We start from the raw sequence: 47,812 nt of genomic DNA, 5'->3' as shown, positions 1-47,812 counted from the left end.
CGCCGGACACCCATTCCAACAAGGGCCACCCCACCGGGGTGGCCCTTGTTGCGTTGAGCCCGGTAGTGTGACGGCGGATTCTGAACAGTGAGGAGCACGATGGGCGAGGGTCGTAGCGGCGACGGATGGCGTGCACGAGACGATCGGCGAGGACCCGGTCACCGGCAGGACCGTAGCTCGGGGCAACACCGCGCCGGTGACCGTGACCGAGCGCGGGGCTCTTCAGCGGCAGGTGAGGTCCGTCGTCGGCGTCCACCGGTCGGGAGGGAGGAGGGGCGTCCCCGGCAGGAGGATCGCCCACAGGACCCGCCGTTGGCCGAATCGGTGACCCCAGATCAGCTCGATCGTTCTGCGCGTTCGCGACTGCGTACGCTGTCGAAGGACAATGCCGATCGCGTCGCACGTCATCTGGTCACGGCCGGGCTGTTGCTCGATGAGGATCCGGAGGGGGCGTATCAGCATGCGCATGCGGCGTTGCGGCGTGCGGGTCGGGTGGACGTTGTCCGCGAGGCCGTGGCGTTGGCCGCGTACGCGACCGGTCGCTACGCCGAAGCCTTGCGCGAGGTGCGGACTGTCCGGCGACTGAGCGGGGTTGACGGTTTGCGTGCCATCGAGGCCGACTGTGAACGGGGTCTCGGCCGTCCTGAGCGGGCTTTGAGCCTGGCATCGGCGCCCCCGAGCCCCGCGATGAGCGCAGAAGACCGGGTGGAGCTGGCGATCGTGGCCAGTGGTGCGAGGCTCGATCTCGACCAACCTGAGGCTGCGCTCCTTCTGCTCGAACAACCGGAGGTGGCTTCAGCCGCCGGACCACTGAGAGAACGGGTCTCCGAAGCGCGCGCAATGGTGCTGCGTGCGCTGGGTCGAGGTGTCGAGGCAGATGAACTCGAGGGTTCACTTCCGGCTCGGGAGGAGCCCGACGGGGACGTGGCTTTCGGTGAGGTCGAACTGTCTGCCGCGGAGATCGAGGCACTGGTGTCGGGTCAGTCGTCGTCCCACGGGCAAGATGAATCCACGTCGGGCGGAAAGGACTCCAACGCATGAGCGCAGCGACTCTGATCGGCTGTGACCGTCCCCTCCAGGAGGAGTACGACGTCGCGCTGCTCGACCTCGACGGTGTGGTGTATCGGGGAGCCGACGGCGTGCCGCACGCCGCGAGCGCTATTGACCACGCACGTGCAGCGGGATTGCGCTCGATGTTCGTGACCAACAATGCCGCCCGTTCCCCGCAGACGGTCGCCCGGCACCTGACCGATCTGGGTATCCCGACCGGTCCGGAGGAGGTGACCACAGCAGCGCAGGCGGCCGCTGCTCTGGTGGCGAGCGAGGCCGATGAGGACACTCGAGTGCTCGCTATCGGCGGCGACGGACTGCGTGAGGCTCTGCTGGACCTAGGACTCACGGTCGTCGACACAGCTGCCGATGCCCCGACTGTCGTCGTCCAGGGCTTCGCACCCACCCTCGGCTGGCCCGACCTGGCGGAGGCTGTCTACGCCATCGGTGCGGGTGCCACCCACATTGCGTCGAACGTCGACGCCACGCTCCCCACCGAACGGGGCATGGCGCCGGGCAACGGATCACTGGTTGCGGCTGTGGTGCATGCGACGGGAGTGCAGCCACGATCCACCGGGAAGCCGCAGCCGGAGATCTTTCAGCAGGCCGCTTCGCGCGCAAGCGGACGGAACCCCATCGTGGTCGGGGACAGATTGAATACCGATCTCGCCGGAGCCCGAGCCGCGTGCTATCCGGGATTGCATGTACTGACCGGGGTCGACGGGATGGCTGAGGTTCTCACAGCCCGTCCCGAATACCGGCCCAGCTACCTCGCGGCTGATCTACGCGGTCTCGCTCAGGCACACCCCGAGCCCCACGCCGAGGATGACGTCTGGATGTGCGGGCAGGCACGTGCCAGCGTCCGGGGCAACACCGTCGTTTTCGACCGTCCAGACGGTCCGGTGCCGCTGGGTGCGACACCGATCTCCATCGACGAGTTCCGCGCCGCCGCGGCGGCGGCCTGGGCTGCCAGTGACGCGGCCGGGGTGGCCACCGTGCTCGGCGACGTGCCCGCACTCACGCTCACCGCAGACTGACGCCGCGCCGGGTAGCGTGGGAGTCAGAAGGGAGCTGCAGTGACGATCATCGAGCCCGCCGACGACGACCTCCAGGCCGCACTGGCGTTCGCTGAGGCACTGGGGGACGAGCCGCTGCCTGCACACGTGGAGGCATTCGAACGCGTACACACGATCCTCCAGGACCGGCTCGCGCGAGCCGACGCCTGATGGCCCGCCGTGCGCGCCTCGACGCCGAGCTGGTTCGCCGCAGACTAGCCCGGTCGCGCCAGCATGCCGCCGAGCTGATCGCCGATGGGCGAGTGCTGCTCGACGGCAGCCGGGCGAGCAAGGCCGCCACTCAGCTGGATCCCGCCCAGGCACTACGTGTCCTGGAGCCAGCCGACGGAGCGGCGGAGTACGCGTCCCGCGGCGGCCACAAACTCGCGGGTGCGCTCGACGCACTCGGCAGCTTGGCCCCACGCGTAGCCGGCCGTCACGCGCTCGACGCCGGTGCCTCGACCGGCGGTTTCACCGATGTGCTGCTGCGTCGCGGTGCTCGTTCGGTGGTCGCAGTCGACGTCGGCTACGGCCAGTTGGTGTGGTCGTTGCGCAACGACGAGCGCGTCCTCGTCATGGACCGCACCAACGTGCGCTCGCTCCGCCCCGAGGACGTTCAGCCGCCGGTCGACCTGGTGGTCGGAGACCTTTCCTTCATCTCCCTCACGCTGGTGCTGCCGGCCCTGCGGAGCGTCGCCACACCCGAGGCCGACCTCCTGCTCATGGTCAAGCCGCAGTTCGAGGTGGGCAAGGAACGACTCGGCTCCGGGGGAGTCGTGCGGGACACGGCACTGCACGCAGATGCTGTCCACACCGTCGTGGCCGCCGCAGCCGAACTGGGCCTCGGCCTGCGTGCCGCGGTCGCGAGCCCGCTGCCCGGACCGAGCGGCAATGTGGAGTACTTCGTGCACCTGCACGCCGGACCAGGCGCCGACACCGAGAGCACGATCGCTCATGCCATCGCCACCGGGCCCGCAGGTGCGGCCGCTGCGACAGGAGGAACCCCATGAGCCGCAACGTGCTCGTCCTGACCCACCCCACCCGGCCCGCGGCACGACGGTCCGCAGAGCAGGTCGCGACCGAACTGCGCCGACACGGCATGACACCGGTCACCGAGGACGAGATCGCCGCGACCGAGATCGAGCTCGTCATCGTCCTCGGTGGCGATGGCACGATTCTGCATGCCGCAGAGCTGATCCGTGGCCGGGAGGCGCCGCTGATCGGAGTGAACCTGGGGCACGTCGGATTCCTGGCGGAGTCCGAGGTTGACCGAATCTCGCATGTCGTCTCCCGGGCAGCAGCGCGTGACTACGCCGTCGAGGAACGCATGACGCTCGACGTCACCGTCACCCCGCCGGACGCCCCGCCCGTGCGCAGCTGGGCGATCAACGACGTCAGCGTGGAGAAGGCCGAACGCGAACGCATGGTCGAAGTGGCGATCGGTATCGACGATCGCGGACTGTCCACGTTCGGGTGCGACGGGGTCGTGATGTCCACGCCAACCGGATCGACGGCCTACGCCTTCTCTGCCGGCGGGCCGGTCGTCTGGCCGGATGTCGAAGCGATGCTGCTCGTGCCCATCAGCGCCCACACCTTGTTCGCGCGTCCGCTCGTGGTCGGCCCGGGCTCGCGCATGAGTGTGGAGATCCTCAGCCGCAGCTACACCTCGGCTGTCGTCTGGTGCGACGGTCGGCGACGGATCGACGCTCCGCCCGGTTCGAGGATCGACGTCGTACGTGGTGCGGAACGAGTCCGCCTTGCCCGATTCAACCTGGCACCGTTCACCGACCGGCTCGTGGGCAAGTTCAACCTTCCGGTGGCCGGCTGGAGAGGGGAGCACGAGAACCCGTGATCGAGGAGATCCAGATCCGCGACCTCGGTGTCATCGAGTCCGCCCGCATCGAGCTCGACCGCGGACTGACAGTGATCACCGGCGAGACCGGAGCCGGCAAGACGATGGTGCTCACCGGTCTCGGACTCCTACTCGGCGGGAAGGCGGACCTCGGGGCTGTCCGTCCCGGAGCGGACAGTGCCGTGGTCGAGGGGCGCCTCGTGCCGCCACCGGGCCACCCTGCCCTCGACGTTGCCGTCGATGCTGGGGCGCTGCTCGACGACGACACACTGCTGGTGGCCCGGACAGTCTCCACGAGCCGGTCGCGTGCGCACGTCGGTGGCCGGTCCGTCCCTCAGGGCCTGCTCAGCGAGATCGGTGCCGAACTCGTGACTGTGCACGGCCAGAGCGAACAACTCCGGCTCCGCGCTCCGGCGCAACAGCGGCAAGCTCTCGACTCCTTCGCCGGTGGTGCCCATCTTTCCGCGTTGGCCGACTACGGTGCCGCGCACGCGGCGCGGCAAGAGGCTGCGCGTGCTCTCGCCCGGTGGGACGAGGACGCCCAGGCCCGGGAGGCGGAGCTGGAGCGGCTCCAGCGCGCGCTCGAGCGGATCGACGCCCTCGAACCCCGAGCGGGCGAAGACGTGGAACTCCGTGCCGAGGCTGAGCGCCTGGGCAACGTCGAGGATCTACGCACGGCTGCCCAGCACGCCCACGACGCGATCGGGGGAGCAGAGGATCTGGACGGACCCGAGGCAGCGATCGCTCTCGTCGACCAGGCGCGCCGGGCCCTGGCGGGCGCGGCCGCGCACGACGCCACGCTGCAGGAGTGGAGCGGCCGGCTCGACGCCGTCAGCTATCAGCTGTCCGACACCCTCACCGAGATCGGTAGCTATGTCACCGGCCTGGAGGCCGATCCGCAGCGGCTGGACCACGTGCACCAGCGCCGTGCCGATCTCAACGACCTGGCACGTGCCTACACCGACGGCGGCACGCTTGCCGAACTCCTCGACTTCGCAACCGCCGCGCGCGAGCGGGTGGGCGCACTCACGGCACCAGGAGCCGGCCGGGAAGCTCTCGCGGCCGAACTCGACCGGCTCACCACAGCCGAGCAGGAGGCGGCAGCCGCCCTCACCGCCAGCCGGATCCGTGCGGCTGAGTCGATGGCGGCCGCGGTCGACGCTGAGCTGGCCGGCCTGGCCATGTCCGGTGCACAGATGACGGTCGAGCTCACCCCACGCGACGACCTGGGCCCGTGGGGTGGCGAAGACGTCGAGCTGCTGCTGACCGCGCACCCCGGTGCCCCGGCACGCCCGCTCGGCAAGGGAGCATCCGGTGGTGAGCTCTCCCGCGTGATGCTCGCCATCGAGGTGGCGATGGCGCGAGCACAGGCCGAGGCAGGCGAGCGGACCTTGCCGACCTTCGTCTTCGACGAGGTCGACGCCGGGGTCGGTGGCCAGGCCGCCGTCGAGGTCGGACGCCGGCTCGCCGAGCTCGCACGGCACACGCAGGTGATCGTCGTCACGCACCTGGCGCAGGTCGCCGCGTTCGCCGACCGGCACCTCGTCGTCATGAAGACTTCGGGCGCGGGCCGGGATGCCGTGACCAACAGTGACATCCGAGTGGTCGAGGGTACCGACCGGGAGGCCGAGCTGGCCCGTATGCTCTCCGGAGACGCCACCTCCGCCGCGGCGCTCCAGCATGCCGCTGAGCTTCTCGAACGCCCCGTCGTGGGACCATAGCGGAGATGATCTCCCTGCTACGTCGCCGAGCCAGGGACGAGGATGACGAAGATGAGACCCTCGCCCCTGTCCGAGTCGACCCTCGGACAAAGTCGCTCACCAAGCGCCTTCGGCCAGAGGATGTCGCCGTCATCGACCACCTCGACCTGGACCGTGTCTCGGCTGAGGCCCTCGTAGCGTGCCGACCCGCTGCGGTGCTGAACGCCGCCCCCTCCATCTCCGGCCGCTACCCCAACCTCGGGCCGCAGATCGTCGTCGACGCTGGTATCCCGCTCATCGACGACCTCGGGCCCGACATCATGACCCTCCGCGAGGGGGCACGGGTGCGGATCGTCGACGGCTCGGTCTTCGCCGCTGACGGCACCATCATCGCCGAAGGTGCCGTCCAGACCGGCGAGTCCGTCGAGGCAGCCATGGAGGAGGCCAGGGCCGGTTTGTCCGTACAGCTCGAAGCCTTCGCCGCCAACACGATGGACTATATGCGGCGCGAGCGCGAACTTTTGCTCGATGGCGTCGGAGTACCGCAGGTTCGAACCACCTTCGAGGGCCGACATGTCCTGATCGTGGTACGCGGTTACTCCTACCAGGAGGACCTCGCGATGCTGCGTTCCTACGTGCGTGAGTACCGGCCGCTCCTGGTCGGTGTCGACGGTGGAGCGGACGCGATCCTGGAGGAAGGCCTGCGTCCGGACATGATCGTCGGGGACATGGACTCTGTCTCGGACAAAGCGCTGCGTAGCGGTGCCGAGATCGTTGTGCACGCCTACCGGGACGGACGGGCTCCCGGTCTGGAACGGGTGAAGGACCTCGGGGTGCAGCACGTGACCTTCCCGGCCACCGGCACCAGCGAGGACGTCGCCATGCTGCTCGCGGACGAGAAAGGGGCCTCGCTGATAGTCGCGGTTGGTACCCACGAGACACTGGTGGAGTTCCTCGATAAGGGCCGGGCGGGCATGGCGAGCACCTTTCTGACCCGGCTGCGGGTGGGGAGCAAACTCATCGACGCCAAGGGCGTCTCCCGCCTGTACCGGCACCGGATCTCCAACTGGCAGGTCACTGCGCTGATCCTTGCCGGTCTCGCGGCCCTCGTAGCGGCTGCGGCCGCGACGCCGGCGGGCCAGGCCTTCTTCGGGATCGTCCTTGCCCGCTTCGACGACTTCTGGTCCTGGATACGGGACCTGTTCACGGGGCTCTTCTAACAGTGCGTGGTTTCCGACACGCATCACGAGGGCCCGCGACGAGAAAGACAATCCAGTGATCGACTTCCGCTACCACATCGTGTCACTCATCTCGGTGTTCCTGGCGCTCGCCGTGGGCATCGTGCTGGGCGCCGGACCGCTCCGCGACTACATCGCCGACGAACTCTCCGGGCAGGTCGAGCAGTTGCGCGCCGAGAAGGACGCGCTGCGGGAGGACCTCGACATCGCCGAGGCGGCACTGCAGGGCCGGAGCACCTTTCTCACCGAGGCGGCACCGCAGCTCTACGACGGTGTGCTGGAGGGGCGCTCGGTCGCCATCGTGACACTGCCGGAAACCGATTCGGCGGTCGCCGAGGCCGTTGAGGCCCGCCTCGTGCAGGCCGGTGCCACCATCTCCGGCAGGGTGGTGACCGCACCCGGATGGACCGACCCGGCTGAGGCTGCGTTCCGAGCCGGGATCGCGGAGAATCTCGTCGCCCAGCTCAATCCGGCCCCCGACGCGTCCACCCCGGCCGACGAAGTGCTCGCGCAAGCGCTCGGGCAGTCGTTGACGTTGCGAGACCCCGGCGACCCCCAGCGGCGTTCGGCCGAGGCGGAGGACATCCTGGAAATCCTGCGCACGTCCGACTTGGTGACAGAGTCCAGCTCCGTCGAGGGTCCTGCCTATGCCACCGTGGTGGTCGGCCCCAACGACCACAACGACGAACCGCTCACCGACGCCGAGCTCGCCGAGGCGGAGGCGACCAACCAGTCCCACCTCGTCCTCGCTGCCGGGATCGCCGAGACCGGTGAGGGTTCGGTGCTGGCCGGCGTCGACGGTGGCGCGGGGACGCTCCTGGCCGCGTTGCGCTCCGGTTCGGAGGCGGACGAGGCCGCCATCACCAGCGTCGACTCCGTCGGTACGATCACCGGGCAGGTCACCGTCCCGCTGGCGCTGGCCGCCACGATCGCCGGGGAGGGCGCTCAGTTCGGCCTGGAGGAATCGGCCGATCTGGTTCTGCCCGGTCCCGTTGCGCTCGACCTGCCCGATCCGGCAGCTTTCGCGCCCGGTCCCGTGGGTGCTGACGACCAGAGCACCGGCGACGCCGATGGCGACCAGGCTGATGAGACCAACCAGAGCGCGGATGCTGACCAGTCGGCCGATGCGGACCAGGCCGACGGATGAACCTGACCAGACGCGGGGTCGCTGCGACCGCCGGTGCGGCGACGGTAGCGGCGGCAGCTGTGCTGATGGAACGCACCACTGAACTCGGCGGCCGCTGGGAGCGGACGAACTTCCGCGGTCGTCGGGTCCATCTCCGTGGTGGTCTCGCAGCCGGGCTCGGGAGCGCCGTGGCCGCCGCTCTCGCCACCGGTCCGGGCCGGCCCGGCGAGACCGCCGGAGCTGTGCTGGCCACGACAGCCGGAGGCGTCTTCGGCTTGCTGGACGATCTCGACCCGACCCCTGCCGCGACTCGTGGTCTGCGCGGCCATCTGCGGGCGCTTGCAGGCGGTACGGTGACCACTGGTGCGGCCAAGCTGTTCGGGATCTCGGGTTGCGCCGTCGCGGCTGCCGCCCTCCTCACTGACGGCGGACGGCGGGGATCGTCGCGTCCCGCCTCCCTGCCAGTCCGGATGGCTGACGTGCTCGCCTCGGGTGCGCTGATCGCCGGCACTGCCAACCTGATCAACCTGTTCGACCTGCGGCCCGGGCGAGGACTGAAGGTGACGACGCTCCTGGCAGGTCCGATGCTCTCCCAGACGGGCACCACAGGAAACCTGGCGGCTGCGGCCGGTGGCGTCGCGGCGGCGTCCATGCCCAGCGATCTTGGTGAGCGAACGATGCTGGGCGACACCGGTGCGAACGCTCTCGGTGCACTGCTCGGAAGCGCGGCCGCGACCCATCCGCGACCTGGCGTCCGGTTCGTGGCCCTGGGAGCCGTCGTCACGCTCATCCTGGCGAGCGAGAAGGTCAGCTTCTCGGCCGTGATCGCGAAAACGCCGCTGCTGCGGGCTATCGACGGCTGGGGTCGCCAGCCGTGACGACGCGCCGCCTGCTCGGCTCGGTGGCCGGGGCGGCGACCATGATCGCTGCGCTGACCATCGCCTCCCGGCTGCTCGGTTTCGGCCGCTGGCTGGTCCAGGCGGAGACCGTGCGCTCGGGCGCCGTCGGTGACGCATACGCCGCCGCGAACATGGTGCCGAATGTGCTCTACGAGGTGGTCGCCGGTGGCGCCCTGGCCGGTGCCGTGATTCCGTTGCTGGCGGGCCCCATCGCCCGCCAGGTGCGCCAGGATGTCGACCGGACCTCCTCTGCGCTCCTGACGTGGGCGGTGGCAGCGCTGCTGCCGGTCGCGGTGGCGCTCACCGTGCTGGCGCGCCCCATCGCCGGCTTGCTGCCCGATGCGGCCGGAACGGATCCGGCGGTACAGGTGGAGGCGACGACTCGCTTCCTCCAGGTGTTCGCACCGCAGGTCGTGCTCTACGGCATCGGCGTGGTGCTCACCGGCGTCCTGCAGGCACACCGGCGGTTCCTGGCTCCGGTTCTGGCTCCCATCGCCTCCACCGGCGTGGTGATCGTGAGCTATCTGGTGTTCGGCCTGCTCGCCGACGGGCTGCAGGATTCTCCAGGAGCGCTCCCGGACGCGGCCTTCGCCTGGCTGGCCTGGGGCACGACCGCCGGGGTCGCAGCCCTCTCGCTCCCGCTGCTGATCCCCGTGCGCCGGTGCGGTGTGCGGTTGCGCCCCACCTTCCGCTTCCCGCCCGGTGTCGCCGGGCGGGCCAGGTCGCTCGCGTTGGCCGGCCTGGGCTCGCTCCTCGCCCAGCAGCTGTCGGTGCTGGCCGTGCTGTGGGTCGCCCGCACCGGCGGTGACGCCGGCACGATCCTGGTGTTCCAGTGGACGCAGGCGGTCTATCTGCTGCCCTACGCCGTCCTCGCGGTACCCCTGGCCACGGCGGCGTTCCCACGGCTGGCGGAACTGGCCGCTGTCGAGGACGACGGCCTGCACCGTACGGTCTGGACCGCTCTGCGGGCGGTGCTCGCCGTGGCGGTACTCGGGGCGGGAGCGCTCGTGGCTGTGGCGCCGGCGGTGGAGCAGCTGTTCGCTGGATGTGAGCCGACCGGTGAGTGCACCAACGACACCACCGGGATGGCCACGGCGCTGTCGGTGATGGCACCGGGCGTGATCGGCCTGTCGACGATCTTCCTCGTCGCACGCGTGCTCTACACGATGGATCGCAACCGCGCGGCCGTCTCGGCCACCGCATTGGGCTGGCTGACGGTCACGGTCACGGCCGTCCTCGGTGTGCTCACACTCGCGCCTGAGGGTGGCGATGGACCGAGGACGCTGCTGGTGCTGGGGGGAGCGCATGCGGCCGGGATGACCGTTGCCGGCCTCGCCCTGGTCATGCTGCTGGCGCTCGCCCTCCGCGAACGGATCCCGGGACCGGTGGTGCGCACGACCCTCGTGGTGGGCGCCGGAGCGCTGCTGGGGGCCGCCGCGGGACGGTGGGCCACCACGCAAGGACTGGACCGCTTGGGTGAGGGTGCGGTGGCAGCCGTGATCGCCGCCGGCAGCGGCGCTGCCTTGGCACTCACCGTCATCGCCGGCTGCGTGCTCATCGGGGATCGTGGGATCCTGAGCATCGTGAGGAGACGCCGTGCCTGAACGCAGAATCGTCCAGCTGACCGGTTCCACCGATGGTGGGATCGGCCGGCACGTGCGCGAGATGGCCTCGGCGCTCGCCCGGGACAACCGGGTGATCCTGGCCGGGCCGCGCGAAGCGCTCACCGACGTCGCGTCCCCGGTGCACACGAGTGTGATCGACGTGCGCGACCGCCCGCGGGCCTGGGACGCCGCTGCCGTTGCCCGCATCCGCCGAGTGGCCCGTGGAGCCGACGTGCTGCATGCGCACGGACTGCGAGCCGGCGCCCTGGCCGCCCTCGCTCTGAGCACGCCCACTCCGGAACGGACGGCCCTCGTGGTGACCTTGCACAACGCCGCCGTCGGTGGGTACGGGGTGCGTTCGGTGGGCGCCGGTCTGCTGCGCATGATCACCGCCAGGGCCGATGCGGTCCTCGGTGTCAGTGGTGACCTGGTGGCCGGTGCCCTGGCGCACGGCGCCCGCCGGGCCGAGCGCGGGCTTGTTCCCGCACCGACGCACGTCCCGGGTGCTGAGAGCTGGAACGAGACGGCGCGCCGGGCTGCGGGCGTGGGACCGGACGACCAGATCGTGCTCACGCTCGCCCGGCTCGCCCCGCAGAAGGGCCTGGGCCTCCTGGCCGACTCGGCTGCCCTGCTTGCCGACCGGATGCCTGCCGCCCGCTGGTTGGTGGCAGGCAGTGGCCCGCTCATGGATGAGCTCGCCGACCAGGTGCTGGGCGAGGCGCTCCCGGTGACGCTCCTCGGACGCCGCCGCGATGTGCCCGCGATGCTCGCGTCGGCCGATGTGCTGGTGAGCACGAGCGCCTGGGAAGGGCAGCCGTTGAACGTGCAGGAGGCCCTCGCCGCCGGCGTCCCGGTGGTAGCGACCGACGTCGGCGGCACGCGGGAGGTCACCGGTGATGCCGCGTTGCTGGTCCCCTACGGCGATCCGGATGCCCTGACCTCGGCGATCACGCGTGTGCTCACCGATCCTGTCCTCGCTGCGGACCTGCGCGCCCGGGCCCTCGCGAGGGCTGCCGAGCTACCGACCGTGGACGACGCGCATGCCCAGCTTGAGCGGATCTACGCCGAGGCGAGCGATCCGGTGATAGCGTAGAAGCCCGTGGTGATCACTTCGAACTCCGGGCAGGCGGGCGGCGTCCCGCGGCACATCTTCGTCACAGGAGGGGTGGCTTCCTCCCTCGGGAAGGGCCTGACGGCGTCCAGCCTCGGGCACCTGCTGCGTGGCCGTGGCCTTCGGGTCACGATGCAGAAACTCGACCCGTACCTCAATGTCGACCCTGGCACGATGAACCCCTTCCAGCATGGTGAGGTGTTCGTCACCGAGGATGGCGCTGAGACCGACCTGGACATCGGGCACTACGAGCGCTTCCTCGATGTCAACCTCGACGCCGGGGCGAATGTGACCACCGGCGTGGTCTACTCCCATGTCATCGCCAAGGAGCGGCGCGGGGAGTACCTGGGTGACACCGTTCAGGTCATCCCGCACATCACCGATGAGATCAAGCGCCGCATGCGCGCCCAGGCCAGCCCGGCGACCGGTCAGGCGCCGGACGTGATCATCACCGAGGTCGGCGGCACGGTCGGGGACATCGAATCCCAGCCGTTCCTCGAGGCAGCCCGGCAGGTACGCCAGGACATCGGCCGCGACAACGTCTTCTTCGTGCACGTCTCACTCGTGCCCTATCTCGGCCCCAGCGGTGAGCTGAAGACCAAACCCACACAGCACTCGGTGGCCGCCCTGCGCAGTATCGGCATCCAGCCGGATGCGATCGTGTGCCGTGCGGACCGCGACATTCCCGAGGGTGTCAAGGCGAAGATCGCCTCGATGTGCGACGTCGACCGCGAGGCCGTCATCACCTGTGTGGACGCACCCAGCATCTACGACATCCCGAAGGTCATCCACTCCGAGGGCCTCGATGCCTACGTGATCCGCCGGCTGAACATTCCCTTCCGGGACGTCGACTGGGACACGTGGAACGTGCTCCTGCAGCGGGTGCATCATCCGGCTGACGAGGTGGAGATCGCACTGGTCGGCAAGTACGTGGATCTTCCCGATGCCTACCTCTCCGTCACCGAGGCACTGCGAGCGGGCGGTTTCCACACCAACACCCGGGTCCGCATCCGCTGGGTCCCCTCGGATGACTGCCGTACGCCGGAGGCTGCGCAGAAGGCGCTCAGTGGGGTCGATGGTGTGCTCGTGCCCGGAGGCTTCGGCGTGCGCGGCATCGAGGGCAAGCTCGGAGCTCTGCGATGGGCCCGCGAGCACCAGGTGCCGACCCTGGGCATCTGCCTGGGTCTTCAGTGCATGGTGATCGAGTACGCCCGCAACGTGCTGGGTCTTGCCGATGCGTCGTCGTCGGAGTTTGATCCGAGCACATCGGATCCGGTGGTGGCCACCATGGCCGAGCAACTGGCGATCATCGACGGCGAGGGAGACCTGGGCGGCACGATGCGCCTGGGTGCCTATGACGCCGTGCTCACACCGGGCTCGGTCGTGGCCGAGACGTATGGCAGCGAGCGGGTCAGTGAACGGCACCGGCATCGGTACGAGGTCAACAACACCTACCGTGATGCGCTCGCTGAGGCGGGCCTGCAGATCAGCGGCCGGTCTCCGGACTCCTCGCTCGTGGAGTTCGTCGAGCTCGACCGGGACAAGCACCCGTACTACGTGGCCACCCAGGCCCACCCGGAGTTCAAGTCCCGCCCCACGCGGGCGCACCCGCTGTTCATCGGGTTGGTCCGCGCCGGCCTCGAGCGCCAGCGGGAGACCCGACTGCTCGAGGTGGAGCCGGCACAGCCGGCCGAGCATGCCTGACGATCGCAGATCAGGGCGCCCGGTACGTGACGAGCGCGTCGACCTGCCGACCTCGTCCACCGAGGAACTGCACACCGGCTATGTGATGGACCTGGTGGCCGAGTCCGTGGACCTCGGCGCCGGTGGCACCGTGCGTCGCGAGTTCGTCCGCCATCCCGGTGCAGTCGCCGTGGTGGCGCTGGACGATGCAGACCGTGTGGCCTTGCTCCGCCAGTACCGGCACCCGGTGCGTGCTCACCTGTGGGAGGTGCCCGCGGGTCTGCTCGACGTGCCGGGGGAGCCGTTGCAGCACGCGGCCGCCCGCGAGCTGACCGAGGAGGCGGACCTGCGAGCAGCCACCTGGCACACGCTCGTCGACTTCTTCACCACCCCCGGCGGCAGCGACGAACGTATCCGGATCTTCCTCGCCCGCGACCTGTCTGTCGTTCCCGAGGCCGACCGGTATCAGCGGGAGGCGGAGGAGATCGGGATGGAGCTGGCCTGGGTGCCGCTCGCCGACGCCGTTGCCGCCGCGCTCGCCGGCCGGATTCACAACCCGAGCACGGTCACCGGTGTGCTGGCAGCGCAGGCGGCCCGCGACGGCGGATGGTCGGCCCTGCGCCCCGCCGACACTCCCTGGCAGCCGGCCTGGCACCGCGACTGAGGCTCACCATCCCGCGAGGGTGGCCTGCGTGTCGTCTGAGCGCGAATTCGCGACACTCAGGGCGCCGTCGTCAGCGCCGCTGGTGAACATTCGGCCCGCCGTTCACCTGCGCGGCGTCAGGGAACGGCTGGCTCGTCCCTCAGCTCGTCAGAACTGCCCGCGGGCGGCGTTCATACATGCTCGCGAGAGTGAATGCCGTGGCCGCCACGAGTAGCGCGGCGCCGATCATGTGCATCCCGACCAAGAGCTCGGGCAGCCCGGTGAAGTACTGCACATACCCGATCGCTGCCTGAGCGAGTGTGACCACCACCAGGACCCACGTGTGGCGACGCAGCCTCGCGGCCGGTGCGCCGCCGTCGGTGCGATGAGCCACGACGGTGACGACCACGAGCAGGGCGAGGAAGACCCACACCGAGGCAGCGTGCAGGCGTGCCACCACCACCGGGTCCACGGCGAACCGGTAGCCGACCTCCGCATCGCCGGAGTGCGGACCTGACCCGGTGACGATCATCCCCAGCACCACCACCACACCGGCCACCGTGGCCATCGCCCAGCCCAGCCGGCGGGCGCCGGACTCCAGGACGGGCTGACCGCGCATCGGCCGGAACCACCCGGTCACCAGCCAGGCAGAGATCCACACCAGCACCGCCGAGATGAGGAAGTGTGAGCCCACCAGCGCCGGATGCAGCTCGAACCGTACCGTCAGTCCGCCGAGGACGGCCTGCAGCACCGACAGCACCAACGGCAGGACTGCCAGCCGTTGGTAGGCCACCGTCGGGGCCGGGCGCACGCCGGATAGTCGCGACGCCTGCACCAGGGCCACCAGAAGCAGGGCCACCAGCACGACCACTGCGCCCAGCACCCGATTGCCGAACTCGACATAGGGATGGATCGAGGTGGCGTCGTGGAACGATGGCGTGAACTGGCCGGGTTCACAGTTCGGCCAGGTGGAGCACCCTAGCCCGGAACCGGTCAAGCGCACGGCTCCGCCGGTGCCGATGATGAGGATCTGCACGACGAGGTTGCTCACCACGGCGATCGTGGTCAACCGGGCGATGGTCTGAGGCTGCACGTCACTACGGTAATCTGCGCCGGCTGCCCGACCGGGCGTCACCGTGTGACGGGGAACACCCGATCAACGGGTGTGCCCGGGTTCATCACCTCATTGCCAGCGGAACCAGCGCGCCGTGGCCGCGGTGAAGATCACCGTCCACCCCGCCAGCACCCCGAGCGCCAGCGCGGTCTCGGCCGCCGGCCCACCGATCAGTGAGGTCCGCAGCGCCTCGCCGAGTGCGCCTGAGGGCAGGAACCGGGTAACCCCCGTGGCCGGTAGCAGGACGCCGCCGCCGACCACCAGCAACAGCCACAACAGGTTCGCACCGGCCAGCACGGCCTCGGCACGCAACGTCCCAGCCAGCAGCAGCGCCAGCGCGGTGAAGCACGCGGTCCCCAGGAGCACTGCCGCCAGAGCGAGTCCGATCCCGCTCAGATCTGGCGCCCACCCCAGCCCCAGGGCCAGGGATCCCAGCACGAGAACCTGCAGGACCTCCATCACCAGCACGCCCAGCGCCTTCCCGCCGAGGAGACCGGTGCGGCCCAGGGGAGTGGTGGCGAGCAGGCGCAGTGCCCCAGCACGCCGGTCGAAACCGGTCGCGATCGCTTGCGAGGTGAAGGCCGTTGACATCACAGCCAGCGCCAGCACGCCAGGTGCGGCCACGTCGATCGCCGGCAACCCGTTCGTCTCCAGGCGTACCAGGGTCGTGCGCGAGAGTACGACGAGTACCAGCGCCGGCAGGATCAGGGTCAGCAGCAGTTGCTCGCCGTTGCGCAGCAGATTCCGGACCTCGAACCCGGCGTGTGAGAGCACCCGTACCGCCCATGGGCTCGCGCCACCGGCGTGGCCGTCGGCGGGTGCCACCTGGTCGGCGCGCCCCCTCATCGAAGGCTCCGTCCGGTCAGGTCAAGGAAGACGTCCTCGAGTGTGCGCCGTGCACCCAGTTCGCCCACGCCGCCCGTAGCCGCCGCACCGTGCACCTGGAGCCCGTGTTGCCGCGCGAGCTCCTCGACGGCGGCCCTCGCCTCGGGCGTGAAGCGGCCCGTCAGCTGAAGCGACCCCACGGCCGGGGCGGGCTGGGAGGTGGGGTGCGGGGCGCGGTCGGGGGCTGGGGTGGCAGCTGCCGCGGCGACGTGGGGCGGGGCGACGGGCGTGGTCAACTCGGTGACCGTACCGTGGGCGATGACGGCCCCGTGGTCGATGATGACCACGCGGTCGGCCAGCTGGGCGGCCTCGTCCATCAGGTGGGTGCTCAGGACGACGCTCACGCCGTCCGCACGCAGGGACCGCACCAGCTCCCACACGGCCAACCGGGCCTGCGGATCCAGGCCCGCGCTCGGCTCGTCCAGGAACACCAGCTCGGGCCGGCCCACCAGGGCGATCGCCAAAGCCAGGCGCTGACGCTGACCGCCTGAGAGTCGCCGCACCGAGGTCCGGGCGAAGGGTGCGAGCCCGAGCGTGTCCACGAGCTCGTTGACCTCCCGCGGGTGGCTGTAGAGCCGGGCCACGTGCCGCAGCAGTTCCTCCGCGCGCGCCATCACCGGCAACCCACCGTCCTGCACCATCACGCCGACGCGGGGGCGCAGGACCTGAGGGTTGGTTCGGGGGTCGTGGCCCAGGACCCGCACTGTGCCTGAGTCCGGTCGCTGGAGTCCTTCACAGATCTCCATCGCGGTGGTCTTGCCTGCGCCGTTGGGTCCGAGGACGGCGGTGATCTCACCCGCGCGGGCCTGGAGGGAGAGCCCGGCCAAGGCGCGGGTGGAGCCGAACGAACGATGGACGTCCGTCAACTCGACTGGGCAGGTCACGGCGTCCAAGCGTACGCGCTGCGTCGCCGACTCCCGACGACGGCGCTTGTGTGTGCCTCACGCGGGGCGGGGAGCGGGTGTGTGCGGTCGCTCACTAAGGATCGCCTTGCTTGCGCCCACCCATTTGAGAAAGGAGAATGTTCACTAATTGATGGCCGCTGTGAGCGGTGAGGAGGTGAGCCGATGAGTGTGGAGCATCTGGAGGAGAGTGAGGCCACCACGCGTGACCGCGTGCGTGATCTCATCATCGAACTCGGACCGATCACCGCTGCCGACATGGCCGACCGGCTCGATCTGACCTCCGCCGCGATCCGCCGTCACCTCGGGGCCCTCGAGCGGGCAGGGCAGATCACCGTGCGGGAAGACACCACGTCCACGCCACGTGGGCGGGGCCGGCCCGCCAAGCGGTACATCGCCACCCCCGCGGCCCACAAGCCCGCCGGTGAAGCCTATGCCGAGCTTGCCGTGCTGGCCCTGCAGCAGCTCGGCGCCGAGATCGGCCCCGAAGCGGTCGAGGAGTTCGCCCGGCACCGATCGGCCGATCTGACGACGCGTTACCGCGACGCCGTCGAGGCCGCCGGGGACGATCTGCACGCCCGGGCCGCGGCGCTCGCACACGCCCTGAGCCAGGACGGCTACGCGGCGACCTCCAGGCCGATCGGGGCCATCGACACGATCGCCGTCCAGCTCTGCCAGGGGCACTGCCCCGTGCAGCAGATCGCGGCGAAGTTCCCGCAACTGTGCGAGGCCGAGACGGAGGCGTTCGCCGACCTGCTCGGCGTGCACGTACAACGACTGGCCACGCTCGCCGGCGGCGAGCACGTCTGCACCACTCACATACCCGTGACGATCCCCACCCGCGCGAAGGAATGAGAGCGCCTGAGATGACCACCGAGACCACACCGGCTCAGCCCCCGGCAACGGGCCAGCTGACGCAGGACGAGACGATCGCCTCGATCGGTACCTACAACTACGGCTGGCACGACTCCGACGACGCCGGCGCCAACGCCGAGCGCGGGCTCTCCGAGGCCGTGGTGCGCAACATCTCCGACATGAAGGACGAGTCGGAGTGGATGCGCAAGAACAGGCTCAAGGGCCTGCGGCTGTTCGAGAAGAAGCCGATGCCGAACTGGGGTGCCGACCTCACCGGGATCGACTTCGACAACATCAAGTACTTCGTGCGCTCCACCGAGAAGCAGGCCCAGTCCTGGGAGGACCTGCCCGAGGAGATCAAGGAGACCTACGACAAGCTCGGCATCCCGGAGGCGGAGAAGCAGCGTCTCGTGGCCGGCGTCGCCGCGCAGTACGAGTCCGAGGTGGTCTACCACCAGATCAACGAAGAACTCGAGCGCCAGGGTGTGCAGTTCCTCGACACCGACACCGCGTTGCGCGAGCACCCGGAGATCTTCGAGGAGTACTTCGGCACGGTGATCCCCGCCGGTGACAACAAGTTCGCCGCGCTGAACACCGCCGTGTGGTCGGGTGGCTCCTTCGTCTACGTGCCGCCGGGCGTGCACGTGGAGATCCCGCTGCAGGCCTACTTCCGGATCAACACCGAGAACATGGGCCAGTTCGAGCGGACGCTGATCATCGCCGACGAGGGCTCCTACGTGCACTACGTCGAGGGTTGCACGGCGCCGATCTACACCTCGGACTCGTTGCACTCAGCAGTCGTGGAGATCATCGTCAAGAAGGACGCCCGCGTGCGGTACACGACGATCCAGAACTGGTCGAACAACGTCTACAACCTCGTCACCAAGCGCGCCACGGTCGAGGCCGGCGGCACCATGGAGTGGATCGACGGCAACATCGGCTCCAAGGTCACCATGAAGTACCCGGCCGTGTATCTGATGGGCGAGCACGCCCGCGGTGAGACCCTCTCCATCGCCTTCGCAGGCGAGGGACAGCACCAGGACACCGGATCCAAGATGGTGCACATGGCCCCGCACACGTCCTCCTCGATCGTCTCCAAGTCGGTCGCCCGCGGGGGAGGCCGCGCCTCCTACCGCGGACTGGTGCAGGTGATGGACGGTGCCGAGGCATCGAAGTCCAATGTGCTCTGCGACGCACTGCTCGTGGACACTGTCTCCCGCTCCGACACCTACCCCTACGTCGACGTCCGCGAGGACGACGTGGAGATGGGGCACGAGGCCACCGTCTCCAAGGTGAGCGAAGACCAGTTGTTCTACCTCATGTCCCGCGGGATGGAGGAGACCGAGGCGATGGCGATGATCGTGCGCGGCTTCGTCGAGCCGATCGCCCGCGAGCTGCCCATGGAGTACGCCCTCGAGCTCAACCGGCTCATCGAACTGCAGATGGAAGGGGCCGTCGGCTGATGTCGACCACCACGACGCAAGACACCGGTCTGACGACCGACCACGCTCAGGCGACTGCCGACGATGCGCACAGCCACGGCCTTGCGCCGGAAGGTTCGCGCGCCGATCGCGCCACCTCCTTCGCCCTGGCCGACTTCGACGTGCCGAACGGCCGGGAAGAGGTGTGGCGGTTCTCGCCCATGAACCGGCTCCAGGGCCTGATGGCAGGCGCACTCACCGGTACCGCCCCGCAGGTCGAGGTCACGGCCGACGAGGGCGTGCGGGTCGAGCATGTCGACCGTAGTGACGACCGGCTCGGCAAGGCGGGCGCTCCGGGAGACCGGATCTCCGCCGTCGCGTGGGAGTCCTTCGCCGAGGGCCTGCTGGTGACGATCCCGGCCGAGCACGTGGCCGGGCGCGAGACCACGCTGACCGTGCGCGGCAGCGGCGAGGAGCCGGCCGCCCAGCACATCACCATCATCGCTGAGCACCACAGCGAGGCCGTGGTCGTGCTGGACCACCGCGGCAGCGCTCAGCTCGCGCAGACCGTGGAGATCCATGTCGCGGACGGCGCCTCGCTGCGGGTGGTCTCCGTGCAGGACTGGGACTCCGGGGCCGTGCACGCCTCCTCCCACCGCGCGGTCGTCGGCCGCGACGCCACGCTCAAGCACGTCGTGGTCACCCTCGGCGGCGACGTCGTCCGGCTCACCCCGGAGGCGGCCTTCGCCGCGACCGGGGGGTCGGTGGAGATGAACGGCCTCTACTTCGCTGATTCCGGTCAGCACCAGGAGCACCGGCTCTTCGTCGACCACGCGGTGCCCAACTGCACCTCCCGGGTCACCTACAAGGGCGCCCTGCAGGGAGATGACGCCCGTAGCGTGTGGATCGGGGACGTGCTGATCCGTAAGGCCGCCGAAGGCACCGATACCTATGAGCTGAACCGCAACCTGGTGCTCACTGATGGTGCCCGTGCCGACTCGGTGCCGAACCTGGAGATCGAGACCGGTGAGATCGAGGGTGCGGGGCACGCCTCGGCCACCGGGCGCTTCGACGACGACCAGCTGTTCTACCTGCGTTCACGCGGTATCCCCGAGGCGGCTGCCCGTCGGCTCGTGGTGCGCGGCTTCTTCGCCGAGATGATCACCAAGATCGGCGTACCGGCGGTCGAGGAACGGCTGCTGGCCGCGATCGACGCCGAGCTGGACGCCGTGCTCGGAGACCTGGCCGACACTGAGGACGTTTCGCAGGAACGCCGGGTGATCGAAGCCATCGAGTCCGGCGAGGCGCAGGGATGACGGCCCAGGTCGTCGCCTCCAAGGAGGACCTCGAGCCCGGCGAGGCGATGCGTCTCGAGCTCGACGGCGTGGACGGCTCACCCGTCGAGATCGCCTTGGCCAGGTCTGAGGACGGCGACTACTACGCGCTGTCGGACATCTGCTCCCACGGGCAGGTGTCCCTCTCCGAGGGAGAGGTTGAAGGCGCCACGATCGAGTGCTGGCTGCACGGGTCCACCTTCGACCTCAGCACCGGCCGCCCCCTGTCCCTGCCGGCCACCCGGCCGGTCCCGACCTACCCGGTGAGTTATGACGGCGACCGTGTCCTCGTCGACATCGACGTCGCCGCCACCACCGAATCCACCACCTGAAGACCACGAGAGAAGAAGACGAAATGTCGACCCTTGAGATCCGTGACCTGCACGTCGACGTCGAGACCCCCGACGGCCCGAAGAAGATCCTGCGCGGCGTGGACCTGACCGTCAAGAGCGGTGAGACCCACGCGCTGATGGGCCCGAACGGTTCCGGCAAGTCCACTCTGGCGTACGCCATCGCCGGCCACCCGAAGTACGCGGTGACCAGCGGTGAGGTGCTGCTCGACGGCGAGAACCTGCTCGAGATGAGCGTGGACGAGCGCGCCCGCGCCGGGATGTTCCTCGCCATGCAGTACCCCGTCGAGGTGCCGGGCGTGACCGTGTCGAACTTCCTCCGCACCGCCAAGACCGCGATCGACGGTAAGGCGCCGGCCCTGCGGCACTGGGTCTCCGACGTGCGCGGCACGATGGAGAACCTGCGGATGGATCCCACGTTCGCCGAGCGCAACGTCAACGAAGGCTTCTCCGGTGGTGAGAAGAAGCGCCACGAGATCCTCCAGATGGAGCTGCTGCAGCCCAAGTTCGCGGTGCTGGACGAGACCGACTCCGGCCTGGACGTCGACGCACTGCGCGTGGTCTCCGAGGGCGTCAACCGCGTCAAGGGAAACACCGACGTCGGCGTTCTCCTCATCACTCACTACACCCGCATCCTGCGGTACATCACCCCGGACTATGTCCACGTGTTCGTCAACGGACAGGTGGCCGAAGAGGGGGGCCCCGAGCTCGCCGAGCGGCTTGAGGCCGAGGGCTACGACCGCTTCCTCACCCCGGCCTGAGCACCATGAGCATCGAGCAGCGGGAGGCAGGACGCACCCTGACGGCTACCGAGCTGGCCGCCGTCAGGGCCGACTTCCCGCTGCTCACCCGCACCGTGCGCGACGGTCGGCCGCTGATCTACCTCGACTCCGCGGCCACCAGCCAGAAGCCCGAGTGCGTGATCGATGCCGAGCAGGACTTCTACCTGCAGCGCAACGCCGCCGTGCACCGCGGTGCGCACGCCCTCGCCGAGGAGGCCACCGAGGCCTACGAGCAGGCGCGTTCGGCCGTCGCAGCGCTTGTTGGTGCCGACACCGACGAGATCGTCTGGACCAAGAACGCCACCGAGGGTATCAACCTGCTCACGTACGCCTTCTCCAACGCCTCCCTGGGGCGCGGTCAGGCTGCGGCGGAGCGGTACCGGCTCGGTCCCGGCGACGAGATTGTGGTGACAGAGGCCGAGCACCACGCCAATCTGGTGCCGTGGCAGGAGCTGTGCGCCCGCACCGGTGCCACCTTGCGCTGGCTCGGGATGACCGATGAGGGTCGGATCAACCTCGACACTCTCGACGTGATCACCGACCGCACCCGGGTGGTCGCATTCACCCACGTGTCGAATGTGACGGGAGCGATCAGCCCGGTCCGGGACATCGTGGCAGCCGCTCGCGCCCACGGTGCCCTGGTCGTGCTCGACGCCTGCCAGAGTGTTCCGCACCTGCCGGTGGATCTGCATGCCCTGGACGTGGACTTCGCCGTGTTCTCCGGGCACAAGATGCTCGGGCCGACCGGGATCGGTGCACTCTACGGGCGGCGAGAACTACTTGAGGCACTCCCGCCGTTCGGGACCGGCGGTTCGATGGTGGAGGTGGTGACCATGACCGAGACCACCTTCGCGGCACCACCGCAGCGGTTCGAGGCCGGCACGCAGATGGTGGCCCAGACCGTCGGGCTGCACGCCGCGGCCGACTACCTCTCCGAGCTGGGGATGGATGCGGTGGCTGCCCACGAGGCCGAGTTGACCGCGCACCTGCTCTCCGGGATCGCGCAGGTCGACGGGGTGCGGGTGCTGGGTCCGACCGAGCCGCGCGAGCGAGTCGGGGTCGTGGCGTTCACCGTGGACGGGGTGCACCCACACGATGTGGGCCAGCTGCTCGACGACGCCGGTGTGGCGGTGCGGGTGGGGCACCACTGTGCGCAGCCGCTGCATCGCCGGCTCGGGGCGCCCTCGTCTGCACGTGCCTCGGTTGGGGTGCACACCACGACGGCCGAGCTCGACACGTTCTGCGATGCGCTTAGTCGGGTGCGAGACTTCTTCATGGGGAGGTGAGTGGCGATGACCGGCTCGATGGAGCAGCTCTACCAGCAGGTGATCCTGGATCACTCCCGGGAGCGGCATGGCGCAGGCGGTGGCGGCCCGGATGCCCCACCAGCCTCGGCAGAGTCCTTCCAGGTGAATCCGACCTGCGGGGACGAGGTACGGCTCCGGGTGCACCTCCGGGAAGGCGCCACGGCGCCGATCATTGATCGCGTGACCTGGGACGGGACCGGGTGCTCGATCTCCCAGGCCTCGGTCTCGGTGCTGACCGACCTGGTGGCCGGCGCCGATGTGGCCACGGTGGACAGGGTGACCGAGACATTCCGGGCGCTGATGAACAACCGAGGTCAGCCACTGGAGGACGACCGTGAGGAAATACTCGGCGACGCCGCGGCGTTTGTCGGGGTAGCGCGCTACCCGGCGCGAATCAAGTGCGCGCTGCTGGGCTGGATGGCCCTGCGGGATGCGCTCGCACAGGCTGTGACCGCCCCGCCGCAGGCGGGCGAGAGGTGAGGAAGACCGATGACTGACACCCAGACAGAGACGCCGTCCGAGAGCGCGGACACCACCCAGACCCCGACACCCGCCAGCTCCGCCGCGGCCCCCAACGCCGCGGACGTGGAGGAGGCTCTGCGCGACGTGATCGACCCCGAGCTGGGGATCAACGTCGTCGACCTCGGGCTCATCTACGGGGTGACGGTGGACCAGAACAACCACGCCGTGATCGATATGACCCTGACGTCCGCGGCCTGCCCGCTCACCGATGTGATCGAGGATCAGGCCGCCCAGGCGCTGGAAGGCCTCGTGGCAGGCCAGCGCATCAACTGGGTCTGGATGCCGCCGTGGGGTCCGGAGAAGATCACCGACGACGGCCGTGAGCAGTTGCGGGCGCTCGGCTTCAACGTCTGACGCGACCCACCCGAGCGTTCATTCGGAGGCGACGAACCGGGTCTCGGTGACGATCTCGGCCGAGCCGATGACGAGCAGATCGTCGATCACAGCGGAAAGCGGCGTCATCGCGTCATCCACCTCGATCTGCACCGGGTACCGGGCCGCGAGCATTGCCAGGAGGTGACGGACTGCGGCCCGGGAACGCGCGTCGGCGAGTTCGGGGTCGTAGCCGAGCAGCACCTGCGTCGGGGCGTCGTCTGGGGCGGGAACGGTCGGAGTAGCGTCGGCGTCGTTGGGGTCCAGCCCCGGCGGATCGTAGGAGACCGCGAACGCCAGGATGGTGCCGCCACTCGGCTTCGGCCGATCCCGCAGCACGATCGCCCCCCTCGCTCCGGTCTCCGGCGCGAGCAACAGATCCTGGGCCCGCCCGAGTGTCATCTCCGAGCGGTCCCAGGAGGAGTGCGTGGCGTCGTAGAACGCCACGACCAGCTTTGACAACTCCACTGACCCGGTCGCCAGATCCTCCAGTGCCGGGCCAGTGGGGCCGAAGGTCGGGACATCCAGCGCGCCCGGCTGCACCAGCACCTGCCGGCTGCGGTGGACCAGCTCGAGCCCCAGCGCGGCAGCGAACCCTTCAGCGGCCTCGTTGCCGGCCGTATACCGCGCCCGGAGGGCGCCCACTCCCGACGGCGACGCGACCTCGCGTAGCCGCCGCACCAGTTCCGAGCCGGTTCCTTGGCGTCGATGATCGGGGGCGACCTCCACATAGACCCACAGCCGGTCCGGATGCAGGCGCGCCTCACTGACCGCCGCCGCGCCGATGACCTCACCATCGATCTCGGCCACCAGGCAGCGACGCCACGGGTCCTCAGCATCCGGTCCGAGAAGCAGGCGGTCCAGATTCGCCTGCGGAGTGTCCGATGCGCCGAATGCTGCGGCTGCGGCGACCTCGTCGCCTTCGCGCCAGGCTCGGAAGGTGACGCTCACGGTTGCGTTCCTCCAGGGTGTGATGGTGGGGGCTTGCGGCCACGGTCTCACGGTAGCGTCTGTGCGGTGACCTCCGAGACCCCCGCGGTTCCCGCTCGCCGTCGTCCCTGGGCAACACTGCTGAATCTCGTCCGGGGATTCCTGATCGGGTCCGCCGAGCTCGTGCCGGGTGTCTCCGGTGGCACGGTGGCGCTCGTCACCGGTGTGTACGACCGGCTCATCGATGCAGCCGCCCACGTGCTCGCTGCAGGCCGGCGATTGGTCGTCGGCCCCGACCGTCGTACCTTCACCACGGAGCTGCGACGCACCGACTGGTGGCTGATTCTGCCGGTGCTGGCTGGGATGGCGGCTGCCGTGCTCCTGGCCGCCGGTGTGATGGAGGGGTTCGTCACGTCCCACCCCGAGCACGCCCGGGGGCTGTTCTTCGGCCTCGTGGCCACGAGCATCCTGGTGCCGGTGCGGATGCTGCCGCCCGCTGGGGCACGCCGCGTGCGGGATGTGCTCGTGGTGGTGCTGGCAGCCGTCATCGCCTTCGTGCTGATCGGATTCGCCGGCGGCGAGACGCAGGCTGACCCGCCGATCATCGTGGTGTTCCTCGCCGCGGCGGTGGCGATCTGCGCGCTCGTGGTACCGGGAGTCTCCGGCGCGTTCTTCCTGCTCGCCATCGGTCTGTACTCGACCACCCTCGGCGCCGTGCACGACCGTGACCTCGGCTACATCGCCGTCTTCGCGGCCGGAGCCGCGGTCGGCCTGGCGACATTCGTGCAGGTCCTACGGTGGCTGCTGCACACCCACCGCCGTCTCACCCTGCTCGCCATGATCGGCCTCATGATCGGCTCCCTGCGTGCGCTCTGGCCGTGGCAAGCGAGCACGAGCGGTGCCGAGTCAGGCGTGGGTCAGCTGATCGCTCCGCAGGCACCCGTCGCCGGGCCGGTCGGCTTGGCGCTACTGGGATGCGCCGCGGTCGGAGTATTGATTCTTCTTGAGTCGCGACGGGCGGTACAGTCGGGCCAGTGATTATCGCGCAGGGTGTCGGGCTCAGAATCGGGGCTCGGCAATTGCTCAGTGCCTCCAGCTTTCGGATCGACTCCGGTGACCGGATCGGTCTCGTCGGCCGCAACGGTGCCGGCAAGACCACTCTCACCAAGACGCTCGCTGGTGAAGGCGAGCCGACCGAAGGCACCATCACCCGCACCGGGACGGTCGGCTATCTGCCGCAGGACCCACGGACCGGCGATCTCGACCAGCTGGCCATGGACCGCGTGCTCTCCGCCCGGAACCTGCACGAGCTGCTCCGGCGGGTGCGCAAGGCCGAAGACGAGATGGCCAGCGAGAACGACGCCGTCCGCGAGCGCGCCATGGCCCGCTACACCCGGCTCGATGCCGAGTTCGAGGCGCAGGGAGGATGGGCGGCCGAGAGCGAAGCCGCCCGCATCACCTCCAACCTCGGCCTGCCGCCGAAGGTGCTCTCCCAGCCGTTGCGCACGCTTTCCGGGGGCCAGCGCCGCCGCGTCGAACTCGCCCGCATCCTGTTCTCCGACTCCCAGACGCTCCTGCTCGACGAACCCACCAACCACCTCGATGCCGACTCGATCGTCTGGCTGCGGGAGTACCTGGCCTCCTACCCCGGCGGTTTCGTCGTCATCAGCCACGACACCGGGCTGCTCGAGGCCACGGTCAACAAGGTGTTCCACCTGGACGCCAACCGGTCCGAGCTCGACATCTACAACCTGCGCTGGCACGCCTACCTCGAACAGCGTGAGACCGATGAACGCCGGCGCAAGCGCGAACGAGCCAATGCCGAGAAGAAGGCATCGGCGCTGATGGCGCAGGCCGACAAGATGCGCGCCAAGGCAACCAAGGCGGTCGCCGCCCAGAACATGGCACGCCGCGCTGAGCGGATGCTCGCCGGCCTGGACGATGTCCGCGCTGCCGACAAGGTCGCCAAGCTCCGATTCCCCGACCCGGCTCCGTGCGGCAAGACGCCGTTGCGAGCCCAGGGGCTGTCGAAGTCCTACGGCTCCCTCGAGGTGTTCACCGACGTCGATCTGGCGATCGACCGCGGCTCGAAGGTCGTGGTGCTCGGACTCAACGGCGCTGGGAAGACCACCCTGCTGCGGCTGCTCGCCGGCACCGAGCCCTCCGACACCGGTGAGGTGCTCCCCGGGCACGGCCTGAAGGTGGGCTACTACGCCCAGGAGCACGAGACCCTCGACACCGAACGCACCGTGGTGGAGAACCTGCGCACCGCCGCACCGGATCTCACCGACACCCAGGTGCGCAGCGTGCTCGGGTCATTCCTGTTCTCCGGTGACGACGCCGAGAAGCCGGCCAAGGTGCTCTCCGGTGGCGAGAAGACCCGGTTGGCGCTTGCGGTGCTGGTCGTGTCCCAGGCGAACGTGCTGCTGTTGGACGAGCCGACCAACAACCTCGATCCGGCCAGCCGGGAGGAGATTCTCGCCGCCCTGCGCAGCTTCACCGGAGCCGTGGTGCTGGTCACGCACGACGAGGGGGCGGTCCAGGCTCTCGAGCCGGAGCGTGTTCTCCTGCTTCCCGACGGCGACGAGGACCTGTGGAACCCCAACTACCTCGAGTTGGTCTCACTCGCCTGATCGTCGCCGGTGTGAGTCGGCACGGCAGCAGCCTGGGCCGTTCGCGCGGCCTCGAGCTGGGCGTCGATGATCGCGTCCTCCTCGTCGGCCTCGGTGCGGCGCCGCGGCCGGCGGGACTGTCGCTGGGAAGACTGGCGGGGCGGCCGGTGGGAGGACACGGCGGAGTGGCCGGGGTCCGGGTGCGTCCCGGTGCTGGCGTGCCCCGCAGGGCCGGAGTGGTCGGCTGGGTCAGCCCAGTCGGCCGCCTCGCGCCGTGCGAGCACGACGGCACCCACCAGCGCTCCGAGGGCAAACACCCACCATTGAAACGCGTAGGACAGGTGATTGCCCAGGTCGGCGCTCGGGCGCGGTAGCGGTGCGGGCGGCGTGGCTGTGGTCGGGGATTCCTCGACCAGTACCCCGTAGACGCCGGTGACCACCGTGCCTGCGAGGTCGGCACCAGGAGCGGCCACGTCCAGGACCTGCGACGGGTTGATCGCGTAGACCTGACGGCCGGTGAGATCCCGTTCGCTCCGGGGCTCGGCAGCCCGCAGACGCACCGTCACCCTCACCTCACCCTCGGGGAGCTCCTGCTCGGCGGTGTGGTCAGCGAACGCGTCGGAGCGGTACCAGCCGCGGTCGACCAGCAGCCACCACGGTTCCTCCTCACCCTCGACCTGCAGGGCGAGGGCCGCCAGCACATGGTCTGCGGGTGACCCACCGATCGGTCGCTGGGGGAGCACCACAGCGGGGACCAGGTATTCCCCGGTCACGGTGACCTGACGCCAGGTGAGGTCCTCGGGCCAGGTGGAGTGCGCCGTCGGGAGCAACTCGGTCAGGGCAACCGGTGGGCTGTCGTAGTTCGCCTCCACCAGGGCGGCCGCCTCAGCCTTGCCCTGGTAGCGGGTCAGCTGCCAGTAGCCCAGCATGGCGCAGGTGAGGCTGACGACGACCGCCATCGCCATGATCCCGGCCCACCTGCGTGAGCGGAGGAAGGCGTAGCGGGTGCTGGAATCAGTCATCGGCGGTGAGTTCGGCCACCGGAATCGTCTCGCGGAGGAAGGAGCGTGCACCGAGGAAGTGCTCCAGATGCTGGCGGTGGGACTCGCAGGCGAGCCAGGTCTTGCGCCGGTCGGGGGTGTGCAAGCGGGGATTGTTCCACCGCAGCGCCCAGTCCGCCGTGCTCCGGCAGCCTTTCGCGCTGCAGATCAACTCGGTCATGGACGCTCCTCGCCACGGGTGGGGTTGGTCAATTGACGCTCTGGTTCGGCCGGGAGGGTTGCGATCAGGGTGTCCGGTCGCTGGCGCCGCTCCACACCGGCGTTGGCGAGCATCACGGCGATCAGCGGCAGCAGACCGGCCGCTGCGATGCAGGCCCACCGCACCCAGCCGTCGGTGAACAACGCCGCGACGAAGCACCCGGTCCGGATGCCCATGGTGATCAGGTAGCGCACGATCCGATCGTGGGACTGCTCGCTCTGCGGGCGTCCTGCGGCGGTGATCGCATGAACCTCGGACACCACTCCAGGGTACGCCCCGCCTCCCGCCGAGGCAGACGAGCGACGGTGACCGGTCGCCGATCTGCCTCCACCTGTCCAGACGCGCTAGCGTGGGCCCGGCGACGCAGCGAGATCGAGAGGAACATGCGGTGAGCGAAGAGCAGAACCAGGGCCGGACCGTGGTGGTCACCGGCGCCAACCGGGGGATCGGACGGGCCATCGCCGAGAGGTTCGTGGCCGACGGCTTCCGGGTAGCGGGGATCGCCCGTTCCGACGACCTTCCCGAGGGAGTGTTCTTCGCCCACGCGGACATGACCGACACCGCCTCCGTGGACGCGGCATTCACGGCGATCGAGGAGCATCAGGGTCCGACTGAGGTGCTCGTGGCCAACGCCGGCATCACCAAGGACACGTTGCTGATGCGGATGACCGATGAGGAGTTCACCGACGTGGTGGACGTCAACCTCACCGGGGTGTTCCGCTGCGTGCGCCGGGCGACCAAGCCAATGATCCGCAAACGGACCGGGCGGATCATCATGATCTCCTCGGTGGTGGGGCTGTACGGCTCACCGGGGCAGGTCAACTACGCGGCGACCAAATCCGGCCTGGTGGGGATGGCGCGCTCCATCACCCGTGAGCTCGGCGGGCGGGGTATCACCGCCAACGTCGTGGCTCCGGGGTTCATCGACACCGCCATGACCGCTGAGCTGCCCGAGGCCACGCAGGAGAAGTACCTGGCCTCCATCCCAGCCGGTCGGTTCGGTGCGACGGACGAGATCGCCGACGCCGTCGCCTTCCTTGCCGGTGCCGGGTACGTCAGCGGTGCAGTGATCCCGGTGGACGGCGGCCTCGGGATGGGGCACTGAGCAAGCGATTCTTCGACGGTGCCGGCGGCCGCTAGGCTCGGGGCCGGAACGCGTCACGACGAGAGGGACATGATGGGACTGCTGGACGGGAAGACGCTGCTGGTGACGGGTGTGCTCATGGAGAGCTCGATCGCCTTCTCCGTGGCGCGCCTGGCGCAGGAGCAGGGTGCGACTGTGGTGCTCTCCTCGTTCGGTCGGCAGTTGAAGCTCACCCAGGCGATCGCCAGGCGGCTCCCGGAGCCGGCCCCCGTGGTGGAGCTCGACGTGACGAGCGAGGAGGATCTGGCCGCGTTGGCTGATCGGGTCTCTGAGCACGTCGACCACCTCGACGGCGTCGTGCACTCGATCGGATTTGCTCCGCAGTCGGTGATGGGTGGCAATTTCCTCTCCGGGGAGTGGAAGGACGTCTCCACCGCGGTGGAGATCTCCGCGTTCTCCCTCAAGTCGCTGGCCGTCGCCGCGCAGCCGTTGTTGACGCGCGGGTCCTCCGTGGTGGGCCTGACCTTCGACGCCCAGTACGCCTGGCCGGTCTACGACTGGATGGGCGTGGCCAAGGCCGCCTTCGAGGCGACCGCCCGGTACCTCGCCCGTGACCTCGGCCCGGAGGGCATCCGTGTCAACCTCGTCTCCGCCGGGCCGCTGCGCACCACCGCGGCCAAGTCGATTCCCGGGTTCGAGGAGATGGAGGGCGGCTGGCCCGACCGGGCGCCGTTGGGATGGGACGTCTCGGACGCCGAGCCGACCGCCCGCACGATCGTGGCGCTGCTCTCGGACTGGTTCCCGGCGACCACGGCGGAAATCGTGCACGTCGACGGTGGCGTGCACGCGATGGGGCTGTAGGGCCTCGTTCAGGTCGCGCATGTCCGAACGGGAATGGATGGAGCGGCTGCCGGTTCAGGCTGAGTCCCGCTCCACCGGCTGGCGCAGGATCGTCCGCAACCGTTCGGCCGGCATCCGCCGGGGGTCGCTGAGGTAGATCTCATGGTGGCGACCGGTCATCCGTAGCCCCTGACTGGGGATGAACTCGGTGTGCATGGCGGCGAGCACGGGCGCTTCGTCGTCGTAGGGCCCGATGTGCAGCGTCTGCACACTGAGCCCCTCGTCCAGGGCCTCGAAGCGGACGTGCTCCAGTGCGGGGGCGCCACCCTTACTGCGCACCGCCTCCCTCGCCGCCTCGACCTGCTCGGCTCCGAGCCAGTCCGGGACGGCGATCATCACCGTCCAGGACCACCGTGACTTGTCCCGGGCGGTGGTGAACGCCGCCATGTCCTCGGCCCACCAGAGCGCCTCCAGCGGCGGCACGACGTAGTCCCGGTCCAGCTCACGCTTGCTGAGGAACTTCAGGGTGTAGGCGAGTGGATACAGCGATCCCACAGCGTCGGCGTAGGCCTGTGAGGTGTTCGGGTCACCCTGGCCGTCGACCATGAGGTACTGCAACGACGGGACCTCGACGATCGAGAAGGTGCCGCGCCGAGCGGTGTAGGAGGGGATCTGCTTCTTCAGGTCAACCTTCACGGATCACAGTCTTCCTCATTCGAATCCCGCTCCGGCGAAGGAATCCCGCTCCGGGTAGTTGCAGCCGGATTCGATTGCGCCAACGGGATTCGGATGCGCCCTTAGGCTGGCGTGATGAACTCTGCCTCCAAGCGCCTGGTGCTGTTGCGGCACGCGCAAGCCGAGCACGGCGCCCTGCGGGACGTCGACCGTGCCCTGAGCCTGGACGGCCGCGCCCACGCTCGTATCGTCGGGGAGCGCCTGGCGGCTTCCGGCCTCGTGCCGGATCTGGTGCTGTGCTCGGTCGCCGTGCGCACCCGCCAGACGTGGCAACTGGCAGCTGCGGGTATGGCCGAGCGCGCGGAGGGCGCGGAGGTGCGTTACCTCGACGAGCTCTACGAGGCGGATCTGAGTGACGTCCTCGACGCGATACGGGACGTTCCGGAACCCACACCGACGGTGCTGGTGGTGGGGCACGAACCGGTGACCTCCGCCGTCGCGCACCTGCTGGCGGCACCCGGCTCGCAGGAGGCAGCCCTCCACCGCGTACGCACGGGCATCTCGACGGCGATGGCGGCCGTCCTCTCCCCGAACGTTGCCTGGCCCGATATCGGCCGGCGCAGTTGCGTCCTGACAGAGCTGATCAGCGGACGCGAGAGCGGCTGATCCTCACGCGCCTCACAGCCAGGTGAGCACCTGGTCCAGACCGCCGTCGGTGATCGCGCGATCCGCCTGTGCAGCCACCACCGGCTTGGCATGGAAGGCGATCCCCAGACCGGCGGCCGCCAGCATGTCCAGGTCGTTCGCACCATCACCGATCGCGACAGTGTCGATCAGGTCGATCCCCTCCTCGGCGGCGAAGGTGCGCAACCAGGTTGCCTTCGCGGCACGGTCCACGATCGGTCCCGCGATGCGGCCGGTCAGCACCCCCTCGCGCGCCTGGAGCCGGTTCGCGCGCACCCGGGTGATCCCCAGGCCGGCAGCGATCGGATCGACGATCTCGTGAAAGCCGCCCGAGACCAGCGCGAGCGGCCAGTCCCGGGCCTGGGCCGCCGTCACCAGCTCGGCAGCTCCCGGGCTCAGGGAGATCTCGGCACGGACTTCGGCGAGCACCTCCACCGGGAGGCCGGCCAGGGTGGCCACACGTTCGGTCAACGATGCGGCGAAGTCCAGTTCGCCGGCCATGGCCCGCTCGGTGATGGCTGCCACCTGCTCGCCGGTGCCGGCCCGTGTGGCGAGCAGATCGATCTGCTCGGCGGTGATGAACGTGGAATCCACGTCCATCACGATCAGCCGACGACGTCCCTCACCGTTGCTGTGATCCCTGTGATCCATGCGGAAGATCCTGCCAGGGCAGGCTCAGTCCGTGGCGACCCGCCCGTTCTTCGGGACGACGGTGATCCCGCCGTCGGTGACCGTGAAGCCGCGTGCGGTGTCCCGCTCGTGGTCCACGCCGACGGTGGCGCCGGCCTCGACGACCACACCCTTGTCGAGGATGGCCCGGCGTACCGTCGCGTGCCGGTGCACCGACACCCCGTCCATGAGGACGGCGTCGGTCACCTGTGACCAGGAATTCACCCGGACGCCCGGGGAGAGGACCGATCCGGAGACCTCGCCGCCCGAGACCACCACACCGGGGGAGATGATGGAGTCGGTCGCGTGGCCTACCCGATCCTCGACGGCGTGCACGAACTTGGCCGGTGGCAGTCCGGTGTACCCGGTGTGCAGCGGCCAGGAATTGTTGTAGAGGTTGAAGACCGGCTCAACGGCGATCAGATCCCGGTTCGCCTCGTAGTAGGCGTCCAGCGTCCCGACGTCACGCCAGTAGTCACGATCGCGATCCTTCGAGCCCGGAACGTCGTTGTCGATGAAGTCATACAGGCCGCACTGGCCCTTGGAGACGAAGTGGGGCACGATGTCGCCGCCCATGTCGTGCTTGGAGTCGGCGCGGGCAGCGTCGGAGGTGACCGCGTCCACCAGGGCATCGGCGTTCATCACGTAGTTCCCCATCGACGCCAGCACCTCATCGGGGGAGTCCGCCAGGCCGGGCGGGTCGGCCGGCTTCTCCAGGAATGCGGCGATCTTGCGGGGGTCGGACGAATCGGCGTCGATCACTCCGAACTGGTCGGCCAGGGACTTCGGTTGCCTGATGCCGGCCACCGTCATCTCCGCACCGGACTCGATGTGCGAGGCGACCATCTGGGAGAAGTCCATGCGGTAGACGTGATCTGCTCCGACCACCACCACGATGTCCGGCTTCTCGTCGTCGATGAGGTTCAGCGACTGGTAGATCGCATCGGCGCTGCCGAGGAACCAGTTCTTTCCGACCCGCTGCTGGGCCGGGACGGGCGCCACGTAGTTGCCCAGCAGTGCGGACATCCGCCAGGTCGTGGCGATGTGCCGGTCCAGCGAGTGGGACTTGTACTGCGTGAGCACCACGATCTTCAGGTAGCCGGAGTTCACCACGTTCGAGAGCGCGAAGTCGATCAGGCGGTATATCCCGCCGAACGGGACCGCGGGTTTGGCCCGGTCCTGCGTCAGCGGCATCAGCCGCTTCCCTTCGCCGCCAGCCAGAACGATTGCGAGAACCCGTGGTGCTGCCATGCTCAGAACCCTAGAGTCATCAGGCGGCTTGCACCATCCAAACCCGCCATTAGTTTTTCTGAGTTCACCTGGCGTACCAGCACGAAGGAGTAAGCGATGCGTGTCGACATCCTCACCCGTGAATATCCACCGCATGTCTACGGCGGTGCCGGCGTGCACGTCGATGAGCTCTCACGGGTGCTGCGTCAGCACCTCGACGTGCGGGTGAGGTGCTTCGACGGGCCGCGTGCGGATGAGGGCGTCACCGGATACGACGTCCCGACTACCCTGACCGATGCCAATGCGGCGCTGGCCACCCTCGGCGTCGACCTGCAGATGGCCAACGACCTCGCCGGTGCCGATCTGGTTCACTCCCACACCTGGTACGCCAACATGGGCGGGCACCTCGGCGGTCTCCTGCACGGCATCCCGCACGTGGTCTCGGCGCACAGCCTCGAACCGTTGCGTCCCTGGAAGGCCGAGCAGCTCGGCGGCGGTTACGCCCTGTCCAGCTGGGCCGAGCGGACGGCGTACGAGGGAGCCGCCCGCATCATCGCCGTCAGCGCCGGGATGCGCGCGGATATCCTACGTTGCTACCCGCAGCTCGACCCCGAGAAGGTCGTGGTGGTGCACAACGGCATCGATCTGAACGCCTGGCAGCGACCGGGGGAGGCGGAGAGCGCGCAGATCGCCCGTCAGCACGGGGTGGACCCGGATCGGCCGGCGGTGATCTTCGTCGGTCGTATCACCCGCCAGAAGGGACTGCCGCACCTGCTCGCCGCGGCCCATCAGTTACCGCCCGAGGTCCAACTGGTCCTCTGCGCGGGGGCGCCTGATACCCCCGAGCTCGCCGCGGAGGTCACCGAAGCGGTCGCTGAGCTTCAGCGCACCCGGACGGGAGTGGTCTGGATCGACCAGATGCTGCCGCGTGCGGAGGTCGTCGGGCTCCTCGCCGCTTCGACGGTGTTCGTGTGCCCCTCGGTGTACGAACCGCTCGGGATCGTCAACCTCGAGGCCATGGCGGTCGGGGTTCCGGTGGTGGCCTCGGCTACCGGCGGGATCCCGGAGGTCGTGGCCGACGGTGAGACCGGGCGGCTGGTTGCGCTCGAGCAGCGTCAGGACGGGACCGGGACTCCTCTGGACCCGGAGAAGTTCGAGGCCGATCTCGCGCAGGCCCTGGCCGATGTCTCCACCGGCGCTGACCAGGCCCGGAGGATGGGGCAGGCAGGGCGACGCCGCGCCGAGGAGATGTTCTCCTGGGACGCCATTGCCGAGCGCACACTCGAGGTCTATCGCGGTGTGCTGGGTGGCTGAGGAGCCGGGGCGCTGATCGTGGCCGCGACCATGGCGCGACGTGCGGCCGTGGCCACGTGCCGCATGGCGGCACTTCGCTGATCCACCTGCCAGGCGTTGACGGCGGCCCCATGGTCCTGCGAGGCCAGCCGCACGATCGCGTCCAACCGGGCCGCGCGTACCAGCAGATCCACACGGCGCCGGTCCACCCGTTCCGGTAGACGGCGGGCCAGATCGCTCGGCACGACTCCGGAGGCGAGATCAGCAATCTGCTCGGCCGCCTCAGGGCGCCATCGTGCCACGTCCATGCGTGTCAATGCGTCGATCGCGATCTCGAGAGCCTCCGTCAGGCTCCGACGGGCGTCCGCGGCCGAGTCCGGGACGGGCACCCGGCCGGAGTCGCGACGTAGGTGCCAGGTCACCATGGCGCCCGGCTCCCACGCCGAACCGAACTCCAGCACGTGTGGGAGGGCCACCACGGTCGGCCCCGCAGCGGTCCCGACGGCGACGATCGCCTCTCCCGCCACGCTCGTCTCGTCAGCGAGCGCGGCGGGCACTCCGATCTCCCCAGGGACGGGCAGTGCCGTGTGCACCACCGACGTCGAGCCACTGAGATCGAGCAGCAACCCGGCGAGGGTGGCTTCGCGTCCGTCCGGTTCGACCACGGTGTGCGGCTCGTCCTCACCCTGGACGGCACGGACGGCGGTGTCCACTGCGGCCGGCAACCCAGCCGGGCCGGCGACGGTGCGCAACTCGTCCACCCAGAGGGCGGCGAGCACACTACGCGGCAGATCGATCGGCACGGCAGGCAGGCTAGATGAGGCTGTGGGCCCGTGTCACACCCGCGGACGGCGCGTAGCGCCAGTGGCTGTGCCGGGGGAGGGTGGGTGGACCGATAGGCTCACAGCATGGGTGATGTGCTCCAGTTCGACGATGTGACGGTCCGCCGAGGAGACAAGGCCATCCTCGACTCGATGACATGGTCGGTGGAGGAAGGTGAGCGTTGGGTCGTGCTCGGCCCCAACGGCGCCGGGAAGACCACGGTCGCGGCCCTGGCCGCAGCGCGGATGCACCCCACGGGCGGGCGTGTCGTCGTCCTGGGTGAGGAACTCGGCAAGGTTGACGTCTTCGAGCTGCGGCCACGGATCGGTCTGTCCAGCGCCTCGCTCGCCGACCGCATCCCGAGATCGGAGCGGGTGATCGACGTGGTCCTCACCGCGTCCTATGGCATGACCGGCCGGTGGCGGGAGTCCTACGAGCAGCTCGACCTCGGTCGCGCTCGTGACCTGCTCGCCGCCTTCGGCATGTCCGGCTTCGAGGAGCGGCTCTTCGGCACGCTTTCCGAGGGTGAACGCAAGCGGGTGCAGATCGCACGGGCGTTGATGACAGACCCCGAGCTGCTGATCCTCGACGAACCCGGTGCCGGGTTGGACCTGGGCGGCCGCGAGGAACTGGTGGCCGCTCTGGGTGAGCTCGCTGCCGATGTGATGTCACCGGTGCTGGTCCTGGTGACTCACCATGTGGAGGAGATCCCGCCGGGTTTCACCGACGGCCTCCTCTTGCGTGACGGTCAGGTGGTAGCGGCCGGAGAGCTGGAGTCGGTGATGACGCCGCAGCACTTGTCGGCCACGTTCGGACTCGATCTGGTGGTCGAGCGCCACGGTTCCCGTTTCGCGGCACGTGCCCTCGCGGGAGAGCCTGGTGTGCACGAGGCGAGGGCTGCCCGCTAGGGCTCGCCCTCAAGCCTGGGAAGTTCTGCCCACCTGGGGCCGGACCTCGACCGGTGCAGTTCGGGTCGGCATGGATAGGATGAGCAGAACGAGACGGGAGGAGACCCATGGACCTGGGCTGGCTGTGGTGGCTCGGTGCCGCGTTGATTCTCGGCGTGGTGGAGATGCTGACCGTCGATCTGCTGTTCCTGATGCTCGCAGGTGGCGCTGTTGCGGCCGCTGTCGCTGGACTGCTGGGTGCCCCCTTCCTGGTGCAGCTGCTCGTCGCGGCGGTTGTCGCCGTCCTGCTGCTGTTCGGGGTGCGCCCATGGGCGCTCGCCAAGTTGAAGTCGACGACCCCGGACGCCAAGACCGGGATCGACGCACAGATCGGGCGCTCGGCCACCGTCGTGGCAGACGTGACCGACCGCGCCGGGCGGGTCAAGCTCTCGGGCGAGGTGTGGACCGCCCGCAACGAGCAGCGCGGAACGGTGCTGCCGGCGGGGACGGACGTCGTCGTGGTCCGGATCGAAGGCGCTACCGCCTACGTCACGGCACCTGAGACACCGGCCGATCCGAGTCAGCCCTACGGACCACCAGCGCCGGGCTACTGACGCCGACTGAGGCGGCAGCCGCCCGTTGCCGGTGAACGCCCATCCATCACAACCACACAACGTGACAGAGGCGGAGTTGCACGCGTAGCGCCGCTACCAACCACCACACAGAGGGGTCATCGTGGGAGACGCAGGAACCGTCGTCGGTTTCATCATCATCATCCTCGTGGCGCTGTTCGTCATCGTCGCGATTGCGCGTGCGATCCGGATCGTGCCGCAGGCCGGAGCACTGATCATCGAGCGGCTGGGTCGTTACCAGTCCACGATGTATGCCGGCCTTCATTTCCTCATCCCGTTCGTGGACCGGATCCGCGCCGGTGTCGACCTGCGTGAGCGTGTGGTGCCGTTCCGGCCGCAGCCGGTGATCACCTCCGACAACCTCGTCGTCAGCATCGACACGGTCGTCTACTACCAGGTGACCGACCCCAAGGCCGCGACATATGAGATCGCCGACTACATCCAGGCGATCGAGCAGCTCACCGTGACCACGCTGCGTAACATCATCGGTTCGATGGACCTGGAGCAGACGCTCACCAGCCGTGACCAGATCAACGGCCAGCTGCGCGGGGTGTTGGACGAAGCCACCGGTCGCTGGGGTATCCGGGTGAACCGGGTCGAGCTCAAGGCGATCGACCCGCCGCCGAGCGTGCAGGGAGCGATGGAGCAGCAGATGCGCGCCGAGCGCGACCGTCGCGCTGCGATCCTGACCGCCGAGGGTGTCAAGCAGTCGGCCATCCTGACCGCCGAGGGTGAGAAGCAGTCGGCCATCCTCAAGGCCGAAGGCCAGGCACAGGCCGCCATCCTCAAGGCACAGGGTGAATCCCGCGCCATCCTGCAGGTGTTCGACGCCATCCACCGCGGGGATGCCGACCCGAAGCTGCTCGCCTACCAGTACCTGCAGATGCTGCCGGAGATCGCCAACGGCACCTCGTCCAAGCTGTGGGTGGTGCCCGCGGAGTTCACCGCTGCGCTGGGTTCGATCACGTCAGCCTTCGGGGGCGGCTCCGACGGCCCGGGCGGTGCACCGGCCGGCGGCGGCGAGAGCCCGTCCGAGGGCGGCGGAGGACAGACCCGTCGCGAACGCCGTCGCGATGCGTTCGAGCACATCGAGGGCTTGGACGTTGAGTTGCCGGAGACCTCGCTGCAGGACCCGGCCGAGGCGCTGCGTGAGGCGCGCGGCCAGGCCAGTGAGGCCACAGCGGAGGCCACCCAGGCTGGGGAGTCCAGCGGACGTCCCTTCGACCCGTCCAGCTCTGCGGGGCAGAAGCCGCCCGCTGACGGTGACGTGCCGCCGCCGGACGAGCCGCAGCCGTGGCAGCAACGGCCGGAGCAGTGAGCGCTCGCCAGCAGTAGGTGGTCGCGCAGGTGACGGTCGGCGTGGGGTCTTGTCCCTGCGCCGACCGTGGCGTTTCATCACATGCGCACGGCAGGCGAGGATGGTCGCCGAGGTGTCAGCCGACCGAGAAATTCCGGCGACGGCTTTCCTGACGAGGTGTACGTTCACGGGGTGCCGAGTCTTCTGCGCGCCTCACTCGCCCCGTACCGCTGGTCGCTCGTGCTCGTCTGTGCGCTGCAGCTGGTCCAGACCCTGGCAGCGCTCTACCTGCCGAGCCTGAACGCCCGGATCATCGATGACGGCGTGGTTGCAGGTGATACCGCCCTGATCTGGCAGATCGGCGCAGCCATGCTCGCTGTCAGTGCTGTGCAGGTCGTGGCGAGCGTCGTGGCGGTCTACATCGGCGCAAAGACCGCGATGTCACTGGGGCGTGATCTGCGCGAAGCGCTCTTCACCCGGGTGATGCGGTTCTCCGCACAGGAGATGTCCACACTCGGGACCCCGTCACTGATCACACGATCGACGAACGACGTGCAGCAGGTTCAGATGTTCGTCTTCATGGCCCTGACCGCGATCATCATGGCCCCCATGATGCTGGTCGGCGGTGTGGTGATGGCCGTGCGGCAAGATGCCGGCCTGTCGTTGCTGCTCGTGGTGGTCGTGCCCGTGCTGGGCGGCACGATGAGCCTGGTCGCGATGCGGATGGTGCCGTACTTCCGCTCCATGCAGAAGCGGATCGATTCAGTCAATGGCATCCTGCGGGAACAGATCACGGGAATCCGTGTCGTGCGGGCATTCGTCAAGGAGGCCGACGAGGCCGTGCGCTTCGGCGTGGCCAACGCCGATCTGAGGGATGTCGCGGTCAAGGTCGGACGGTTGATGGCCCTCGCGATGCCCATGGTGATGCTGATCGTGAACGTCGCCTCGGTGGCAGTGATCTGGTTCGGCGGTCAGCGGGTCGATGCCGGGAGCGCCGAGATCGGCTCGTTGGTGGCGTTCCTGTCCTACCTGATGTTCATCATGTTCTCGGTCATGATCGCGACGATGATGTTCATGTTCGCCCCACGCGCTGCTGTCTCTTCCGAGCGCATCCAGGAGGTGCTGCAGTCCCAACCCACCGTGCATGCGCCGTTGCGACCACAGCGGCCGGAAGCGGTACGTGGACTGGTGGAGCTGGCCGGAGCGAGCTTCCGGTACCCGGGGGCAGAGAAGGATGTGCTCCACCAGATCGATCTCGTCGCCACCCCCGGGACCACCACCGCCATCATCGGGTCGACCGGAGCAGGCAAGACGACGCTGCTGAACCTGGTGCCGCGGCTGTTCGACACCACCGCGGGGTCGGTGCAGATCGATGGGGTCGACGTGCGCGATCTCGATCCGGAGCTGCTGTCGCAGATCATCGGTCTGGTTCCACAGAAGCCGTATCTGTTCACCGGCACCGTCGCCTCGAACCTGCGCTACGGGCGCTCCGATGCCAGCGATGCCGAGCTGTGGGAGGCGCTACGAGTGGCTCAGGCGGCCAATTTCGTGCGCTCCATGGACGGCGGGCTCGAGGCCCGGATCGCTCAGGGAGGCACCAACGTCTCGGGTGGTCAGCGTCAGCGCCTGGCCATCGCGCGAGCGCTGGTCCGTCAGCCGGCGGTCTATCTCTTCGATGACTCCTTCTCCGCGCTGGACTATGCCACCGACGCCGCTCTCCGCGCTGCGCTGCAGCCGATGACCCGACAGGCGAGTGTGATCGTGGTGGCCCAGCGGGTGGCGACGATCCGTGACGCGGACCAGATCCTGGTGCTCGAGCACGGCCGGCTCGTGGGCCGAGGCACGCATCCAGAGCTGCTCGCCGAGAACGAGACCTATCAGGAGATCGTGGCCTCGCAGCTGAGCGCGGAGGAAGCAGCGTGAGCGCGAGGAGTCCACGACCGCACGAGGAGGCCCACACGGGCGGTTCGTCAGGGCCGCCGGAGCCCGACGTGACCGCCGGCGAGCGCGCCGACGACTCCGAGCTCAAGGCACAGGTCAAGGTCGAGCAACGCCCCCGGCCCGGCCCTGGGCCCGGCGGTGGCTTCGGAATGCCCGCCGAGAAGCCCCGCGATCTTCTCGGTGCTGCTCGCCGAGTGCTCACCGAGCTGCGTACAGACCGCACATGGGTGCTGATCGCGGTGCTGCTCGGAACGGCGGGCACGTTCCTGACCGTCATCGGGCCGAAGATGCTGGGGAACGCGACCAACGTCATCTTCGACGGTCTCGTCGGACGGATGCTCGACCCGTCGATGTCTCGCGAGGAAACGATCGAGGCGCTCCGAGCAGCGGGCGAGGATTCGCAGGCGGACATGCTCGCCGGGATGCCGCAGGTCGTCCCTGGCCACGGTGTCGACTTCGACCGGCTGGCTGCCGTGCTGGCCGTCGTGCTCGCCGTGTACGCGGGTGCCTTCCTCTTCACGTGGCTCCAGGGCCGCCTCATCACCACGGTGGTGCAGCAGGTCGTCTACCGGCTGCGCGAGCGTGTGGAGACCAAGCTCGGCCGCCTGCCGCTGCGCTACTTCGACCGGCAGGCCAGGGGAGAGGTGCTCTCCCGGGTGACCAACGACATCGACAACATCGCCCAGTCGCTTCAGCAGACGCTCTCGCAGCTGATCACCTCCGTACTCACCGTCGTCGGTGTGGTGACGATGATGGTGTGGATCTCCTGGCAGCTGGCGCTGGTGGCCCTCGTGACCATCCCGCTGTCCGCCATCGTCGTCGGCCAGATCGCGAAACGCTCGCAGCCGGAGTTCGTGGAGCAGTGGAAGCGCACGGGGACAGTGAATGCGCACGTCGAGGAGATGTACACCGGGCACGACCTGGTGCACGTGTTCGGCCACCAGCAGGCGGCGCAGGCGACGTTCCGGGAGGAGAACGACAAACTCTTCCGCGCCTCCTTCAGGGCCCAGTTCATCACCGGGACGATCCAGCCGGTGATGGGGTGGGTGGCCAACCTCGGTTATGTGGTGATCGCCGTCCTGGGAGGGCTCCGGGTGGCGGCGGGAACGATGTCGCTGGGCGACGTCCAAGCGTTCGTGCAGTACTCACGGCAGTTCTCGCAACCGATCACCCAGATCGCCTCGCTGATGAACCTCATGCAGTCCGGTGCGGCGTCGGCCGAACGCGTCTTCGACCTACTCGACGAGGAGGAGGAGAGCGGTGACCCGCCGCAGCCGGCCGCCCTCGGAACAGTCGCCGGCCGCGTCGCGTTCGAGGATGTCGACTTCTCCTACCGGCCGGATCAGCCGCTGATCGAAGGCCTGACGTTCGTCGCCGAACCAGGCGAGACGATCGCGATCGTCGGACCGACCGGTGCGGGCAAGACGACCTTGGTGAACCTCATCATGCGCTTCTACGAGGTGCAAGGCGGTCGGATCACCATCGACGGCGTCGACACCCGGGACCTCACCCGGGCAGAGGTGCGATCCCACATCGGCATGGTGCTGCAGGATACGTGGCTGTTCAACGGCTCGATCGAGGACAACATCCGGTACGGAAGCCATCGGTCCGTCACCGACGCGGAGATGCTCGCCGCGGCCGAGGCCACCGGTGTGGACCCGTTCGTGCGCACACTGGCGGACGGCTATCAGACCGCGCTCGACGAGGAGGGCACCACTGGCGTCGCGGTGAGCGCAGGGGAAAAGCAACTCCTGACCATCGCCCGGGCGTTCATCGCGGATCCGGCGATCCTGATCCTGGACGAAGCCACCAGCTCGGTCGACACCCGGACCGAGGTGCTCGTCCAGCGCGCGATGAACGCACTGCGCCGCGGCCGCACGAGCTTCGTCATCGCGCACCGGCTCTCCACCATCCGCGACGCCGACGTCATCCTGGTGATGGAGGAGGGATCGATCGTGGAGCAGGGCAGCCATGACGAGCTGCTCGCCGCCGAGGGCGCGTATGCGCGCCTCTACCGGTCTCAGTTCGCGGCGGCAGCAGCCGAGGTGGACTGACGTATCCGGACCGGGGGAGCTACGCCGTCGGAGTGAGACGGCTGTGCAACATCAGCCCATAGGCTGACTCGCTTCCACGTGCCCATCTGACACGATGCACATGTGCGCATCGCTGTGGTCGCAGAATCATTCCTGCCGCAGGCGAACGGGGTGACCGTTACGCTGCTGCGGTTGTTGGAGTACCTCGCGGCTCGTGGGGACGAGGTGCTCGTCCTGGCCCCCGCGGCCGGGCGTGGTCAGGACGAGGTGACCTGTTACGCCGGTGCCTCGGTGCGCCGGTTCCGGGCCGTCCCCCTTCCCGGATACGGAGAGCTGCGACTGTCGACCCCACGCGTGCGTACCCTCGAGGACCACCTGCGTTCCTTCGACCCTGACGTCATCCACCTGGCTGCACCGTTCCTGCTCGGCTGGCAAGCCATCGGCGCGGCACACGCACTCGACCTGCCGTCCGTCGCGGTCTACCAGACGGAGGTCCCGTCATACGCGAAGCGGTACCGGATCGGTCGGATCGAGCCGCTGCTGTGGCGGCGTATCGAGGACATCCACAAGAGCGCCACCCTGTCGCTGGCGCCGTCGAGCTATGCCTGCGGGCAGTTGATCGACCGGGGCGTCCACCGGGTGGCAGTGTGGCCGCACGGTGTCGACCGCGACCGGTTCTCGCCGGTGCACCGCGACGACGCGCTTCGTTCGCAGTTGGCACCCGGTGGTGAGGTGCTCGTCGGCTATGTCGGACGGCTCGCCCGGGAGAAGCAGGTGGAGGACCTCGCCACGTTGCAGGACCTTCCGGGCGTGCGGGTGGTGATCGTGGGCGACGGGCCGAGGGACGCATGGTTGCGGAGGGTGCTCCCGAGGGCGACGTTCACCGGTCGCCTCGACGGCCGTGACCTTCCCCGCATGATGGCCAGCCTCGACGCCTTCGTGCATACCGGGGAGATGGACACCTTCGCTCAGACGATTCAGGAGGCCCAGGCGTGCGGGGTGCCGACGATCGCGCCGGCTCGCGGTGGACCGATCGACCTCATCCAACACGGCGAGAACGGCTTCTTGTATGCGCCGGGCGACCTCGAGGCCATGCGTGCGCAAGTGGCATGGCTGGTCCAGCACCCGGTCAGTCGTGCCGAGATGGGGATGACGGCGAGGGAGTCGACGGACGGCCGTAGCTGGGACGCCGTCAACGAGCAGGTGACGGTCCATTACCGCAACGCGATCCGCTTCGCTGAAAGTGACCGGGAGGCCGGCCACCGGCCCGCACGGCGGTGGCTGCTGACCCGATAGAGCGCCTCAGTACCCGAGTGCGGAATCCGTGGGATCTTTCGAGCCGATGCGCTTCAGGTGTACTTGGCGTCCGATGCGGATGCACGGCCTAATGAGCATGAGAGCACTGCCGATCACGAACAGCACCGTCCCGGCGGTCATCGTGCTCTCGCCGAAGAACATGAACGAGCCGATGAGGAAGATCAGCCCGATCCCGATGTCGTTGACGATCGAGAGCGTCTGGTAGAGCCGACGGATCACCAGTTCTTCGTTGCCGATCACCAGGTGGATGTCGTGAGGCTCCTCTGCCATGGCAGGTCTCCTTCGGTCGTCGATGTCGCTTGATGATGACGATACGACGACGGCGCGATGCCAGATCGGCTGGAAGGTCAGACGATCGGTAGGCTCACCGGGTGCCTGTGCTGACACTGACCGCCGCCGACCTGGGCGAGGACCGGCTGGCCGACTACACGCGGCTGACTGACGTGGCCCTTCGCCGTCTGCTCGAGCCCGAGCGAGGGCTGTTCATGGCGGAGTCCTCCACCGTGATCCGGCGAGCCGTGGCGGCCGGTTACCGGCCGCGGTCGTTCCTCATGGCGCCGCGCTGGTTGGCTGACCTTGAGGACCTGCTGGCGCAGGTGGGTGCTGGTGAGCACGGAGAGGTGCCCGTCTACCTCGCCGAGGAGGATGTGCTGCACACCATCACCGGTTTCCACTTGCACCGCGGGGCGCTCGCGGCGATGCACCGGCCGGAACTACCGGCCGTCGCAGATCTCCTCGCGGACGCTCGCCGGGCGGCGAGGCACAGCGAGGGCCCACGCCGTTCGAGGATCGCGATCTTCGAGAACTTCGTCGATCACACGAATCTCGGGGCGGCATTCCGCAGTGCCGCTGCGCTCGGGGTCGACGCTGTCCTCGTGACGCCCAGCTGTGCTGACCCCCTGTACCGCCGTTCTATCCGTGTGTCGATGGGTACGGTCTTCCAGGTGCCGTGGACCCGCCTGGGCAGATGGCCGGCAGACATGGAACTGCTGCAGGAGGCCGGCTACGTCGTGGCAGGTATGACGCTGGGTGAAGGTGCGATCTCGCTCGACGCGTTGGTCGCGGAGGATCACCAGCACCTGGCACTGGTCTTCGGCACCGAGGGGCATGGTCTGACGCCAGCGGTCGACCAGCGCCTTGATCGACGAGTGACGATCCCCATGATGCACGGCGTCGACTCGCTCAACGTGGCGGCTTCGTCGGCTATTGCCTTCTACGCGACCCGGTCGTGACGCTCGGCACCGGTCGCACCGATAGCATAGGCGCCCCGTAGCTGACATGAGGGAGGGGCCGGTGCCGGACCGCCGACCGACCAGTGCTCCTCGGCCGACCAGTGCCGACGTCGCACGGCTCGCGGGTGTCTCGCGCACCGCCGTCTCGTTCGTGTTGAACGGCCGCGGGACTGGCAACATCTCGGCCGAGAACGCCGATCGCATCCGTGCCGCGGCCGCCGAGCTCGGATATGTGGCGAACTCGGCCGCGGTGAACCTGCGGCGGCGGTCCACGGCGACGCTGGGGGTGATCACCGACGAGATCACCCAGAGCCCGTTCGCCGGCAGACTGTTGCAGGGAGCCCGGGAGGCCGCATACGCACGCGGCTACGTGACGATAGTGGCCGACTACGGACGTGACCCGGCGCGAGAGCGGGAGATGGTCGCGGCGTTGCGGGCCCGCCAGGTCGACGGTTTCGTGCACGCGGCGATGTCGTTGCGCGAGTACGAGCCCGCTGCCGGGATGCTCGAGGTTCCTGCGCTGCTGGCCAACTGCGTCAGCCGCGAAGGACCTGCGGGGGTGATCGCTGATGACGAGCAGGGAGGGGCCCTTGCAGCGCAAGCGGTGCTCTCCCGCGGGCACACGCGCGTGGCGATGCTGGCGGGCGTCGAGGGAGCGCGACGAGGGAGCGCAACCGAATGCCGCATTGCGGGCGCACAGCGCGCCGCCGCGGCAGCCGGTGCGCGAGTGCGTGTCATCGACGCCGGGTGGCAGATCGCGGACGGTGTGCGGTGGGGGACCGCGCTCCTCGATGCCCCGGCTGGCGACCGTCCGACGGCGATCCTCGCCGCCCGCGACCGCGTGGCCCTCGGCGTCCTCCTGGCCGCCGCCCACCTTGGGCTACGGGTTCCCGAGGACGTCTGCGTCGTCGGCTATGACGACGAGGATCAGATCGCCGCCGAAACCGTCCCGGCACTGACCACGGTGGCACTGCCGCATCAGCAGATCGGCGAACGGACCGTCGAACTGCTGCTGGCGCACCTGCTCGACGGCGATCCGCTGCCGGATTCCGATGTGCACGTGCCGTGCCGTCTCGTGCTCAGGGAGTCGGTGGGCCCAGTTCCCAACCGGTGACGGCGCAGCTCGCCTCCACCTGCCAGGCCTCCCCGGCGCGGGGGTAGGCCCGGACAGTGCTGGCCCGGCCGTCGACGAAGGCCTCCAGCACCGAGCCGTCGACCAATACGGTCGCGGAGGTGGCCGCAGCGGCTGACCACACCTCACGGATACCGTCGGGGCCGACCAGGCGCACGTGCACCTCTCCTGCTTCGGTGGTCGCGATCTCCCAGGCGGGCACAGCGAGGGTGCCGTTCTCGGGCACGGTGAGGGGCCGCCGTCGTAGGCCGGTGAGCTCGGGGGCGGGTGCGCTGTGGAGCTGTGGACGGTCCGCCGTCCGGGCCAGGAACAACTCGCGGGGGAACGTGAGTGCACCCGCCCATCCGGCCTCCTCGACCTCGGCTTCGGTGCGGTCGCTGCGGGACTCCCAGGTCCATCCCCACAGCAGCACCCGCCCCTCGTGCGCGACGGCTTGGGGGGCGTAGAAGTCAGGGCCGTCGTCGAGCCGGTGCCCGGCTTCAGGAAGGATCCGGGGGTGAGTGCCGGTGAGATCGAGTTCGCCGAGCAGCACAGTGACGCCATCGAGCTGGGGGACCCCCGGCTCGTCGTGCCACAGCGAGACGATCAGTGCCCATGTGTGGCCTTCCTCGTCCGCACTCGGGAGCCGCACCAGTTGCGGGCACTCCCAGATCTGGGCGTGGGCGAGCGTGCGCAGGTCCGGTGTGAGGTCGGGACCGGTGAGCAGGTCGCCGAGCAGCTCCCAGTGCTCCAGATCGGTGGCATCGTAGATCAGGACGACCGGAGTGCCGTCCGTCCGGCCACCGCCGAGAAGCGCGTATCGCCGGCCATCGACGCTCACGAGGAACGGATCGCGCATCTCCCGCAGGCCGGGCGCCGGGGGAGCAGCGAACTGGTCGGACTGCTGCCACGTGCCGTCCCGGCGGCGCCGGGCCAAAGCCGCACCCGCCTCAGCCGGGTCGCCGGGCATCGCGGTGTAGACGAGCACGGGCTCATCGTCGGCCATCGTGGCGACGCCGCTCCACACCCCGCCGGCGTCGATCGTCTCCGGGCGCGGGCGTAGTGCGATCGGCTCGTCGGTCCAGGTGAGCAGGTCGGTCGAGGTGGCGTGACCCCAGCAGATGTTCCCGTGCACCGGAGCGTCCGGATTGTGCTGGTAGAAGACGTGCCAGGTGCCGTCGATGTAGGCGATGCCGTTCGGGTCGTTTACCCAGCCCGAGGGCGGCCGCACATGCAGGCGAGGGAACGGGTCGAGGCGGGGATGGGGCACGGGTACTCCCAGAGGGTCAGAGATCAGCGACCTAACACGTGTCAGGTAGGTTCCCGTGTTCGATGATGCCGTGTCAACCGAGTGGTGGTCGGCAGGCTGGTTGGGGCTGCTCGGGCGGGAGGGGTGCCTCTGCGAGTCCGAGAGTGTCGGCGATGAGCGACAGCTGCTGGGCGAACAGGGCAGCGGGG

Annotated in this window: 49 protein-coding genes (1 of these 49 cut by a window edge); 35 read left to right on the top strand and 14 right to left on the bottom strand. The window is 69.0% G+C overall.

Going from position 1 to position 47,812, the window contains the following annotated elements:
• Positions 1 to 312 precede the first annotated feature (312 nt).
• The 13 genes from FV560_RS15350 to FV560_RS15290 are packed head-to-tail and all read left to right on the top strand — an operon-like array spanning position 313 to position 13,982.
• Positions 313 to 1,041, top strand: a complete 729-nt coding sequence (locus FV560_RS15350; RefSeq protein WP_159622424.1) for a coiled-coil domain-containing protein — start codon at positions 313 to 315, stop codon at positions 1,039 to 1,041.
• A complete protein-coding gene (locus FV560_RS15345) occupies positions 1,038 to 2,087 on the top strand; it encodes an HAD-IIA family hydrolase (RefSeq protein ID WP_159622423.1) in 1,050 nt (349 codons plus the stop codon). Before FV560_RS15350 ends, FV560_RS15345 begins: the two co-directional genes overlap by 4 nt.
• Positions 2,088 to 2,126: 39 nt before the next feature.
• Entirely contained in the window at positions 2,127 to 2,276 is a 150-nt protein-coding gene (locus FV560_RS15340; RefSeq protein WP_159622422.1) for a hypothetical protein, read from the top strand.
• Positions 2,276 to 3,115: a TlyA family RNA methyltransferase gene (locus FV560_RS15335; RefSeq protein WP_159622421.1), complete on the top strand. Its 840-nt coding sequence runs from the start codon at positions 2,276 to 2,278 to the stop codon at positions 3,113 to 3,115. The genes FV560_RS15340 and FV560_RS15335 overlap by 1 nt, the downstream gene beginning before the upstream one ends.
• Positions 3,112 to 3,957, top strand: coding sequence for an NAD kinase (locus FV560_RS15330; RefSeq protein WP_159622420.1), 846 nt, complete (start codon positions 3,112 to 3,114; stop codon positions 3,955 to 3,957). Before FV560_RS15335 ends, FV560_RS15330 begins: the two co-directional genes overlap by 4 nt.
• Positions 3,954 to 5,678 (top strand): DNA repair protein RecN, encoded by a 1,725-nt coding sequence (gene recN / locus FV560_RS15325; RefSeq protein ID WP_159622419.1) that lies wholly within the window; start codon positions 3,954 to 3,956, stop codon positions 5,676 to 5,678. The genes FV560_RS15330 and recN overlap by 4 nt, the downstream gene beginning before the upstream one ends.
• 5 nt (positions 5,679 to 5,683) lie before the next feature.
• Positions 5,684 to 6,877, top strand: coding sequence for a putative cytokinetic ring protein SteA (steA, locus tag FV560_RS15320; RefSeq protein ID WP_159622418.1), 1,194 nt, complete (start codon positions 5,684 to 5,686; stop codon positions 6,875 to 6,877).
• Positions 6,878 to 6,932: 55 nt separating this feature from the next.
• Positions 6,933 to 8,042, top strand: a complete 1,110-nt coding sequence (locus FV560_RS15315) for a copper transporter (protein ID WP_159622417.1) — start codon at positions 6,933 to 6,935, stop codon at positions 8,040 to 8,042.
• Positions 8,039 to 8,899 carry a hypothetical protein gene (locus FV560_RS15310; RefSeq protein WP_159622416.1) on the top strand — a complete coding sequence of 287 codons (861 nt, stop codon included), beginning with the start codon at positions 8,039 to 8,041 and terminating at the stop codon, positions 8,897 to 8,899. The genes FV560_RS15315 and FV560_RS15310 overlap by 4 nt, the downstream gene beginning before the upstream one ends.
• The gene (gene murJ, locus FV560_RS15305) at positions 8,896 to 10,524 is read left to right on the top strand and encodes a murein biosynthesis integral membrane protein MurJ (protein ID WP_200837728.1); all 1,629 of its coding nucleotides are present in this window, start codon (positions 8,896 to 8,898) and stop codon (positions 10,522 to 10,524) included. The genes FV560_RS15310 and murJ overlap by 4 nt, the downstream gene beginning before the upstream one ends.
• Positions 10,517 to 11,617 (top strand): glycosyltransferase family 4 protein, encoded by a 1,101-nt coding sequence (locus FV560_RS15300; RefSeq protein WP_200837726.1) that lies wholly within the window; start codon positions 10,517 to 10,519, stop codon positions 11,615 to 11,617. The genes murJ and FV560_RS15300 overlap by 8 nt, the downstream gene beginning before the upstream one ends.
• A gap of 6 nt (positions 11,618 to 11,623) precedes the next feature.
• A complete protein-coding gene (locus FV560_RS15295) occupies positions 11,624 to 13,339 on the top strand; it encodes a CTP synthase (protein WP_159622415.1) in 1,716 nt (571 codons plus the stop codon).
• Complete coding sequence (locus FV560_RS15290; RefSeq protein ID WP_159622414.1) at positions 13,332 to 13,982, top strand: NUDIX domain-containing protein; 651 nt, start codon at positions 13,332 to 13,334, stop codon at positions 13,980 to 13,982. The genes FV560_RS15295 and FV560_RS15290 overlap by 8 nt, the downstream gene beginning before the upstream one ends.
• Before the next feature lie 139 nt (positions 13,983 to 14,121).
• Here the strand turns inward: FV560_RS15290 and FV560_RS15285 are convergent, their stop codons facing one another.
• The 3 genes from FV560_RS15285 to FV560_RS15275 all read right to left on the bottom strand — a co-directional run bounded on the left by FV560_RS15285 (position 14,122) and on the right by FV560_RS15275 (position 16,844).
• Positions 14,122 to 15,054 carry a COX15/CtaA family protein gene (locus FV560_RS15285; RefSeq protein WP_159622413.1) on the bottom strand — a complete coding sequence of 311 codons (933 nt, stop codon included), beginning with the start codon at positions 15,052 to 15,054 and terminating at the stop codon, positions 14,122 to 14,124.
• A 90-nt stretch (positions 15,055 to 15,144) separates the two neighbouring features.
• Positions 15,145 to 15,921, bottom strand: coding sequence for an ABC transporter permease (locus FV560_RS15280; RefSeq protein ID WP_159622412.1), 777 nt, complete (start codon positions 15,919 to 15,921; stop codon positions 15,145 to 15,147).
• On the bottom strand, positions 15,918 to 16,844 hold the full coding sequence (locus FV560_RS15275) for an ABC transporter ATP-binding protein (protein ID WP_159622411.1): 927 nt from the start codon (positions 16,842 to 16,844) through the stop codon (positions 15,918 to 15,920). The genes FV560_RS15280 and FV560_RS15275 overlap by 4 nt, the downstream gene beginning before the upstream one ends.
• A 183-nt stretch (positions 16,845 to 17,027) precedes the next feature.
• On the opposite strand from FV560_RS15275, the gene FV560_RS15270 reads away from it, so the two are divergent.
• From FV560_RS15270 to FV560_RS15235, 8 genes are read left to right on the top strand one after another with little or no spacing between them, the layout of a single operon-like run.
• Complete coding sequence (locus FV560_RS15270) at positions 17,028 to 17,717, top strand: helix-turn-helix transcriptional regulator (RefSeq protein ID WP_159622410.1); 690 nt, start codon at positions 17,028 to 17,030, stop codon at positions 17,715 to 17,717.
• Positions 17,718 to 17,728: 11 nt separating this feature from the next.
• Entirely contained in the window at positions 17,729 to 19,180 is a 1,452-nt protein-coding gene (gene sufB / locus FV560_RS15265) for a Fe-S cluster assembly protein SufB (RefSeq protein WP_159622409.1), read from the top strand.
• A complete protein-coding gene (gene sufD, locus FV560_RS15260; RefSeq protein ID WP_159622408.1) occupies positions 19,180 to 20,454 on the top strand; it encodes a Fe-S cluster assembly protein SufD in 1,275 nt (424 codons plus the stop codon). The genes sufB and sufD overlap by 1 nt, the downstream gene beginning before the upstream one ends.
• Positions 20,451 to 20,804, top strand: a complete 354-nt coding sequence (locus FV560_RS15255) for a non-heme iron oxygenase ferredoxin subunit (protein WP_159622407.1) — start codon at positions 20,451 to 20,453, stop codon at positions 20,802 to 20,804. The genes sufD and FV560_RS15255 overlap by 4 nt, the downstream gene beginning before the upstream one ends.
• 23 nt (positions 20,805 to 20,827) lie before the next feature.
• Entirely contained in the window at positions 20,828 to 21,583 is a 756-nt protein-coding gene (gene sufC / locus FV560_RS15250) for a Fe-S cluster assembly ATPase SufC (protein ID WP_159622406.1), read from the top strand.
• Between the two features lie 5 nt (positions 21,584 to 21,588).
• The gene (locus FV560_RS15245; protein ID WP_159622405.1) at positions 21,589 to 22,890 is read left to right on the top strand and encodes a cysteine desulfurase; all 1,302 of its coding nucleotides are present in this window, start codon (positions 21,589 to 21,591) and stop codon (positions 22,888 to 22,890) included.
• A gap of 6 nt (positions 22,891 to 22,896) precedes the next feature.
• Positions 22,897 to 23,391: a Fe-S cluster assembly sulfur transfer protein SufU gene (gene sufU / locus FV560_RS15240; protein ID WP_159622404.1), complete on the top strand. Its 495-nt coding sequence runs from the start codon at positions 22,897 to 22,899 to the stop codon at positions 23,389 to 23,391.
• Between the two features lie 9 nt (positions 23,392 to 23,400).
• On the top strand, positions 23,401 to 23,787 hold the full coding sequence (locus tag FV560_RS15235; RefSeq protein ID WP_235020156.1) for a metal-sulfur cluster assembly factor: 387 nt from the start codon (positions 23,401 to 23,403) through the stop codon (positions 23,785 to 23,787).
• 18 nt (positions 23,788 to 23,805) lie between these two features.
• Here the strand turns inward: FV560_RS15235 and FV560_RS15230 are convergent, their stop codons facing one another.
• A complete protein-coding gene (locus tag FV560_RS15230) occupies positions 23,806 to 24,756 on the bottom strand; it encodes a GNAT family N-acetyltransferase (RefSeq protein ID WP_159622403.1) in 951 nt (316 codons plus the stop codon).
• A gap of 66 nt (positions 24,757 to 24,822) precedes the next feature.
• On the opposite strand from FV560_RS15230, the gene FV560_RS15225 reads away from it, so the two are divergent.
• Together FV560_RS15225 and FV560_RS15220 are read left to right on the top strand one after the other, a co-directional pair.
• The gene (locus FV560_RS15225) at positions 24,823 to 25,773 is read left to right on the top strand and encodes a DUF368 domain-containing protein (protein ID WP_159622402.1); all 951 of its coding nucleotides are present in this window, start codon (positions 24,823 to 24,825) and stop codon (positions 25,771 to 25,773) included.
• The gene (locus FV560_RS15220; RefSeq protein WP_159622401.1) at positions 25,770 to 27,368 is read left to right on the top strand and encodes an ABC-F family ATP-binding cassette domain-containing protein; all 1,599 of its coding nucleotides are present in this window, start codon (positions 25,770 to 25,772) and stop codon (positions 27,366 to 27,368) included. Before FV560_RS15225 ends, FV560_RS15220 begins: the two co-directional genes overlap by 4 nt.
• Here FV560_RS15220 and FV560_RS15215 read toward each other — a convergent pair.
• Genes FV560_RS15215 through FV560_RS15205 form a run of 3 tightly spaced genes read right to left on the bottom strand, consistent with a single transcriptional unit; the run spans position 27,341 to position 28,867 of the window.
• Positions 27,341 to 28,369, bottom strand: coding sequence for an SURF1 family protein (locus FV560_RS15215; protein WP_159622400.1), 1,029 nt, complete (start codon positions 28,367 to 28,369; stop codon positions 27,341 to 27,343). The two genes, FV560_RS15220 and FV560_RS15215, sit on opposite strands and share 28 nt — an antisense overlap.
• Positions 28,362 to 28,568 (bottom strand): hypothetical protein, encoded by a 207-nt coding sequence (locus FV560_RS15210; protein WP_159622399.1) that lies wholly within the window; start codon positions 28,566 to 28,568, stop codon positions 28,362 to 28,364. The genes FV560_RS15215 and FV560_RS15210 overlap by 8 nt, the downstream gene beginning before the upstream one ends.
• A complete protein-coding gene (locus tag FV560_RS15205) occupies positions 28,565 to 28,867 on the bottom strand; it encodes a DUF3099 domain-containing protein (RefSeq protein WP_235020155.1) in 303 nt (100 codons plus the stop codon). The genes FV560_RS15210 and FV560_RS15205 overlap by 4 nt, the downstream gene beginning before the upstream one ends.
• 128 nt (positions 28,868 to 28,995) lie before the next feature.
• On the opposite strand from FV560_RS15205, the gene fabG reads away from it, so the two are divergent.
• A complete protein-coding gene (gene fabG, locus FV560_RS15200) occupies positions 28,996 to 29,712 on the top strand; it encodes a 3-oxoacyl-ACP reductase FabG (protein ID WP_159622397.1) in 717 nt (238 codons plus the stop codon).
• 72 nt (positions 29,713 to 29,784) lie between these two features.
• Complete coding sequence (fabI, locus tag FV560_RS15195) at positions 29,785 to 30,552, top strand: enoyl-ACP reductase FabI (protein ID WP_159622440.1); 768 nt, start codon at positions 29,785 to 29,787, stop codon at positions 30,550 to 30,552.
• Between the two features lie 54 nt (positions 30,553 to 30,606).
• Here fabI and FV560_RS15190 read toward each other — a convergent pair whose 3' ends face one another.
• Complete coding sequence (locus FV560_RS15190; RefSeq protein WP_159622396.1) at positions 30,607 to 31,227, bottom strand: GyrI-like domain-containing protein; 621 nt, start codon at positions 31,225 to 31,227, stop codon at positions 30,607 to 30,609.
• Positions 31,228 to 31,341: 114 nt separating this feature from the next.
• On the opposite strand from FV560_RS15190, the gene FV560_RS15185 reads away from it, so the two are divergent.
• On the top strand, positions 31,342 to 31,872 hold the full coding sequence (locus tag FV560_RS15185) for a SixA phosphatase family protein (protein ID WP_159622395.1): 531 nt from the start codon (positions 31,342 to 31,344) through the stop codon (positions 31,870 to 31,872).
• A 12-nt stretch (positions 31,873 to 31,884) separates the two neighbouring features.
• Here the strand turns inward: FV560_RS15185 and serB are convergent, their stop codons facing one another.
• Together serB and glgC are read right to left on the bottom strand one after the other, a co-directional pair.
• Positions 31,885 to 32,541 (bottom strand): phosphoserine phosphatase SerB, encoded by a 657-nt coding sequence (serB, locus tag FV560_RS15180; RefSeq protein ID WP_159622394.1) that lies wholly within the window; start codon positions 32,539 to 32,541, stop codon positions 31,885 to 31,887.
• Positions 32,542 to 32,565: 24 nt separating this feature from the next.
• Positions 32,566 to 33,810, bottom strand: a complete 1,245-nt coding sequence (gene glgC, locus FV560_RS15175; protein ID WP_159622393.1) for a glucose-1-phosphate adenylyltransferase — start codon at positions 33,808 to 33,810, stop codon at positions 32,566 to 32,568.
• A gap of 96 nt (positions 33,811 to 33,906) precedes the next feature.
• Here glgC and glgA point away from each other — a divergent pair, with 96 nt between their 5' ends.
• Positions 33,907 to 35,103, top strand: a complete 1,197-nt coding sequence (gene glgA, locus FV560_RS15170; protein WP_159622392.1) for a glycogen synthase — start codon at positions 33,907 to 33,909, stop codon at positions 35,101 to 35,103.
• On the opposite strand, the gene FV560_RS15165 is transcribed toward glgA, so the two are convergent.
• Positions 35,079 to 35,885, bottom strand: a complete 807-nt coding sequence (locus FV560_RS15165; RefSeq protein WP_159622391.1) for a hypothetical protein — start codon at positions 35,883 to 35,885, stop codon at positions 35,079 to 35,081. The genes glgA and FV560_RS15165 overlap by 25 nt on opposite strands.
• A gap of 105 nt (positions 35,886 to 35,990) precedes the next feature.
• Here FV560_RS15165 and FV560_RS15160 point away from each other — a divergent pair, with 105 nt between their 5' ends.
• The 6 genes from FV560_RS15160 to FV560_RS15135 all read left to right on the top strand — a co-directional run bounded on the left by FV560_RS15160 (position 35,991) and on the right by FV560_RS15135 (position 43,990).
• Positions 35,991 to 36,812 carry an ABC transporter ATP-binding protein gene (locus tag FV560_RS15160; protein WP_159622390.1) on the top strand — a complete coding sequence of 274 codons (822 nt, stop codon included), beginning with the start codon at positions 35,991 to 35,993 and terminating at the stop codon, positions 36,810 to 36,812.
• A 107-nt stretch (positions 36,813 to 36,919) separates the two neighbouring features.
• Positions 36,920 to 37,405 (top strand): NfeD family protein, encoded by a 486-nt coding sequence (locus FV560_RS15155; RefSeq protein WP_159622389.1) that lies wholly within the window; start codon positions 36,920 to 36,922, stop codon positions 37,403 to 37,405.
• Positions 37,406 to 37,526: 121 nt separating this feature from the next.
• Positions 37,527 to 38,741, top strand: a complete 1,215-nt coding sequence (locus tag FV560_RS15150; protein WP_159622388.1) for an SPFH domain-containing protein — start codon at positions 37,527 to 37,529, stop codon at positions 38,739 to 38,741.
• Positions 38,742 to 38,912: 171 nt separating this feature from the next.
• Complete coding sequence (locus FV560_RS15145; protein WP_235020154.1) at positions 38,913 to 40,643, top strand: ABC transporter ATP-binding protein; 1,731 nt, start codon at positions 38,913 to 38,915, stop codon at positions 40,641 to 40,643.
• 167 nt (positions 40,644 to 40,810) lie between these two features.
• A complete protein-coding gene (locus FV560_RS15140) occupies positions 40,811 to 42,715 on the top strand; it encodes an ABC transporter ATP-binding protein (protein WP_159622439.1) in 1,905 nt (634 codons plus the stop codon).
• A 102-nt stretch (positions 42,716 to 42,817) separates the two neighbouring features.
• Positions 42,818 to 43,990, top strand: a complete 1,173-nt coding sequence (locus tag FV560_RS15135; RefSeq protein WP_159622386.1) for a glycosyltransferase family 4 protein — start codon at positions 42,818 to 42,820, stop codon at positions 43,988 to 43,990.
• 6 nt (positions 43,991 to 43,996) lie between these two features.
• Here FV560_RS15135 and FV560_RS15130 read toward each other — a convergent pair whose 3' ends face one another.
• Positions 43,997 to 44,281 carry a YrhK family protein gene (locus FV560_RS15130; protein ID WP_159622385.1) on the bottom strand — a complete coding sequence of 95 codons (285 nt, stop codon included), beginning with the start codon at positions 44,279 to 44,281 and terminating at the stop codon, positions 43,997 to 43,999.
• A 110-nt stretch (positions 44,282 to 44,391) separates the two neighbouring features.
• Between FV560_RS15130 and FV560_RS15125 the strand changes: the two genes are divergently transcribed.
• Together FV560_RS15125 and FV560_RS15120 are read left to right on the top strand one after the other, a co-directional pair.
• Positions 44,392 to 45,243: a TrmH family RNA methyltransferase gene (locus FV560_RS15125; protein ID WP_420853379.1), complete on the top strand. Its 852-nt coding sequence runs from the start codon at positions 44,392 to 44,394 to the stop codon at positions 45,241 to 45,243.
• A gap of 61 nt (positions 45,244 to 45,304) precedes the next feature.
• Entirely contained in the window at positions 45,305 to 46,357 is a 1,053-nt protein-coding gene (locus tag FV560_RS15120) for a LacI family DNA-binding transcriptional regulator (RefSeq protein WP_159622384.1), read from the top strand.
• Here the strand turns inward: FV560_RS15120 and FV560_RS15115 are convergent.
• Positions 46,323 to 47,624, bottom strand: coding sequence for a glycoside hydrolase family 32 protein (locus FV560_RS15115; protein ID WP_159622383.1), 1,302 nt, complete (start codon positions 47,622 to 47,624; stop codon positions 46,323 to 46,325). The genes FV560_RS15120 and FV560_RS15115 overlap by 35 nt on opposite strands.
• Before the next feature lie 73 nt (positions 47,625 to 47,697).
• Positions 47,698 to 47,812 carry the final stretch of a TetR/AcrR family transcriptional regulator gene (locus FV560_RS15110; protein ID WP_159622382.1) on the bottom strand. It continues 632 nt past the right edge of the window, so only the last 115 of its 747 coding nucleotides appear in the window; the start codon falls outside the window, past its right edge; its stop codon occupies positions 47,698 to 47,700.

Source organism: Ruania rhizosphaerae (genome assembly GCF_009805705.1).
Lineage (GTDB): Bacteria > Actinomycetota > Actinomycetes > Actinomycetales > Beutenbergiaceae > Ruania > Ruania rhizosphaerae.
The sequence above is the reverse complement of the archived record's forward strand: the minus strand, read 5'-3'. Positions and strand labels throughout refer to the sequence as shown.

Bases quoted from the DNA above. Each gene is read 5' to 3' on its own strand.
- FV560_RS15345 (WP_159622423.1), top strand. From the start codon at position 1,038: ATGAGCGCAGCGACTCTGATCGGCTGTGACCGTCCCCTCCAGGAGGAG.
- serB (WP_159622394.1), bottom strand. From the start codon at position 32,541: ATGGATCACAGGGATCACAGCAACGGTGAGGGACGTCGTCGGCTGATC.
- sufD (WP_159622408.1), top strand. From the start codon at position 19,180: ATGTCGACCACCACGACGCAAGACACCGGTCTGACGACCGACCACGCT.
- sufC (WP_159622406.1), top strand. From the start codon at position 20,828: ATGTCGACCCTTGAGATCCGTGACCTGCACGTCGACGTCGAGACCCCC.
- FV560_RS15235 (WP_235020156.1), top strand. From the start codon at position 23,401: ATGACTGACACCCAGACAGAGACGCCGTCCGAGAGCGCGGACACCACC.
- FV560_RS15185 (WP_159622395.1), top strand. From the start codon at position 31,342: ATGAACTCTGCCTCCAAGCGCCTGGTGCTGTTGCGGCACGCGCAAGCC.
- FV560_RS15290 (WP_159622414.1), top strand. From the start codon at position 13,332: ATGCCTGACGATCGCAGATCAGGGCGCCCGGTACGTGACGAGCGCGTC.
- FV560_RS15330 (WP_159622420.1), top strand. From the start codon at position 3,112: ATGAGCCGCAACGTGCTCGTCCTGACCCACCCCACCCGGCCCGCGGCA.
- FV560_RS15255 (WP_159622407.1), top strand. From the start codon at position 20,451: ATGACGGCCCAGGTCGTCGCCTCCAAGGAGGACCTCGAGCCCGGCGAG.
- FV560_RS15270 (WP_159622410.1), top strand. From the start codon at position 17,028: ATGAGTGTGGAGCATCTGGAGGAGAGTGAGGCCACCACGCGTGACCGC.
- sufU (WP_159622404.1), top strand. From the start codon at position 22,897: ATGACCGGCTCGATGGAGCAGCTCTACCAGCAGGTGATCCTGGATCAC.
- FV560_RS15130 (WP_159622385.1), bottom strand. From the start codon at position 44,281: ATGGCAGAGGAGCCTCACGACATCCACCTGGTGATCGGCAACGAAGAA.
- FV560_RS15245 (WP_159622405.1), top strand. From the start codon at position 21,589: ATGAGCATCGAGCAGCGGGAGGCAGGACGCACCCTGACGGCTACCGAG.
- FV560_RS15280 (WP_159622412.1), bottom strand. From the start codon at position 15,921: ATGAGGGGGCGCGCCGACCAGGTGGCACCCGCCGACGGCCACGCCGGT.
- FV560_RS15335 (WP_159622421.1), top strand. From the start codon at position 2,276: ATGGCCCGCCGTGCGCGCCTCGACGCCGAGCTGGTTCGCCGCAGACTA.
- glgC (WP_159622393.1), bottom strand. From the start codon at position 33,810: ATGGCAGCACCACGGGTTCTCGCAATCGTTCTGGCTGGCGGCGAAGGG.
- FV560_RS15210 (WP_159622399.1), bottom strand. From the start codon at position 28,568: ATGACCGAGTTGATCTGCAGCGCGAAAGGCTGCCGGAGCACGGCGGAC.
- sufB (WP_159622409.1), top strand. From the start codon at position 17,729: ATGACCACCGAGACCACACCGGCTCAGCCCCCGGCAACGGGCCAGCTG.
- FV560_RS15160 (WP_159622390.1), top strand. From the start codon at position 35,991: ATGGGTGATGTGCTCCAGTTCGACGATGTGACGGTCCGCCGAGGAGAC.
- fabI (WP_159622440.1), top strand. From the start codon at position 29,785: ATGGGACTGCTGGACGGGAAGACGCTGCTGGTGACGGGTGTGCTCATG.
- FV560_RS15215 (WP_159622400.1), bottom strand. From the start codon at position 28,369: ATGACTGATTCCAGCACCCGCTACGCCTTCCTCCGCTCACGCAGGTGG.
- FV560_RS15155 (WP_159622389.1), top strand. From the start codon at position 36,920: ATGGACCTGGGCTGGCTGTGGTGGCTCGGTGCCGCGTTGATTCTCGGC.
- glgA (WP_159622392.1), top strand. From the start codon at position 33,907: ATGCGTGTCGACATCCTCACCCGTGAATATCCACCGCATGTCTACGGC.
- steA (WP_159622418.1), top strand. From the start codon at position 5,684: ATGATCTCCCTGCTACGTCGCCGAGCCAGGGACGAGGATGACGAAGAT.
- FV560_RS15140 (WP_159622439.1), top strand. From the start codon at position 40,811: ATGCCCGCCGAGAAGCCCCGCGATCTTCTCGGTGCTGCTCGCCGAGTG.
- FV560_RS15310 (WP_159622416.1), top strand. From the start codon at position 8,039: ATGAACCTGACCAGACGCGGGGTCGCTGCGACCGCCGGTGCGGCGACG.